General features: G+C 70.9%; 36 protein-coding genes, 2 tRNA genes and 1 pseudogene (1 of these 39 running past the window's edge). 16 read left to right on the top strand and 23 right to left on the bottom strand.

The genetic code is table 11. From position 1 onward, the window contains the following. From BLQ73_RS16360 to BLQ73_RS16350, 3 genes and pseudogenes are all read right to left on the bottom strand, one after another. Positions 1–1,078 (bottom strand): annotated as a pseudogene (locus BLQ73_RS16360) (DNA-directed RNA polymerase subunit beta); the annotation flags it as partial. A 285-nt stretch (positions 1,079–1,363) separates the two neighbouring features. Beyond that, positions 1,364–2,596 (bottom strand): SDR family NAD(P)-dependent oxidoreductase, encoded by a 1,233-nt coding sequence (locus tag BLQ73_RS16355; protein WP_218125885.1) that lies wholly within the window; start codon positions 2,594–2,596, stop codon positions 1,364–1,366. 33 nt (positions 2,597–2,629) lie between these two features. After that, positions 2,630–2,702 (bottom strand) — tRNA-Ala (locus BLQ73_RS16350). Between the two features lie 223 nt (positions 2,703–2,925). Between BLQ73_RS16350 and BLQ73_RS16345 the strand changes: the two genes are divergently transcribed. Then, on the top strand, positions 2,926–3,873 hold the full coding sequence (locus BLQ73_RS16345; protein ID WP_093171327.1) for a DMT family transporter: 948 nt from the start codon (positions 2,926–2,928) through the stop codon (positions 3,871–3,873). 93 nt (positions 3,874–3,966) lie between these two features. On the opposite strand, the gene BLQ73_RS16340 is transcribed toward BLQ73_RS16345, so the two are convergent. Then, on the bottom strand, positions 3,967–4,449 hold the full coding sequence (locus BLQ73_RS16340) for a DUF2000 domain-containing protein (protein WP_093171310.1): 483 nt from the start codon (positions 4,447–4,449) through the stop codon (positions 3,967–3,969). Between the two features lie 291 nt (positions 4,450–4,740). Between BLQ73_RS16340 and BLQ73_RS16335 the strand changes: the two genes are divergently transcribed. Then, positions 4,741–5,256 carry an Lrp/AsnC family transcriptional regulator gene (locus BLQ73_RS16335; RefSeq protein ID WP_176955493.1) on the top strand — a complete coding sequence of 172 codons (516 nt, stop codon included), beginning with the start codon at positions 4,741–4,743 and terminating at the stop codon, positions 5,254–5,256. Between the two features lie 13 nt (positions 5,257–5,269). Here BLQ73_RS16335 and ispG read toward each other — a convergent pair whose 3' ends face one another. The 10 genes from ispG to BLQ73_RS16285 all read right to left on the bottom strand — a co-directional run bounded on the left by ispG (position 5,270) and on the right by BLQ73_RS16285 (position 18,078). After that, complete coding sequence (gene ispG / locus BLQ73_RS16330; protein ID WP_093171308.1) at positions 5,270–6,385, bottom strand: flavodoxin-dependent (E)-4-hydroxy-3-methylbut-2-enyl-diphosphate synthase; 1,116 nt, start codon at positions 6,383–6,385, stop codon at positions 5,270–5,272. After that, a complete protein-coding gene (locus tag BLQ73_RS16325; protein ID WP_143020292.1) occupies positions 6,382–7,518 on the bottom strand; it encodes a terpene synthase family protein in 1,137 nt (378 codons plus the stop codon). Before BLQ73_RS16325 ends, ispG begins: the two co-directional genes overlap by 4 nt. 35 nt (positions 7,519–7,553) lie before the next feature. Then, positions 7,554–9,326 (bottom strand): 1-deoxy-D-xylulose-5-phosphate synthase, encoded by a 1,773-nt coding sequence (locus tag BLQ73_RS16320; RefSeq protein WP_093171326.1) that lies wholly within the window; start codon positions 9,324–9,326, stop codon positions 7,554–7,556. Between the two features lie 26 nt (positions 9,327–9,352). Continuing rightward, complete coding sequence (locus BLQ73_RS16315; RefSeq protein WP_093171306.1) at positions 9,353–10,630, bottom strand: 4-hydroxy-3-methylbut-2-enyl diphosphate reductase; 1,278 nt, start codon at positions 10,628–10,630, stop codon at positions 9,353–9,355. Between the two features lie 35 nt (positions 10,631–10,665). Then, positions 10,666–11,688: a family 2 encapsulin nanocompartment cargo protein polyprenyl transferase gene (locus BLQ73_RS16310; protein ID WP_245691121.1), complete on the bottom strand. Its 1,023-nt coding sequence runs from the start codon at positions 11,686–11,688 to the stop codon at positions 10,666–10,668. Positions 11,689–12,282: 594 nt separating this feature from the next. Continuing rightward, complete coding sequence (locus BLQ73_RS16305) at positions 12,283–13,005, bottom strand: TetR/AcrR family transcriptional regulator (protein WP_093171304.1); 723 nt, start codon at positions 13,003–13,005, stop codon at positions 12,283–12,285. A gap of 86 nt (positions 13,006–13,091) precedes the next feature. Then, entirely contained in the window at positions 13,092–14,453 is a 1,362-nt protein-coding gene (locus BLQ73_RS16300) for a pyruvate, phosphate dikinase (protein WP_093171303.1), read from the bottom strand. A gap of 1 nt (position 14,454) precedes the next feature. Then, positions 14,455–15,270 (bottom strand): SDR family oxidoreductase, encoded by an 816-nt coding sequence (locus BLQ73_RS16295; RefSeq protein ID WP_093171302.1) that lies wholly within the window; start codon positions 15,268–15,270, stop codon positions 14,455–14,457. After that, positions 15,270–16,772 (bottom strand): aldehyde dehydrogenase family protein, encoded by a 1,503-nt coding sequence (locus BLQ73_RS16290; RefSeq protein WP_093171301.1) that lies wholly within the window; start codon positions 16,770–16,772, stop codon positions 15,270–15,272. The genes BLQ73_RS16295 and BLQ73_RS16290 overlap by 1 nt, the downstream gene beginning before the upstream one ends. 7 nt (positions 16,773–16,779) lie before the next feature. Continuing rightward, complete coding sequence (locus BLQ73_RS16285) at positions 16,780–18,078, bottom strand: cytochrome P450 (RefSeq protein ID WP_093171300.1); 1,299 nt, start codon at positions 18,076–18,078, stop codon at positions 16,780–16,782. A 168-nt stretch (positions 18,079–18,246) separates the two neighbouring features. Here BLQ73_RS16285 and BLQ73_RS16280 point away from each other — a divergent pair, with 168 nt between their 5' ends. Further along, positions 18,247–20,442: an AMP-binding protein gene (locus tag BLQ73_RS16280; protein ID WP_176955489.1), complete on the top strand. Its 2,196-nt coding sequence runs from the start codon at positions 18,247–18,249 to the stop codon at positions 20,440–20,442. 9 nt (positions 20,443–20,451) lie between these two features. Here BLQ73_RS16280 and BLQ73_RS16275 read toward each other — a convergent pair whose 3' ends face one another. Beyond that, positions 20,452–22,233, bottom strand: a complete 1,782-nt coding sequence (locus BLQ73_RS16275; RefSeq protein WP_093171299.1) for a PEP-utilizing enzyme — start codon at positions 22,231–22,233, stop codon at positions 20,452–20,454. Positions 22,234–22,456: 223 nt separating this feature from the next. Between BLQ73_RS16275 and BLQ73_RS16270 the strand changes: the two genes are divergently transcribed. From BLQ73_RS16270 to BLQ73_RS16255, 4 genes are all read left to right on the top strand, one after another. After that, positions 22,457–23,854, top strand: coding sequence for a 4-hydroxyphenylacetate 3-hydroxylase N-terminal domain-containing protein (locus BLQ73_RS16270; protein WP_093171298.1), 1,398 nt, complete (start codon positions 22,457–22,459; stop codon positions 23,852–23,854). A gap of 9 nt (positions 23,855–23,863) precedes the next feature. Continuing rightward, positions 23,864–24,649 (top strand): enoyl-CoA hydratase/isomerase family protein, encoded by a 786-nt coding sequence (locus BLQ73_RS16265; RefSeq protein ID WP_093171297.1) that lies wholly within the window; start codon positions 23,864–23,866, stop codon positions 24,647–24,649. A 3-nt stretch (positions 24,650–24,652) separates the two neighbouring features. Next, the gene (locus BLQ73_RS16260) at positions 24,653–25,405 is read left to right on the top strand and encodes an SDR family oxidoreductase (protein WP_093171296.1); all 753 of its coding nucleotides are present in this window, start codon (positions 24,653–24,655) and stop codon (positions 25,403–25,405) included. A gap of 335 nt (positions 25,406–25,740) precedes the next feature. Beyond that, entirely contained in the window at positions 25,741–26,664 is a 924-nt protein-coding gene (locus BLQ73_RS16255) for a carbon-nitrogen hydrolase family protein (RefSeq protein WP_176955488.1), read from the top strand. A gap of 58 nt (positions 26,665–26,722) precedes the next feature. Here the strand turns inward: BLQ73_RS16255 and BLQ73_RS16250 are convergent, their stop codons facing one another. Continuing rightward, positions 26,723–28,537: a tetratricopeptide repeat protein gene (locus tag BLQ73_RS16250; protein WP_245691120.1), complete on the bottom strand. Its 1,815-nt coding sequence runs from the start codon at positions 28,535–28,537 to the stop codon at positions 26,723–26,725. A gap of 407 nt (positions 28,538–28,944) precedes the next feature. Next, positions 28,945–29,376, bottom strand: coding sequence for an SPW repeat protein (locus BLQ73_RS16245; protein ID WP_218125884.1), 432 nt, complete (start codon positions 29,374–29,376; stop codon positions 28,945–28,947). Between the two features lie 144 nt (positions 29,377–29,520). On the opposite strand from BLQ73_RS16245, the gene BLQ73_RS16240 reads away from it, so the two are divergent. After that, complete coding sequence (locus tag BLQ73_RS16240) at positions 29,521–29,964, top strand: MarR family winged helix-turn-helix transcriptional regulator (protein WP_093171292.1); 444 nt, start codon at positions 29,521–29,523, stop codon at positions 29,962–29,964. 351 nt (positions 29,965–30,315) lie between these two features. After that, positions 30,316–31,944, top strand: coding sequence for an amidohydrolase (locus BLQ73_RS16235; protein ID WP_176955487.1), 1,629 nt, complete (start codon positions 30,316–30,318; stop codon positions 31,942–31,944). A gap of 88 nt (positions 31,945–32,032) precedes the next feature. Here BLQ73_RS16235 and BLQ73_RS16230 read toward each other — a convergent pair whose 3' ends face one another. The 3 genes from BLQ73_RS16230 to BLQ73_RS16220 all read right to left on the bottom strand — a co-directional run bounded on the left by BLQ73_RS16230 (position 32,033) and on the right by BLQ73_RS16220 (position 33,764). After that, on the bottom strand, positions 32,033–32,263 hold the full coding sequence (locus BLQ73_RS16230) for a hypothetical protein (protein WP_093171290.1): 231 nt from the start codon (positions 32,261–32,263) through the stop codon (positions 32,033–32,035). 109 nt (positions 32,264–32,372) lie between these two features. After that, a tRNA-Lys gene (locus BLQ73_RS16225) sits at positions 32,373–32,449 on the bottom strand. A gap of 79 nt (positions 32,450–32,528) precedes the next feature. Continuing rightward, complete coding sequence (locus tag BLQ73_RS16220) at positions 32,529–33,764, bottom strand: tyrosinase family oxidase copper chaperone (protein ID WP_093171289.1); 1,236 nt, start codon at positions 33,762–33,764, stop codon at positions 32,529–32,531. Between the two features lie 305 nt (positions 33,765–34,069). Here BLQ73_RS16220 and BLQ73_RS16215 point away from each other — a divergent pair, with 305 nt between their 5' ends. Both BLQ73_RS16215 and BLQ73_RS16210 read left to right on the top strand, forming a co-directional pair. Continuing rightward, entirely contained in the window at positions 34,070–34,684 is a 615-nt protein-coding gene (locus BLQ73_RS16215; protein WP_176955486.1) for a DUF6328 family protein, read from the top strand. Positions 34,685–34,833: 149 nt separating this feature from the next. Further along, a complete protein-coding gene (locus BLQ73_RS16210; protein ID WP_093171288.1) occupies positions 34,834–35,730 on the top strand; it encodes a lytic polysaccharide monooxygenase in 897 nt (298 codons plus the stop codon). Positions 35,731–35,922: 192 nt separating this feature from the next. Here the strand turns inward: BLQ73_RS16210 and BLQ73_RS16205 are convergent, their stop codons facing one another. Then, positions 35,923–36,291, bottom strand: coding sequence for a thiol-disulfide oxidoreductase DCC family protein (locus BLQ73_RS16205; protein WP_245691119.1), 369 nt, complete (start codon positions 36,289–36,291; stop codon positions 35,923–35,925). Positions 36,292–36,390: 99 nt separating this feature from the next. Here BLQ73_RS16205 and BLQ73_RS16200 point away from each other — a divergent pair, with 99 nt between their 5' ends. The 4 genes from BLQ73_RS16200 to BLQ73_RS16185 all read left to right on the top strand — a co-directional run bounded on the left by BLQ73_RS16200 (position 36,391) and on the right by BLQ73_RS16185 (position 42,917). Continuing rightward, positions 36,391–38,187, top strand: coding sequence for an ATP-binding protein (locus tag BLQ73_RS16200; RefSeq protein WP_245691118.1), 1,797 nt, complete (start codon positions 36,391–36,393; stop codon positions 38,185–38,187). A 29-nt stretch (positions 38,188–38,216) separates the two neighbouring features. Beyond that, positions 38,217–39,368 (top strand): metallophosphoesterase family protein, encoded by a 1,152-nt coding sequence (locus tag BLQ73_RS16195; protein ID WP_093171286.1) that lies wholly within the window; start codon positions 38,217–38,219, stop codon positions 39,366–39,368. Then, on the top strand, positions 39,368–41,809 hold the full coding sequence (locus tag BLQ73_RS16190; protein WP_093171285.1) for an AAA family ATPase: 2,442 nt from the start codon (positions 39,368–39,370) through the stop codon (positions 41,807–41,809). Before BLQ73_RS16195 ends, BLQ73_RS16190 begins: the two co-directional genes overlap by 1 nt. Positions 41,810–41,933: 124 nt before the next feature. Further along, positions 41,934–42,917: a hypothetical protein gene (locus BLQ73_RS16185; RefSeq protein WP_093171284.1), complete on the top strand. Its 984-nt coding sequence runs from the start codon at positions 41,934–41,936 to the stop codon at positions 42,915–42,917. A 125-nt stretch (positions 42,918–43,042) separates the two neighbouring features. Here BLQ73_RS16185 and BLQ73_RS16180 read toward each other — a convergent pair whose 3' ends face one another. Together BLQ73_RS16180 and BLQ73_RS16175 are read right to left on the bottom strand one after the other, a co-directional pair. After that, on the bottom strand, positions 43,043–44,140 hold the full coding sequence (locus BLQ73_RS16180) for an ADP-ribosylglycohydrolase family protein (protein WP_093171283.1): 1,098 nt from the start codon (positions 44,138–44,140) through the stop codon (positions 43,043–43,045). A 231-nt stretch (positions 44,141–44,371) separates the two neighbouring features. Continuing rightward, entirely contained in the window at positions 44,372–45,373 is a 1,002-nt protein-coding gene (locus BLQ73_RS16175) for an ADP-ribosylglycohydrolase family protein (RefSeq protein ID WP_218125883.1), read from the bottom strand. A 370-nt stretch (positions 45,374–45,743) separates the two neighbouring features. On the opposite strand from BLQ73_RS16175, the gene BLQ73_RS16170 reads away from it, so the two are divergent. After that, a protein-coding gene (locus tag BLQ73_RS16170; RefSeq protein WP_093171281.1) for a LacI family DNA-binding transcriptional regulator crosses the window boundary here: on the top strand, positions 45,744–46,467 show its 5' portion. It continues 287 nt past the right edge of the window; the window shows 724 of its 1,011 coding nt (coding positions 1–724); its start codon is at positions 45,744–45,746; its stop codon lies beyond the right edge, outside the window.

Genomic DNA, 46,467 nt, shown 5'->3' with positions numbered 1-46,467 from the left:
TGCGCAGGCGGCGGTTGCCGAAGTGGTCGATGTCGTCGGTCTCGACGACGACCTCACCGTTGGCGCCCGGCATCGACTCCTCGCCGGCGTGCAGCCGGACGATGTACTCGATCGTGGCGACGATGTCGGCCTCGGTCAGCGTGCTCTGGTTGATCTCGGCGTCGACCCCGAGCTTCTTGTTGATCTTGTAGCGGCCGACCTTGGCCAGGTCGTAGCGCTTGGGGTTGAAGTAGAGGTTCTCCAGCAGGGTCTGCGCCGACTCCTTGGTCGGCGGCTCGCCCGGCCGCAGCTTGCGGTAGATGTCCAGCAGCGCGTCATCCTGACCCGCCGTGTGGTCCTTCTCCAGGGTCGCGCGCATCGACTCGTACTGGCCGAAACGCTCGATGATCTGATCACTGGTCCAGCCCAATGCCTTGAGCAGCACGGACACGGCCTGCTTGCGCTTGCGGTCGATGCGCACACCGACGCTGTCGCGCTTGTCGATCTCGAACTCGAGCCAGGCGCCCCTGGAGGGGATGACCTTGCAGCCGAAGAGGTCCTTGTCGGAGGTCTTGTCGACGCTGCGGTCGAAGTAGACGCCCGGGGACCGGACGAGCTGGGAGACCACGACACGCTCGGTGCCGTTGATGATGAAGGTGCCCTTGGGCGTCATGAGCGGGAAGTCGCCCATGAAGACCGTCTGGCTCTTGATCTCACCGGTCTGGTTATTGATGAACTCCGCCGTGACGAACATCGGGGCGGAGTAGGTCATGTCCTTGTCTTTGCACTCGTCGATCGAGTGCTTGGGCGGCTCGAACCGGTGGTCGCGGAACGACAGGGACATGGTTCCGGAGAAGTCCTCGATGGGACTGATCTCCTCGAAGATCTCTTCGAGACCTGACTGGGTCGGAACGTCCTTGCGCCCGGCCTGGCGAGCCGCCTCGACCCGGCCCTTCCACTTCTCGTTGCCGAGCAGCCAGTCGAACGACTCGGTCTGCAGGGCAAGAAGGTTAGGAACTTCGAGAGGCTCCTGGATGCGTGAAAAAGAGACGCGACGGGGACCGGCGGGTATGGCCGAGGCGTTGCGCGAGGCTGCCAACAGATGTCCTTCCGGAGAGCACGGATGGAATCGGACTGCGCGCATGCCAAACGCCCCGGCAGAATCCGGGACGCTAGAAGACAGCGCGAGGTGGCAGCATAACGCAAATTATAAATGTCTGTCCAAACACTATAAATAGTGTCAACCTCTTAGTCTGGCATCAGGATGCCATAGCCCGGTGAACTCGTCAACTCTTACCGTCGCTGAAACAAGGTCTGCTGCAGCCGGGCGTGTGGGCACTCACATTTTCACCGCCGGGGAGCCAGGCGAGCAGGTCGTCCGGGTTCACCATGGTGCCACCGTGTAGTCCTTGAGGAATACGCCGTAAAGGGGGTGCCCCGCTTCACCTCGCACGATCGGGTCGTAGACGCGGGCGGCACCGTCGATCACGTCGAGGGGGGTGCGCCTGTCGAGCATGTCGCGGATGGGCACGGGCTGCTCGTCGGTGATCCAGCCGGTGTCGACGCTGCACATGTAGACGCCTTGAGGGGCGAGGTCCTCGGCACTCGTGCGGGTGAGCATGTTGAGGGCGGCCTTGGCCATGTTGGTGTGGGGATGTCGGCCGGTTTTGTTGGCGACGGTGAACTGCCCTTCGACGGCGGACACGTTGATGACGTAGCGCCGGGAGGCGGGAGCGTTGAGAAGGAGAGGCAGAAGGCGGTCGATCAGCAGGAACGGCGCGACCGCGTTGATCAGGTGGGTTTCGAGGAGTTCCCCCGGATCGACCCCGCCGATCCGGGCCGACCACGAGTTCGTCGGGGATAAGTCCGGCAAGAGCCCGGACACATCCGGAAGCCCGTATCCGGTGGTCAGCTCCGGTCGTCGCCGCTCGCCCTCGATCAGCGCGGCGTAGACGGAGTCGGGGCGGCGGATGGTCTGCGCCGCGTTGTTGACCAGGATGTCCAGCGGCTCGCCCTCGGAGAGCAGCCGCTCGGTCAGCGCGAGGACCTCTCGGGGGTCCCGCAGGTCGATGCCGATGATCCGCAGGCGGTCGCCCCAGTCGCCGGAGGCGGCGAAACGGCGGGCGGCGTCCTTGGGGAAGCGGGTGGTGATCGTGACTCGGGCTCCGTCGTCGAGCATCTTGCGAGCCAGGTGGTGACCGATCTTGACCCGGCCCCCGGTAATGAGGGCGGAGCGTCCCGTCAGGTCGGTCCGTGCCGTACGGCGTGCGGCGTTGTCGGCGGCGCACGCCGGACAGAGCCGGTGATACAGACCGCCGACACGGTTGTAGCGCTGCTTGCAGATGTAGCAGAGGCGGGTCCCGCGCAGTGTGGTGAAGCCCGCGTCGGGGATCTCATCGATCGGGGCGTCGACCGGTCGGTCGGGAGAGCCCATGGCTGTGCCGGCGAGCACCTTTCCGTCGGCGCGGGCTCTGCTCTCCTTCCGCTCCCGCTTGCGTCGGCGTTGGCCGTCGCGGACCAGTGAGAGAGCGGCGTGTTCGAGGTGGTGGCGATCGGGGTGGTCGAGGGGCAGGTCACGGGCTTCCCCGAGATGACGCAGCACGGATGCGACGTCCACAACGCTCCTTCCACCCCTGCGACCGCCGAGGAGTGAACCCGGCTGGATTCGAACCAGCGTCCCTCCCCACGCTATGGAGATGCGCCGACCACTGCGCTACGGGCTCACAGGCGAGCTTAGTGCACTCTCATCACAGAAGCGATCAGAGTTCAACATAGTCCCACAAAGGCCCTAAATCCCCAGGTGTGTCTGGTACGAGCGCATAACATGCGCCGCAAGCGCTCCGGACATTTAACGACGTTCGACATGTCAGAGGGTGAAAACGTTCCCGCCGAATATTGTTCGGCATGGTTCGCACCACCAGAAAACTGCCCAGTAACCTCCGCGGCATGAGACCTCAGAGACTCGGCTCAATACGTGGAGCCGGATCAATTCTTGTGCTCGCCGCAGCGGTCCTATGGGGCACCGTCGGCCCTGTCCAGGTATGGGCTGACACGGGGGACGACCCGGTCGCACTGGGTTCGGCCCGCATTCTCATCGGGGGACTGGCGCTGGCGCTGTTAGCGGTCGTGAGCCGGGCGCGGCTGCGGCCACTGCTCACTCCGAAGGTCTGGCCATGGCTGCTGCTCGCGGCCGTGGCCACCGGGATCTACCAAGCGGGATTCATGTTCTCGGTGGAGCGCACGGGAGCCGCTCTGGCGACGGCAGTGGCACTCGGCGTCGCCCCGGCCGCCACCGGGCTGTTCGCCCGGCTGGTCGACCGGGACTCTCTGGGGCTTCCCTGGCTGCTCGGCACCCTCGCCGCGGTGGCCGGCTGCGTGCTGCTGCTGGCTCCCGGCACCAGCCGCGTGGACGCGGCGGGGATCAGCTTCGGCATCGTGTCGGGGATCTGCTACGGCATCTACACCGTGGCCGCCAAGCGGCTCACGACGCACCAGGTCAGCATGCCCGCGGCCGTCGCCGTGACGCTGATCGTGGGCGGGCTGATCTTCAGCCCGGTGCTGGTGGGCAACTTCGGAGACCTGGTCGACCCCGGCAGTGTGGCGCTGCTGCTGTGGCTCGGGCTGATCGCCACGGCCGCCGCCTACATGCTGTTCGTGGTCGGGCTCGACCGCGTGTCCGCGAGTACGGCGGGCACGCTCAGCCTGGCCGAGCCGCTGGTGGCGGCGGTGCTGGGACTCCTGGTGCTGGGCGAGGCGCTGACCGTGGTCTCCGGACTCGGTATGGCCCTTCTCCTGTCGGGGCTCGTCATCGTGAGTGTCGTGCGGACCAAGCCGGCGCCCGCACCGGACGAGCCGCTGCGGATGCCGAGGTCCGCCCCTGCCCGGCCCCACTGAAGACGACACAGGGCTCCTCGCAGCCGTGCCCCGCACGCCTGCCGAGGAGCCTGCACACCCGCCTCCCCGGGAATGTCCCCGAAGGGGCCGGGGTCAGCGCAGCAGAGGAAGCTTGCCCACCAGCTTGTCGACCTTGTTGCGCGGCCCGATGATGCTGACGGCGTAGTAGACGACCTCGTCGGCGGGGGTCTCCGCGAGCGTGCCGAGGTATTCGTCGTAGACGCGCGAGGTCTGCGCCGGCAGCGGCATGTCGACCACGAGCAGGCCGTCCTTCTCGGCGGCCTTGGACCGCAGCTTGTGGATCGTCTCAGCGTCGGAGGCGAGGATCGAGCAGCCCGCCCAGGGCAGCCCCACATGGACGGAACCTGAGGCGTCCTTGCCTTCGGGCCCCAGCACGCCGGGGATCGCGTGGCCCACGGCGGCGGCCATGCAGACGGCCGCGTTCACGACCAGCCCGGTGGAGAGGCTCTCGTCGACGACGATGACCCACTTGAGCTTGGCCTGCCGGGTGGGGAGGTCGGTGCGGATCTCCTCGGGCGACAGGGTCGGCAGGCCGGATGATGCGCTGGGATGCATCGGGGTTTGTTCCTTACTAATATTGGTGAGCTAAACCACGGGAAACCGGTCGCTCACATCGGACAGAGGGTGAACTTTCACCGGCTGAACTCTCAGCCGATTGTCTCTCGCAACGCGCCGCTCACGTCTATGCTCGGGGCAGATGAAAACCCGACTTTTCCCGACACACCCGACCAGAGCGGCACTTGTTTCATCAAGCGCCGGGCGGTCTGCTCGGCTGCGGAACTGTTGAACTTGACACCGCGCAAGATTAAGGTTCCGTACGAGCTATCGCCACACTCTCCGAACTTCATGCGCCTCGGAAGGGAATCTGTGAAACTTGATGCGCTCGATCGTGAACTTCTGCGTGAATTGCAAAACAATGCACGGCAGACGAATCGCGACCTCGCGGCGGCCACCGGCGTGTCCCCGTCCACCTCGCTGGAGCGCGTCCGGATTCTGAGGGAGCGCGGAGTCATCCGCGGCTACCGCGCCGAGCTCGACCTGAGGGCGATCGGCCGCCCCGTCCAGGCGCTCATCGCGGTGCGCATCCGCCCGCCGTCCCGGCCCGTCATCGAGGGGTTCCGGGAGTGGGCGGCGCGCATGCCGGAGACCGTCGGCCTGTTCGTCACCTCCGGCCCCAACGACTTCCTCATCCACATCGCCGTCCCCGACACCGACGGCCTGTATGCCTTCGTCATCGACCGCCTCACCGAGCGGCGCGAGGTGGCCGACGTGCAGACGTCGGTGGTCTACGAGCACGTGCAGTCCAGATATCTCGACCCCGCGCCGGGCGCGCACGCCGCGCCCGGCACACGGTCGCGCTGACGACCTTCTCAGGCTAGTCCCCGTCGAACATCTTCACGGCCTCCTCGATGAGCGCCTCGGCGATCCGGTCCTCGGGGACGGTCCGCACCACCTGGCCCCGGACGAAGATCTGGCCCTTGCCGTTCCCCGAGGAGACGCCGATGTCGGCCTCCCTCGCCTCTCCGGGGCCGTTCACCACGCACCCCATGACGGCGACGCGGATCGGATGCGGGAACCCGTCGAAGGCCGCCTGCACCTGCGCGGTCAACCGGTAGACGTCCACCTGGGCGCGCCCGCAGGACGGGCACGACACGATCTCCAGGCCGCGTTCGCGGAGGGCGAGCGACTCCAGGATGCCGATGCCGACCTTGACCTCTTCGACGGGCGGAGCGGACAGCGACACCCGGATGGTGTCCCCGATGCCCTCCGCCAGCAGCACGCCGAAGGCGACGGCCGACTTGATCACGCCCTGCGGGGGCGGGCCCGCCTCGGTGACGCCGAGGTGCAGCGGATAGTCGCAGCGTTCGGCGAGCCGCCGGTAGGCGTCGATCATGACGACGGGGTCGTGATGCTTCACGGAGATCTTGATGTCGGTGAAGCCGTGCTCCTCGAACAGCGAGCACTCCCACAGGGCCGACTCGGCGAGCGCCTCGGGCGTGGCTTTGCCGTACTTCGCGAGCAGGCGCGGGTCGAGCGAGCCCGCGTTCACGCCGATCCTGATCGGCACCCCGGCGGCGGAGGCGGCCTTGGCGATCTCCCCGACGCGGTCGTCGAACTTCTTGATGTTGCCCGGGTTGACGCGTACGGCGGCGCACCCGGCGTCGATCGCGGCGAGCACGTACTTCGGCTGGAAGTGAATGTCGGCGATCACGGGGATGGCCGATTTGCGCGCGATGGCCGGGAGGGCTTCGGCGTCGTCCTGCGACGGTACGGCCACGCGGACGATCTGGCAGCCCGCCGCGGTGAGCTCGGCGATCTGCTGCAGGGTGGCGTCCACGTTCGACGTCACGGTGGTGGTCATGGACTGCACCGACACGGGGGCGTCCCCGCCGACGGGTACGGCGCCCACCATGACCTGGCGCGTCCTGCGGCGGGCCGCCCCCGGCGCGGAGCGCGGCCGCGTCGGCATGCCCAGGTTGATCGTGGTCATCGTTCGCTCCCTCGCCGGACGTGGTCTGAGCCGTCGCCGAGCGGCAGGCCCGCCTCCCGCCACCACCAGTGGAGCGGCTCGGGGAGCGGTGTGGTCCCGCTCGTGACGCAGGGGCGGTCCACCACGATCAGTTCCCGATCCGGCGGCCACCCGTAGCGGTTGGTTCGCGTGCAGAAGGTGAGATGGCCGGCCACGGTGGCGTTCATGAAGTCGACCCATCCGGCCGACCGGCCGCCTTCGGCGCGGCACATCTCGGCCAGCCGGAGGAACACCTCCATGATGCGGTCGTGCAGCCGTACGGTCTCGATGACCGCCTCGCGTGTGCCGGCGCCCAGTTCGGCGGCGGTGATCTCCACGAGGTTGGAGCTGCCCGTTCCGGCGCGCTGCTCCTTGGCGTAGGAGGCCCACTCGTTGTAGATGATCACCAGGGCCCATCCGGCCTGGATCAGCGCACGGGTGTACGGCGCCCGCCCGGGAGGTTCGTCGAGTCCCAGGCCGCTCCCGGCGCCGCCGACCACGGTCAGGACCTCGGCGCCGAAGTTGTCGAAGCGGCCGGTGAAGAACTCGGCGAGCGAGGGCGCCCTCCTGTCCAGGGCGACCTCCCAGCGCAGCCCGCCGATCCACGTGCGCCAGCCGCCCGCGAACGCCTTGAGCACGATCGAGGAGTAGTGCCGCTGGAGGTCGCGGACGAAGTCGGCCGTCGCCAAGGTGACCGGCGCCGTGATCGCGGGGTGGGTGCCGGGGCGGGACGCCGTGTCGATGAGGCAGTCGGCGAGGCGCTCGAACAGCTCCCACGCCTGCCGCGGCTTCGGTTCGCCGCGGCTCAGCGGCTCGCAGTAGACGTCGTCGAAGTAGAAGCCGAGCACGAACAGGCGGGCGAGGAGGCGTTGGCCGAGCGCGTCGGCCAGGGGGAAGTTGTCGACGGCGAAGTAGGCGCCGGCTTCGGCGTACGCCTCGCGCTGGTCGCCTTCCTCCCCCAGGTCGAACCTCTCCATCCAGGCGAGCACGTCGGGGTAGGGCGTAGGGTCGACGGCCACGACCGGGGGAAGGGGGCAGTACAGGCCCTCGATTCTGATGTCGCTGGCGTGGACGAGCCGCATGCCGACCGCTCGCGGTCTCAGGGTTACCGTCAAAGGACTGACTCCTATGTTGCTGGTCGCACTGGTGGTCAGCGGGTGCAGGCGGTGCCGTTGAGGAGTTTCATGACGTTCGCCGCGATGCCGGCTCCGTCCATCCCGTGGGCGTGGAGGATTTCGTCGCGGGTGGCGTGCGGGAGGAACTGCGGCGGGAGCGCCAGGGTGGCGGCCCGGGCCGGGGCGCCGGTCTCGGCCAGCGCCTGGGCGAGCCGTGCTCCCAGCGCGCCGGTCGCGGTCGTGTCCTCCACCGTGAGGGCGAGGTCGTGTCCGGCGGCGAGGGCCACCAGGTCCGCGTGGAGGGGCGCGGTCCAGCGAGGGTCGACCACGGTGGACGGCACGCCGTGGGCGGCGAGGTCGTCCGCGGCGGCGAGGGCCGCGGCGGCGAGCGACCCGACGGCCACGAGCAGCACCCGGGCCCCGGGGTCCTCGCGGATCACGTCCACGGTGCCGTTCCTGCGCACGGTGGGGATGTCGGGCCCGGCCACCGCCTTGGGGTAGCGGATCACGCTCGGGCCGTCCTGGTGGTCGACCGCCTCGCGCAGGAGTTCCCGCAGCCGCCGCGGGTCGCGCGGCGCGGCGAGTCGCAGGCCGGGGACGACGGGGAGGAGGGAAGCGTCCCAGACGCCGTGGTGGCTCGGGCCGTCCGCGCCCGTCACGCCGGCGCGGTCGAGTACGAAGGTCACCGGCAGGCGGTGCAGGGCGACGTCCATCAGCACCTGGTCGAAGGCGCGGTTGAGGAACGTCGAGTAGATCGCGACGACGGGGTGCAGTCCGCCGAGGGCCAGCCCGGCGGCGGAGGTCACGGCGTGCTGTTCGGCGATGCCGACGTCGAAGACCCGGCTGGGGAAGCGCTGGATGAACGGGCCGAGGCCGGTCGGGAGCGGCATCGCGGCGGTGATCGCCACGATGTCGGGCCGTTCCGCGCCGAGGGTGGCGAGTTCGTCGCCGAAGACCGACGTCCAGGATCTTTTGCCACCGCTGACCGGTACCCCGGTGACCGGGTCGATGACGCCGACGGCATGCATCTGCTCGGCGACGTCGCCTTCGGCTGGGCCGTACCCTTTGCCCTTGGCGGTGATGGTGTGCACCACCACGGGGCGCCGCAGGTCTGCCGCCTGCCGGAGCGCCTCTTCGAGCGCGGGCGTGTCGTGTCCGTCGACGGGTCCGATGTAGGCGAAGCCCAGCAGGTCGAAGAGGTTGGCCGCATTGGGCGATCCGCTCCGCAGGGCGCCGAGGTGGTCAGCGAGGGCTCCGACCGTGGGGGCGTAGGAACGGCCGTTGTCGTTCAGCACGACGATCACGGGCCGCTTCCGGGCCGAGCCGATGTTGTTGAGCGCCTCCCAGCACATGCCGCCGGTCAGCGCTCCATCGCCGACCAGGGCGACGATCCTCCGGTCACGCCGGCCCGACAGCTCGAACGCCTTGGCCAGACCGTCGGCGTAGGACAGCGCGGTCGAGGCGTGGGAGTTCTCGATCACGTCGTGCGCGGATTCGGCCTGGGAGGGATACCCCGAGAGGCCCTCCGCGGTGCGCAGGCCGCCGAACCGGTCCCAGCGCCCGGTGAGGATCTTGTGGACGTACGCCTGGTGCCCGGTGTCGAACAGCAGGACGTCGCGGGGCGAGTCGAACACCCGGTGCAGGGCCATGGTCACCTCGACCACGCCCAGGTTGGGGCCGAGGTGTCCGCCGCTCGCACTGACGGTGTCGATGAGGAACCCGCGGATCTCGTCGGCCAGGGCGGGCATGTCCGCCGCGGGGAGCGCGCGCAGATCGTCCGGCCCCGCGATACCGCTGAGCAGCCGCATTCCGGGCGCGGCGGCCAGGTGCGGGCTCACGACGACCTCACGCTGGAGGGGAGCGTGAAGTGCACCGTCTCACGGGTCAGCTCGTGTTCGCGCACGATGAGCGGGCCCAGGCCGCCCAGCGCGGCCACGACGCCGTCGACCTTGTCGGGTGGGGCGGACGCCCCGGCGGTCAGCCCGACCGTTGTCACTCCCGCGAGCCACTCGGTGCGGATGGCGGTGGCGTCCTCGATCAGATGGGCGGGGGTCCCCTCCCTGCGGGAGATCTCGACCAGCCGCAGGGAGTTCGAGGAGTTGGGCGAACCGACCACCAGCACCAGGTCGGATTGCTGAGTCACCATGCGCAGCGCGTTCTGCCGGTTGGTGGTGGCGTAGCAGATGTCCTCCGAACCGGGCTCGCGCAGCTCCGGGAACCTCGACTTCAGCGCCGTGATGATGTCGGTGGTCTCGTCGACGGCCAGCGTCGTCTGGGTCAGGAAGGACACCTTGGCGGGGTCCTCCACCTGGAGCTTGTCAACGTCGCTGACGTCCTCCACCAGCACCATGTGGTCGGGCGCCTCTCCGAGCGTGCCTTCGACCTCCTCGTGTCCGGCGTGTCCGATGAAGACGACGGTGTCGCCTCGGGCGGCGAAGCGGCGTGCCTCGTTGTGCACCTTGGTCACCAGCGGGCAGGTGGCGTCGATGACCTCCAACCGGCGCCGCTCGGCCTCGGTGTGCACCGCGGGCGAGACACCGTGCGCGGAGAACACCACGGTCGCGCCTTCGGGCACCTCGTCCAGTTCGTCGACGAAGACCGCGCCGCGGGCGCCGAGGTCAGCGACGACGTGGGTGTTGTGCACGATCTGCTTGCGCACGTACACCGGACCGTCGTGCCGTTCGAGCGCGCGTTCCACGGTCTCGATCGCGCGGTCGACCCCTGCGCAGAAGGAGCGCGGCGAGGCGAGCAGGACGGTGCGTGGGGCGGCGGTGGTCACGGCGAGCAGGTCGGTCAGCGCGGCGCGGGCCAGTGCCGTACCGCTGCGGTCGGCGGGATCGGTGCGTACGCCGAGGCCGACGTGGCCGGGGGCACCGGGGAACGCGGCGACGAACACCCCGTCGGCCGCGGTCGCCGCGGTGGCGGGTCCGGCGACGGGGGCTGTGCCGTACTCCACGCGCAGGCCGGCGCGGAGCAGTTCTCCCGCGAGCAGTGGAGCGGCGGGGCAGGGGACGGCGGAGCCGTCCGGCAGGCGGAGGTCCTCAATGACGACGGCGCGGCCCGAGGCCGCCCGGTCGCGCTGCGGATGTCCTTGTTCGAGAGGGGCAGGCATGGTCAAGCACGTCCTCTACGGAAAGGGAGGTGGAATCAGTGATCGCGGCGAGTGATCAGCCGGGCGATGTTGAGCAGTTCGGCGGCGGCACCGGGCACGAGCGTGTCCGCCTGGAGCTCGACCAGGGCGCTTTCCATCCGGTCGTCGGCCTGCGTCTGCGCCCAGGCCCGCCCTCCGGCCAGCTCCACCAGGTCGGCCGCGCGGACGAGCTCGGCGTCCGTCAGCGGGGTGTCCCGGTGGTAGAGCTCGGCCAGCTCGTCGCCGGCGGGGGTGCCCGAGGCCAGCGCCGCCACGACCGGCAGCGACTTCTTGCGCTGGGCCAGGTCGGCGCGGACGGGTTTGCCGGTGACCGACGGCTCCCCCCAGATGCCGAGCAGGTCGTCGACCATCTGGAAGGCCAGCCCGAGCTGCTCGCCGAAGGCCCGCATGCGTTCGACCTGGGAGGGTACGGCACCGCCGGCCAGCGCGCCGAGCGCGCACGCGCCGCCGAGCAGCGCGGCCGTCTTGCACCTCACCATCTCCAGGCACTCGTCGACCGGGACGGCGTCCGTACGCGCTTCGAACGCCACGTCGGCGCACTGGCCGCCCGCGAGGTCGAGCAGCGCGGAGCTGAGGAGCGGGGTGCCGTGGGCGGCGAGCGCCGTCCCGCCGCAGGCCAGGACGTCGAAGGCGAGGGCATGCAGGACATCGCCGACGAGGATCGCCTGGGCGCTCCCGAACACCTTCCACGCGGTCGGCCGGTGGCGTCGCGCCTCGTCGGCGTCGATGAGGTCGTCGTGCAGGAGTGAGTAGTTGTGCGCCAGTTCCACGGCGACCGCCGCCGGGGCCGCGGCGCGTTCATGTCCTCCGACGGCCCGGGCCGACAGCAGGGTCAGTGCGGGCCGGATGGCCTTGCCTCCCGCACGCGTGGGTGTTCCGTCCTCGTCATGCCAGCCGAAGTGGTAGCCGGCGATCCGCCGGGCCGGCGGGGGGAGGCGGTCGACCGCCTGGCGCAGCAGCGGTTCCACCACCTCTCGGCTCCAGGCCAGCACCTCGAACGCCGGGCGGGCATCGGTCAATGTCTGACTGCTTGCCACGTGTGGACTGCTCCCGTCTGGCTGTGGTTTCACTGGGAATCGACCGAACAGCGGCGACAGGAAACACATGGCTGCGATGGTTTCCCGGTGTCTCCAGATGTCTCCCGGTGTCTCCCCCGTTGTCCCGGCGATGAGTGACCGGCATACGGAAACCGCGCTGTCCCCGTCTTTATGCGAATGCCAAATAAACGGCCTCTGATATCCCGTGTGCGTTCATCGGTTCGTTGTTGCCCCGCTCACCCCCGGTCATCGGGCCCTTTCGCGGAGCGACGTGACGGGTGAATCGCATGTGGAGGCCGATCCCCGGTGCGCCTCACCGGTGGGGGTCCCGCGGTTCACCTCGGCCTCTTCGCCGAAGGCGCCCGCTTATGACCATGCACGACAGTCTGACATTTTGCGACGACCTAGTCACATAATTACGAATGGCACTGCACTAGTCAAGCGGCATCTGACAACTCTGAACTGTCCGGTGGCCGGTCAATGCGGCCATGCCTTCCCCCGGACTCGCGTTGGGCTCGCCATGGATTCGCCGTGGAGGGCAGCCGACGAAGGCGCTGGAAAGGAGGTTCACCGGGCTCACCGGACCGGGGGCAGACTCCTGAACCACACCTCGCCGATGACGGTGGCCAGCTCGCGGATCCGCTCCGGCCTCGGGCTGACGGCCGGGATGCCGATGTGGATATACGCCATCTGCTCGGTGAGGGATCCGAGCGCCTCCGCGAGCAGGGCGAAGTCGGTGTGGCCGATCTGCCCCTGCGCGTGCAGGCGGCGCAGCCACCGGTGGGTACGTTCCACGAACGCCCCCCGCAACCGCAGCCACAGCACTCCGAACCCCTCGTTGTTGCTGGCGGCCGCGGCCTCCCGCATCACGCGCAGCAGATGCCTGTTGCGGGCGTATGCCTGCAGGTAGCGCACATGCTGGTTGATCAGGGTCTGCTGCTCGTCGGGCCCCGGAACCGTATCCGCCGTCGCGCCGACCAACTCCTCCAGCGCGGGGCGCAGCGCGGCGAGGAAGACCTCGTCCAGGCTGGAGAAATGCCGATAGAAATTGCCCTGGGCGGTGCCGGCGCGATAGACGATGTCCGAGATCCGCGTGCGGGTGTATCCATAGTCGCTGAAGCACAGGGCCGCGGCCCGCACGAGCCTTTCGCGGGTCTCCCGGCCTCTGCGGTTGGGGCGTTTGGCATCGGGGGCGGGCAGCAGGTCGGCGATGAGCTGCCACCCCGTCGGGTGGTCACCCTGCTGGAACGTTTCAGACTCATGGGGTTGAACGTCGTATTCCGACGCCGATGTGCTCATAGGGCTTGCCGGTTTCGCTGACTCGTGACGTGTCATTCACTTTACTGCAATCTTCAGTGCCGACGCACTCGCCGGTCCCGTCCAGATCAAGGCGTGGAGACCTCCGCCCGCAGAACCCGGCCCTCGGTCCCGTCCACCGTGACCCTCCTCCCGGCCAGGCGCGCCCCAACACCCTCCCCGCACCCCACGACACACGGCAGCCCGAGCTCCCGGCACACCACCGCGGCGTGCGACGTGCTCCCGCCGTGCTCGGTCACCACGGCCGCCGCGACGAACATCGCCGGCACGTCGTCGGGCGAGGTCGTGGGCCTCACCAGGACCACCGAGGCCCCCTCCTCGGCCAGGCGCAGAGCCTCGTCGATGCCGGTCACAGCGACGCCGGAGCCGCGCCCCGGCCCCGCCGGGATGCCCCTGGCCAACTCGGCGCCCCTCCCGCCGGGAGACACCTGCTCGGGGACCGCCATAGCGATGTCGACGCCCGACAGCCGGTCGCGTGCGACCGACTCGGAGATCATGCCCTCGGCCACCATGTCGCGAGCGATCCGCAGCGCCGCCTCGGCCGACCGCTTGCCCACCCTCACCTGCAAGATGTGCAGCCGCCCCGACTCGATGGTGAACTCGACGTCCACCATGTCCCGGCGGTCCGCCTCAAGGAGCGCGGCGATCTCGACAAGCCGGCGGTGGTTGCCGGCCTGCGCCTCGGCCAGTGTGTCGAGCCCGTACGGCGTGCGCTCCCCCGCGACCACGTCGTGCCCCTGCGCCCCGGGCAGCCACTCCCCGAACACCCCCGGCGCCCCCGTGACCGGGTCCCGGCTGAACAGCACGCCCGTCCCCGAACGCCCGTCCCGGTTGCCGAACACCATGGCCTGCACCGTGACTGAGGTGCCCGCCATGGCGGACAGGCCGTGGCGGTCGCGGTAGGCCATGGCCCGCGCCGAGAACCAGGAGCCGAACACCGCGCCGACGGCCCCGCGAAGCTGGGCGCGCGGATCGTCGGGGACGGGCGCGCCGACGGTGGCCGTGTAGTCGCGGTGGAACCGGCGGAAGGTGTCCTCCGCCCACAGCGGGTCGCCCGACTCGGCGGCCAGCACGTCGCGCAGGTTCGCGGTCAGACCGAGGTTGAGCACGGTGTCCATCATTCCCGGCATGCTCACGGCCGCTCCGGAGCGGACCGCGAGGAGCAGAGGCGCCGCGGGCCCGCCGTACGCCCTCCCGGTCGCGCCTTCGAGCCGCGCCAGGTGGGCCAGCACGTCCCGCCACACCGGTTCGGGCAGCGCCGGGCCGCCCGCGTGGAACGCCTGGCAGACCGCCACCGGGACCACGAACGCGGGCGGCACCGGCAGGCCGAGCGCCATCATCCGGTTGAGCCCGAGCGCCTTGCCCCCCACCTGGTCGCGGCTCAGCTCCCGGCTGCCGTCCACGGCCAGCACCACGTCCTGAACGCCCATGTCACCCGTCCCTCCACCGCGACGTCGCCATGACGCCGTCGGCGGTCACCGTTTCCCTGGCCGCGCGAGCGGCGAGCAGCCCGCCTTCGACGGGGATGTCGACCCCGTTCACCCACGACGCGTCCGGGCCCAGCAGGAACGCCACCACCGCCGCCACCTCGTCGGTGTCGCCGTGCCGTCCGACGATCTCGGCGGCGTGGTCGATCCGCCGGGATCCCATCGTGGAGCGGAAATCCTCAAGGATGGGCGTCTCGACGGGACCGGGGCTGACGCTGGTGACCCGCACGCCCGACCCCACCCACCGGCCGGCCAGGGCCCGCGTCCACCGCACGACGGCCGCCTTGGACGTGTCGTACGCCTGAGGGCCCGTCAGCGGATGCCTCGCCAGCCAGTCCGCGAGCCCCGCGCGGTCGGCCACCGCCAGGAGCGCGTCCACGGCGGGTTCGCCGAGCACGTTGCGGTGCGCGGCGACCGAGGCCACGTTGACGATCGAGGCGCCGGCGCCCATGCGGGGCCTGAGCGCCTCGGTGACCAGCCTCGCGCCGAGAACGTTCACGGCCAGCACCAGCTCGGCGGGCGCGGTGCCCGGCACCCCGGCGACGTTGGCCAGCGCGTGCACCGGGCCGGTGAGCGCGGACAGCGCCCGGCCGAGCGCGGCGGCGTCGGCGAGGTCCGCGATCAGGGTCTCGACCGCCCGCTCCGGACACGCGGCCCGGTCCACGGCGACGACGTTCTCACCGGCCGCGAGCAGCCGCCTCGTCAATGCCAGGCCGATCCCCGAGGAGGCGCCGGTGACGACGACACGCCGGCCGCCCATCAGCGCAGCACCGCCGTCACGGCCGTCAGCTCGGCGATGCCGGCGCGGCCGAGCTCCCGCCCGAACCCCGACAGCCCGAACCCTCCGAACGGTACGGCGGGACGCTCCCTCGTCCGCACGCCGTTGACCTTGACCTGCCCGACCCGCAGCGCGCGGCCGAACGCCGCGGCGCGTTCGGTGTCGGCGGACCACACCTCCGCCGACAGGCCGTAGTCGGTGTCGCCGGCCACCTTGAGCGCCTCGGCCTCATCGGTGTAGGTCTGCACGACCACGACCGGGCCGAAGACCTCCTCACGCAGCACCTTCGCCTCCTCCGGTACGTCAGTGAACACCCGGGGTGCCACGAAGAACCCGCACCGCGGTACGTCGATGTCCTCGTGCTCGACCGGGCGCGCCCCGCACGCCAGCGCGTCCGCGATGAACGCGCGGACGCGCGCCCGCTGCCGCCCCGACACCAGCGGCCCGAAGTTCACGTCGCGCCGCCGCGGGTCGCCCGGCGCCACCTGAGCGAGCGCGGCGGCGAGCAGCTCCTCGATCTCGCCCGCGCGGGCGGCCGGCACGACCAGCCGGGTCGTAGCGTTGCACGCCTGCCCCGAGTTCACCAGGGCGCTGCGCAGCACGGCCGGTACGGCGTGAGCCAGGTCGGCGTCGGGCAGCAGAACCGCGGGCGACTTCCCGCCCAGCTCCAGCGTGACCGACGCCAGGCGCGCGCCCGCCGCCGAGGCGACCGCTTTCCCCGCGGCGACGCCGCCGGTGAACGACACATGCGCCACCTCCGGACGGTTCACCAGGCACGCCCCCGTCGCCGCGCCGCCCTGGACGAGGTTGAGTGCGCCGGGAGGAAGCCCGGCGTCCCCGAACAGGCCGACGAGCACCACCGCGTCGAACGGGGTGAGCTCGCTCGGTTTGAGCACCACCGTGTTCCCCGCGGCGAGCGCCGCGCCGACCTTGGCCACGATCTGGTACACGGGCATGTTCCACGGGGTGATCGCGGCGACCACACCCAGCGGGACGTGCCGCAGTTCGGCCCCGTCGGCGTCCTCCACCCAGCCGAACCGCCGGGTGGCCTCGGCGAACGAGGCCAGGACGCGGGCGGGCAGCTCCCCCTGGGTGGCCTCGGCGAGGGTGACCGGCATGCCCATCTCCCGTGTGACCAGGCGGGCCAGGCTCGGGCCGCGGTCCAGGAGGAGGGCGGCGGCCCGTTCCAGCACCCGGGCACGTTCGGAGGCGGGGGTGGCGGCCCAGGCCGGGGCCGCGCGGCGCGCGGCGTGTACGGCGTGGCCGACGAGCTCGGGGCCGGCGTCGGCCACGTCGCCGACGGTCTGCCCGGTATAGGGGTCCACCACGGCGGTCACAGCGGCGGTCAGGGCGCCCGCCGGTTCGATCCGCTCCCCGTCGATCAGGCACGGCGCCCGGCCCAGCCACCCGTCACCGGCGATCGTCCCGCCTGTCCCGGACCCGGGCGGCGACCTGGTCAGCTCAGGCGTGGTCGGCTCAGGCATAGGGGGCTCAGGCATAGGGGGCTCGGGCATGGGAGGCGACCAGCCGTACGGGGAGCCGTTTGATGCCGCGGAAGAAGTTGGACCGTAGCCGCTCCGGCTCGGCCTGGAGCTCGACCCGCAGCCCCCGCTGGATGAGACGGCGCAGGAACAGCGCGGTCTCGAACCGGGCGAGATGCGCGCCGAGGCAGGCGTGCACGCCCCAGCCGAACCCCAGGTGGTCGTTGGGCTCCCGGTCTCCGATGAACCGGTCCGGGCGGGGGAACACCTCCCCGTCGCGATTGCCGGAGCAGAACCACAGCACGACCTTCTGCCCGGCCCCGATGGTGCGGCCGTGCAGTTCCACATCGCGGGTGGCGGTGCGCCGCATGCACAGCACGGGCGACACCCAGCGCGCCGCCTCCTCCACCGCGGCGGGGATGCGTCCGGGGTCGGCGACGAGCGCCTCCCACTGCCCGGGCCACCGGTGGAGCGCCTCGACGCCGCCGGACAGAAGGTTGCGGGTCGTCTCGTTGCCGGCGACCAGCAGCAGCAGGTGGTTAGCGTTGCGCTGGGCGAGGCTGAGCGGGCGGCCTTTCACCTCGGCGTGGAGGAGGGCGGTCACCAGGTCGTCCCGGGGGTCGCGGCGGCGTTCCGCCTCAAGCTCGCGGAAGTAGGCGAACACCTCGTCTCTGGCCTTCGCCGCGGTCTCGGGGCCCGCGCTGTACTCGGGGTCCTCGGAGGCGATCTGGTTGGTCCAGGTGAGCAGGTCCGCGCAGTCCCGGGCAGGCGCCCCGAGGAACCGCCCGACCACGAGCAGCGGGAGCCGCGCCGCGACCGCGGACACGAAATCGACGGTGCCCCCGGGGTCCCCGGGGTCCCCGGGGACCCCGGGGGCACCGGGGGCACCGGGGGCACCGGGGGCACCGCCCGGGGCCGCGTCCGCGGAGAGGACCTCGTCGAGCAGGGCGTCGATGATCGCGACGACCTCGTCCTCCAGCTTCCGGATCCGGGCCGGTCTGAAGTGCGGCACGATGAGCTGTCGCAGCGTGCTGTGCCGGGGCGGGTCCATGTTGTGGATGCTGGGGTCGCCATGGCCTTCGGCCCTGCGGTCGGCGATCTGCGTGCCTTCGGCCGAGGAGAAGGCCCGGTGATCGGAGGCGATCGCGCGGATGTCGCCGTAGCGGGTGACCGACCAGAAGCCGCGTCCTCCGGGCTCGTCGTTCCAGTGCAGCGGCGCGTGCTCCCGCAGGTGGCGGAAGAGGCGGTGGTCGTCGCCCCCTTCGAACGCGGACAGGTCCGTCAGGTCGACGCTGAGTTGATCGGACACCGAAGCCCCCCACCGCGATGACACAGCCCGAGTGCGAATGTTCAATCACTAAAGCACATCGAGTCTTCGAGAGAAAGCTTGTACAGCAACGCTCGACGCATAGATCACTCGGCAGAGAGCGACGTATGATTCACAGTCAGACGGCAGCAGCCACACGCGGGAGGCCAGATGTATCCGGCTCTGATCGCGGCCGAGCGGCCCGAGGCCACCGCCTACGTGATGGCGGGCACGGGCCATACGCTGACCTACCGGCACCTTGACGAGCAGTCCAACCGGCTCGCCCACCTGCTCCGCGCTCACGGGATCGGTCCGGGCGGCAGCGTGATCCTGATCGCCGAGAACCGCGTCGAATGGCCGATCGTCATGGCGGCCGGAATGCGCGCCGGGCTCTACGTGACCCCGGTCAACTGGCATCTCACCGAGATCGAGCTGCGGGGCATGCTGGCCGAGGCCCTGTCCGCGGGGGCACCAGCGGCCGTCATCACCAGCGCCGACCGCGCCGGCACAGTGCTGTCGGCGCTGTCCGCGCTGGGGGCGCTGCCGGGGCCGGCGGGGCCGGCGGGGCTGCCCGGGCCGTACGGCGACGGCCGGAAACCGCTCGGGCTGTGCCTGGACGGCGCCGCCGGCCCACTCGCCTCCTTCCACGACGCGATCGACGGCCGTCCGGCGACCCCCGTGGCCGATGAGCTCCTCGGCGCCCGCGTGCTCTACAGCGGCGGCACGACCGGCAGGCCCAAGGCGTTCCGCCAGCGGCTCCTCGGCGTGCACCCCGCCGACGCGCCGCCGAGGCACGCCGGGCTCACCGCCAGGCTCGCCATCGACGCGGACACCGTCTTCCTCTCCCCCGCGCCGAACTACCACGCGGCGCCGTTCACCTTCCAGCTCCTCACGCTCGGGCTCGGCGGCACCGTCGTCTGCATGGAGCGCTTCGACGCGCAGGCCGCTTTGGAGGCGATCGAGCGGTACGGCGTGAGCCACTCCCAGTGGGTCCCCACCATGCTGTCCCGCCTGCTGGCCCTTCCCGCGGATGCCCGCGGGCGGCACGACCTCAGCGGACACCGCGTCGCCTGGACCTCCGGCGGGCCGTGCTCACACGAGCTCAAGAAGGGGGTGATGAGCTGGTGGGGCCCGATCCTGCATGAGTACTACGGAGCCTCGGAAGGCTACGGGCACACCTATGTGTCTCCCGAGGAGGCGCTGGTCCGGCCGGGCACGGTCGGCCGGGCGCTGTCGGGAGGCGTCCACATCACCGACGAGAACGGGGTCGAGGTCGGCCCGCACACCGTGGGGAAGATCTGGTTCTCCGGAGGCGGCGCCTACCGCAACGCCGACGACGACGCGGTGGGCGTCGACCCGCACGGCCGGCGCAGCGTCGGCGACCTCGGCCGGCTCGACGAGGACGGGTTCCTGTACCTCGTCGGCAGGGAGGGCCACACCATCGTCACCGGCGGCGTCAACGTCTACCCGACCGAGGTCGAACACGCCTTGATGCTGCATCCGTCCGTCGCCGACGCCGCCGTGTTCGGGGTGCCGGACCCGGAGTTCGGCGAGCGGGTCAAGGCCGTCGTGCAGTTGCGCGACCCCGGCCGGGACGGCGAGCCCCGGGCGGAGCTGGTCGACTTCTGCCGCACGCGGCTCGCGGGGTTCAAGGTGCCGAGGGAGATCGAGTTCGTTGACCGGCTTCCGCGTCTTCCGACGGGAAAGCTCAACAAGGGGGTTCTGATGGATGCGGGGGCCGCTGCCGTACACATGTCCGCGCCGCGGTTCGAGGTGCTGCACGCGCTGCGGGTGAAGGGGATGGCCGACGTGTCCGCCGTCGGGGCGCTGAGCGGGCTGGGCGAGGAGCAGGCGTCACGGCATCTGGCGGCGCTGGCGCAGGAGGGGCTGGTGACGCTGCGGGAGCGCCCGCGGGCCATGGCCGCGCTCACGGCGGCGGGCCGGGAGGAGCATCTGCGGCTGCTGGCGGAAGAGGTCGGCGAGCAGGCGGTGAAGGCGCTGGAGGCGGACTACGAGCGGTTCCTTCCGATCAATAGGCAGTTCAAGAGGGTCTGCACAAGCTGGCAGATCCGCGATGACACCTCCGAGCCCAACGACCATGGCGACGCCGGATACGACGCCGGGGTCGTCGAACGGCTGGCCGTCGTCCACGCGGACCTGCTGGACGTGCTGGACTCGTCGGCCGGCACCCTGCCCAGGTTCCGGCGATATGCGCGGCGGTTGACGGACGCGCTCGCCCGCGTGCGCGCGGGCGAGACCGCGGCCTTCGCCAGGCCGCTGGCCGACTCCTACCACGACATCTGGATGGAGCTGCACCAGGATCTCCTGCTCGCTCTGCGCCGCGAACGCTCCGCCCGCGACGAGTGAGCGGGCGGGCTACGGCGCGCCTTCAGCCTCGGCGGCGGTGACGGCGGCGGTGACGTCAACGACCTCGAGTACGGTGACCGCGGCCGTCGTGCCGTCCACTTCGATCAGTGCGCCGTCGGGGATGCGGGCGGTGGCGTCGGTCGCGGAGACGACGCACGGGATGCCCAGTTCCCTGCTGATGATCGCGGCGTGGGAGAAGGGCGCTCCGACGTCGACCACGACGGCCGCGGCGGCCACGAACAGCGGTGTCCACGACGGGTCGGTGATGGGGGCGACGAGGATGTCTCCGGGTTCCAGGGCCGACGGGTCGTCCGGCGCGGTCAGGACGCGTGCCCGCCCGCGGGCGGTGCCGCCGCAGCCGGGCACGCCGGTGATGGCGTCGCCGGGCCGCAGCGGGGCGGCGCTCCGATCGGACCGCCGCCTCCACTCGGCGACGGGCCCTGGGCGGCCGACGGTGACGAACGGGGGCTCGTAGTCGAAGAGCCGCAGATACGTGCGCTCGCGTTCACGCAGTATGTCGAGGTGGGCGGCCGGGTCGTCCAGCCAGGTGTCCAGTTCGCCGGCGAACAGCATGAAGATCTGCGCCACATGGTCGAGATGGCCTGCCTCGGCGGCGCGGCGGCCGAGTTCGCGGGCCGCCAGCCGTACCTCGTGGATGAGCATGGCGGCCGTCGTGCGGCCGCGCTCCCGGCCGCGCAGCCACAGTTCGGCGGCGTGCAGCACGGCGTCGAACTGGGCCACGGCGGTCTCGTCTCCGGCGAACAGCGTGCGCAGTTCCGCGCTCGCCGCCTGCCGCTGCCGTGCGCGCTCGGCGTTCTTGCGCGCCGGGGCCTCGTCCTCGGAGACCAACCGCAGGCGGTCGACGGTGGCCAGGACGAGCGCGGGGTCGGTGCCCCAGGTCGTGGCGCGTATCTCCCATTCGGAAGGGCCGCGGAAATCCCACGTCCGGAGGAACCGGTCGAGGGCATCGGCGAAGTCGCGGGTTTCGGGGTCGGCGCCGAGCCGTTCGAACAGGTCGCGGCCTCCCGCGTCGAAGTGCGCGGCGACCGGGCCGGTGCGGGCCAGTCTGGACAGGTGCCACATCTGCGTCGAAGGCTCTGCGGAGTCCACCTCGCCTATGCCGCTGACCAGGGTCAACGCCAGATCCGGGCGGCCGGCCGCCTCGGTGATCCGCGCTATCCCGCCCAGGCCGATGCCGGACTTGAGGCTGGCTGAGATGTGGCGTTCGAACACCCCTTGGAGCACGTCGCCGAATGAGGTGATGCGTTGGCGCAGCTCCCGGTCCGACAGCGAGGCGAGGTCGGGACGTCGGGCCCGGATCCCGGCCACCGTGCGGCGGTCGGCGTCGTAGGCGGCCAGGTCGGTCGCGCCCAGCACCTCGTGGGCGAGCCAGGCGCCGGCCTTCTCGGAGTAGGCGGGGTTCTCGTCGAAGTCCCGGCGCTCGCTCTCGTAGGAGGGGATGCCCGGCATGTCCCCGAAGTATTGGAGGTCCACGCTTCCGGGGGTGGCCCCCGGCACCCGGACCCCGAACAGCCGCATCAGCGACATGTTGATGTAGAGGTAGCCGCCGAAGGCGGGCACGATGTTGTGCTCGACGGTGGCGTCGTAGAGATCGTGGTCCCACACTCCGCAGCTCACGAACGCCGCCCGCCACCCGGGCTCCAGGTTCGCCTGGAATCCCGCGGATGCGTTCAAGGGGCTTATCGGATCGGGGAAGATCTCGCCGATGTTGGCGCGGGAGTAGATGGGGAAAACCTTCGAGGCCCCATCGAAGACCGGAAATGAGCCCATGCGGCACCGCCCCCGAGATGTGACATTTGAGTCGCAGTTTTACGCGGCCCGCATGGTGCGGTCAACCCGTGATGCCGTGAGGATCTGCCCTTGATTATTAAGTTATCTGACTCGTAGTCTGACCATGCCGCGCTTCACCATGGCAGATCGTCAGCGACTCTCACGTCACACTCTTGAATGCTGACCCACGTCACGATCACGCTGTTGACGCGAACGGGAACCCATGACACTCCGCACGGTTCAGCAATACAGGGACGGTCTGAAAGACGGCCGCCGCGTCTTCTACGGGGGGAAACGGGTCGCGGACGTGACCGCCCATCCGGAACTGCGGAGCGCGATCGACCACTCGGCGCTGTCCTACGAGATCAGCGGCAGCCATCCCGACCTGGCGGTGAGCAAGGACGCCGAGGATCCGTACTCGATGTACTACCACGTGCCCCGCAGCGCGGACGAGCTCATCACGCGCGGACATCTCATCGAGGCCGGAGCGCGGCTCGGCGCAGGCACGATCCTGCTGAAGGAGGTCGGCAGCGACGCGCTGTTCGCTCTGCTGCTCACGCTCAGCGGCGAATCGCTGGAGAAGGCCACCGCCTACTACCAGCGGTGCCGCGACCTGGACCTCGCCCTGGCGGTGGGCCAGACCGACGTCAAGGGCGACCGTTCCCTGCACCCCCACGCGCAGGCGGACCCCGACCTCTATGTACGGATCGTCGACGAGGACAGCGACTCCATCACCGTGCGGGGCGCCAAGACCCACACCTCGTACTCCGCGAACGCCGACGAGATCGTCGTGCTGCCCACCCGGGCCATGGACGCCGCCGACCGCGACTACGCGGTGGCTTTCGCCGTACCGATCGACACGCCGGGACTGCACATCCACGTGTCGCCGTATCTCGGGGCACCGCGCAACGAGTTCGACTTCCCGCTGTCGTCACGGCACAAGATGGTGGAGAGCCTGACGGTGTTCGAGGACGTCAGAGTGCCGCGCGACCGCGTGTTCCTCGCGCGGACGGTGGAAGAGGCCGGGCCTCTGGCGATGGCGTTCGCCGGGTTCCACCGCTTCACCTCGATCAACTACAAGCTGCCGCTGCTCGACATCCTCATCGGTTCGGCCATCCTCATCGCCGAGGCGAACGGCATCGCCAAGGCAGGCCATGTCCGGGACAAGCTCACCGAACTGATCGTCTACACGGAGACGGTGCGCTCGCTCGCCGAGATGGCCGCGATCAGATCACGCACCCACCAGACCGGCGTCCAGATGCCTGACCCCCTCACGGCGAACATGGCCAGATATCACTTCGGACGCGGCTACCGCGACGCCGTCGCCACACTGATCGACCTGTCGGGCGGCCTCCTGGTGACCGGGCTCGGCGCGGACGACTGGGCCGAGCCGGCGACACGCGCGGTGATGGAGAAGTACTACGCCGCGGCGGTGCCGGCCGAACGGCGTCTGCGGCTGATCAACCTGATCTCCGATCTCACCGCCCGCGACTTCGGCGGCTACCAGTCCGTCCTGGCCGTCCACGGCGAAGGATCGCTCACGGCACAGGAACTCTCCATCAGCCGGTCCTACGACACCGACCGCGCGATCCGGTATGTCGAGGCACTGGCCGGCATCTAGGAGGACAGCGTGCACAACGATCTGGCGAACCTGCGGATCGAACGGGACGGCGCCGTCGCGGTGATCGGTTTGAACCGGCCGTCCAAACTGAACGCGGTCGACCTCGACACGCTGCTGCAGTTCAACGCCGCGCTGGCCGAGTGCGAACACGACGAGTCGGTCCGCGCGATCGTGCTGAGCGGCGAAGGCTCGTCGTTCTGCGCGGGCATCGACCTGACCGCGCTGGCGGAGGAACGCATTCCGCGGTCGTTCTTCCCGCTGTGGGAACAGACCATGTGGCTGTCGGAGAACCTCCCCAAGCCGGTGATCTGCGCGATCCACGGCCACTGCATCGGCGCCGGGTTGCAGCTCGCGCTCACCTGCGACCTGCGGATCGCCGACGCGCGGGCGCGGTTCGCCCTCCCGGCGGCCAAGGAGGGGCTGATCCCCAGTCTGAGCCCTCACCGCCTCTGGCGGTTCGTCGGCCTTGGGCGTGCCCGACGCATGGTGCTTTTCAATGAGACGTGGGACAGCCCGACCGCGCTCGACTACGGCCTCATCGACGAGGTCGTGGACTCCGGGCGGGAGGGGGTGCTCGAACGCGCGGTCGCCCAGGCGAAAACGTTCGCCGAGGACCTGCCCACCATCAGCTTCGCCATGTGCAAGAAGGCGCTCAGCCTTCCCCGCCACCCCGACGAGGACCTCCTCGCCGGCTATCTCGCCGACCAGGAGGTCTGCCTCACTCACCCCGACCACCACAAGGCCGCCAACGAGTGGCTGGCGCGGGTGAACGGCAAAGCCGGACGTAGGACGTGACCGGTGGATCTCGGCCTGCGCGACCGCGTCCACGTGATCACGGGGGGCTCCGGCGGCCTGGGGTTCGCCGCGGCCCGCGCCCTAGTGGACGAGGGCGCCCGCGTCGTCATCTCCGGGCGCGACAAGACCGCGCTGGACCGCGCGGTGAACGCGCTCGGCCCGTCCGGGGCGGCCGGTGTGAGCGCCGACAACGCCGACCCCGACGCCCCGCAGCGGCTCCTCACCGCCGCGGCGTCGCGGTTCGGCCGGGTGGACGGCCTGCTGATCAGCGTCGGCGGGCCGCCCGCGGGTCCCGTCACCTCGGTCGTCGACGACCAGTGGCGCGCGTCCTTCGAATCGGTCTTCCTCGGCGCGGTCCGGCTGGCCACGGCGGCGGCCGACGCGCTGGCCGAAGGCGGGTCGATCGTCTTCGTCCTTTCCACCTCGGTCCGTGAACCGATCCCGGAACTCGGTATCTCCAACGGGCTGCGCCCCGGGCTGGCCATGGTCGCCAAGTCCCTTTCGGCCGAGCTCGGCCGGAAGGGCGTGCGGGTGAACGGCCTGCTGCCCGGGCGCATCGCCACGGAACGGCTGCGCTACCTGGAGCGGCGGACGTCGCCGGAGGCGACCCGCAGGGCGGTCGCCGCCATCCCGCTCGGCAGGGTGGGCTCCCCGGAGGAGTTCGGCCGGGTGGCCGCGTTCCTGCTGTCCCCGGCGGCCTCCTATGTCACCGGTGCCATGATCCCGGTCGACGGCGGTGTGCTGCGCGGCCTCTAGCCCTCCGGTGCCGCGAGCGTCCCGAGCCGCCGTCACACCACGCGCGCGCGTCGTCATCCTCGGTACGGCTACCGCCTGCACGCCCCTGCCGCACCGGCCCAACGCCGCGGGAATCGGCCCCCTCGGGGCCGCCGACTCGGTACCTTCGCGTTGAACCACCTTCCGACACGCGCGGCATCTCGACGAGGAGGACGCCGGATCACACCACCTGGAATCGCCCCGGCGCCATGACGCCCCCCCACCACGGGCCTCTCCCGCCTGCGGCCGGCCGCCCCGGCCGCCCACCCCTCCAACGCGACCTACGGCGCCGCCGTACCGAAGCAGGGAGCCCCCCGATGAGAATCGCCGTCGTCCAGCAGAGCGCGCACGGCCGCGACGTCGACCGCAACATCGCGCTGACCCGGCACTGGGTGGCGCACGCCGCCGACGCGGGCGCCGACATCGCGGTCTTCCCCGGGACGTGGAACATCGGCCACCAGTTGCCCACCGCCGCGGAACTGGAGTCGGCCGAGGCCCGCCAGACTCTGCTCCAGGCGCAGCGGCGCTACCTCGCGGCGGCGGAGGAGGCGGCCTGGAAGAGCGGGGTGGCCGTGGTCGCGACCTACCTCGACGTCGACGACGGGGAGACACCCAACACAGCGCACAACACAGCGCACAACGCAGCGGCGCTCATCGACCCGAGCGGCGACACCGTCCTCACCTACCGCGAGGTCGGCCCCGCCCGGTTCACCGGGGAGGGCGCCCCCGGCCGCGACGTCGCGACGGCCGACCTCGACCTCGCCGACGGCGACCAGGTCCGGGTCGGGCTCCTGATCTGCCACGACCGGGACTTCCCCGACGCCGCCCTCTCCCTCGCCCACCAGGGAGCCGAACTCGTGCTCATCCCCAACGCCGGCCCGCTGTGCGTCAACCGCCTCTGGCAGGTGCGCACCCGGGGCTTCGAGAACCGCTACGCCGTCGCCCTCGCCAACTATCCCGAACCGCCTTACAGCGGACGCTCGCTCGTCTGCGACGGCATCGCCTTCGACGACGGCGGAAACCCCCGCGACCACACGGTGCTCCTGGCCGACGAGACGGCCGGCACCCACATCGTGTCCCTGTCGCTCGACGCCCTGCGCCACTATCGCGACACCCGGCCATGGGGCCTGCCCGACGACGTCACCGCACCGCTCCCGAGCACCCCCCAGCCCGGCGCCGCGCCCCAGACCGACCACCCCGCCAACGGCCTCTCCGCCCCCTGGGGCCGCTACCACACCTGACCGGTGCGCCGTACAGCGCACCCGACCCGTACGGCACCGCCGTCGCCCGCGACCTCCGTCACACCCCACCGGTCGACGCGGCGTCGGCGTCACCGGGGTCGGCGTCGTCGTCGGACAGCCACCGTTCGGCGAGCGAGCGCACGTCGGGGTGGACATCGGGGGTCACCAGAACCAGCCTGCCCAGCGAGTCGAGGATGGTGACCGGCCTCTTGCCGCCCGCCTCGACGGCCGCCAGATAGCGCCACCCCACCAGCTCCGCGACGTCCGCCCTGGCCTCCGGGTCCACCCACGCCGTGGCGATCAACGCCAGTACGGCCGCCTCGCTCACCCAGTCCTCGGGCCCGTAGGCCAGATCGACCAGCGTCCTGCGGCGCTCCGACTCCCGCCACGGCTGGTCTCCCCGGTGGTGGGCGATCCCCAGGCAGGCCCACGCCTGCACCTGCCGGATCCAGTGCGGCCACAGCTCCGCCCTGCCGTACGGCAACGCCGGCGGATGGACGAGCACACCGAGCAGATCGTCGAGCGGCAACGACGACAGCCGCACCGCCGCGTCGAACGCGGCCGGAAGATGCGGCCACCGCGACTCGGCCAGGGCCGCCACCGCATGTCCGGCCTCAAGCGGAGGAATGGGCACGGCCGGTACGGCGGTCGCGTCCTCATAGCGCCACACCTGCCGCGAGACCTCCCGGACAGGACCGCCGGAGAAGACCTCCGGCACGGGCAGCCGAGGATCGGGCTCCGGAACCGCCTCGATCGACAACGTGAAATCGGGCAGCGCGCAGGAGAAGGCCAGCAGGGCGCTGGGCGGCTCGGGAGCCGACACGGCGAGCGCGCCGCCCCCCGCATCCGCCCCCTCGTCCTCCAGCACTTGGAAAAGCACGTTCACCACCGACTCGGTCGCGGGCACCGAATAGTTCAACCAGGGCAGCTTCGCCGACTGCACCGACAGGACCCTCGACGCGTGCCCGTTCTCCGGGTGGGCACGCAGATGGTCCGCCAGGTCGATCAGATGCCGGGCGTCGCCGTCGCACTCGAACCGCAGGCCGCACGCCGTCGGGAACGCCGCCTCGTGCTCCGCGTCCACGCGCAGGGCGCCCTCCACCCACGCCAGACCGTCCTCAAGCCGACCGGTCCGTTGCAGCAGCTCGGCGAGGTCGGTCCGTACATACAGGTCGTCGGGGTCGATCTCCAACGCCCGCAGCAGGGCCTTCTCCGCCTCGTCCCACCGCTCAAGGTTGCGGTGGGCGCCGAAGGCGGCGATCGCGGCCTGCCGGGACGGCGCCAGCACGGCCGAACGATCGGCCAGCAGCACGGCCTCCTCCGCCTCGCCCGCCCGCCGCATGAGCATCGACCCCGCCCACAGGAGCGTGGCGCATTCGGGGTAGGTCCGCGCGCTGTGCCGTACGAGCTGCACGTACGGCTCCAACGCCGGCCTGTCCTCCGCCGCCACCGGGTCGGCCAGCGACGGCGCCAGGCCGCCGAACAGCCTGAACAGCACCTCCTGGGGCACCCGGGCGGGCAGCTCCGGATCGAGCACCCACGGCACGTGCGCCCAGCGGCCCCTCGGGTCGTGGCGCTGAGCGGAGGCCAGCAGCTCCAGGGCCTTCACATGCTCTCCCCGTGCCGCCAGCAAATGCGCCCGCGCGATCACCGTGCCGACGAACACCGGCCGCTCCATGGGAAACAGCTCGACGTCCAACCGGGCCAGCAGCTCATGCGCGTCCGGCAACGTCGGGTCGAGCGCCAGAGCCGCCGCCACATGCTCCGCCGCGTGCTTCACCTCGCCGTCGTCGAGCGCGAGCACCGCCATACTGAGCTCGCCTTCGGCCTCCTGGCGAGGATCGTTCAGTCCTTCGTGACCTTCTGGTGCCACCCGTGGCTCCCCATTTGAGGCGATTGGACCCCATACCTTGCCACACAGATAACGACGGGTGTGTCTTCTTCACAGCACCGGGTAAGCCCTGCGCGCATCCACCTCGGAAGTCCGGATAGGTGAAGCACCGACGGCTGCATATTCGCCGCCGCCGCTGCTCGCCGAGGAGGTTGCCCACGGCCTGCCGGAGGGCAGCGGCGTCGCCGACGACGGTTGGGTCCCCGGCGACGGGATCCCAAGCTGACCAGCCCCGATCATCCGTACGGCACGGCGTACGGCAGGCCCCAGGGGCCGCGGCGGAAGCCGGGTGGCCCGGCTTCCGCCGGTAAAGGCAGGTAGGGCGGGCAGGCCCGGCCGACCCGGTAAGGGCGGCGACGGGTCGGCCGGCCTTGGCCTCTGTCGGAGCCTCAGCCCTTGCGGGCGGTCTCCACCTTCCTGCCCAGGAAGACCGCACCCAAGCCGAGCGCCAGGGCGACGATGCCGCTCGCCACGTTGCTCCAGATCATCGATCCGGGCGCGACGTGAGGGTGCACGACCCACGGGGCCACGATCGTCCAGAGGCCGATGATCGGGACGACCCAGGCGACGCCGTGCGTGCGGCCGTAGGCCGAGACGAAGCCGAATCCCAGCAGCGCCAGCGCGATACCAACGATCAGGTTGTTCACGGCCAAGGTCGTGAAGCCGTTGAATCCGACGATCCACGGAGAGGCCGCGATATAGAGCCCGGTCAGGAAGATGAGACCGGCGACCACCTTGGCGGTCGGCGCCTCGCCGGCGAGCTCGTATTTCGCCCGCAGCTCCGCGATGTCGGGGTGCGTGCTCATGGCTTGACCAGCCATGTCTTCCACCACCTTCTCAAGACGCAGTCGTGCGCTTGTGTGGCGAGGCGAGCGGACTCTCCGCGGCGAGGAACTGTCGATCCTCCTGACACCTCACCGATATGTCTTAATGTGATATTATCACCACAGGAGGGATCAATTCCAATGCGGCCACTACCCAAGCACCTCAGCGATAGCGAGTACGCCAGGTTGCTCGGGCTTCGTGCCGCGCTGCGGCGGTTCCTGCGCTGGAGCGAGGAGCAGGCCGCCGAGGTGGGGCTCACGGCCGCCCAGCACCAACTGCTGCTGGCGATCCGGGGGCATTCCGACCCGCGGGGGCCGACCATCGGGGACCTCGCCGAATACCTCTGCACCCGGCACCACAGCACCGTCCAATTGGTCAACCGGGTGGAGCAGATGGGGCTGGTCACGCGCAACCGCAGCCTCAGCGGCGACCGCCGGATCGTCCGCCTCATGCTCACGGAGAAGGGCGAGGGGAAGCTCGCACTGCTGAGCGCCCCCCATCTCGAAGAGCTCCGGCGCCTGGCTCCGCTGGTCGCCGGGCTGGCCGAGTCGGCCATGGCCCCGGCGTTGGAGGGGGCGACGTGAGCCCGCGTCCCCCGGGCCACTCGTTTCTCTGATTTCACCCCTGACGGCACAGGAGATCTTGCCGGAGGCCGTCTTGGGCGGTTCGGAGAACTCGATCCGCCTCAACCACTGGTAGGACGGAACGCGGGACGTTCAGACCTGCCGCAACTCCATCTAGCGATGGTATCGATACCTGCGTCCAAAACGTTCTGTTGGACCCCTGGGTGATTCAGCCGCGACATTGAAACAGGCGACCGCTTGAACACGGTCGTCACGACCCCGTTCTCCGAGCCCGCGTGCTCTACCCAGGCGCGCGTTCCCGACCTCACAGCCGCGGCGACATCGCACGAGGCTGACCCCGTTGGAGGAGCATTGACTTCGTCCGTTCCCGACCGGATTCTCGTCAACGGCCGGATCACCACACTCGCCGATTCCAGCGTCGTTCCCGGCGAGGTCAGTGCCCTCGCGATCCGCAACGGGGTGATCACATCGGTGGGCAGTGACGACGAGATACGGTCGCTGGCCGACGGGACGACAGAGGTGGTGGATCTGGGTGACCGCCGGGTGATCCCCGGTCTGATCGACTCACACGTGCACTTCATGCGTGCCGGCCTCACCTGGAACGACGAGCTGCGCTGGGAGGATGTCCGCCGGCTGTCCACCGCGCTGGAGACGATCGAGGAGGCGGCACAGCGCCTTCCCAAGGGAACCTGGATCCGGATCATCGGCGGCTGGGACCCGAAGCAGTTCCGGGACAGCGGTCGGGGCCCGACCAAGGAAGAGCTGGACAGAGTGGCTCCTGACCACCCCGTCTATGTGCAGATGCAGTACGCCTACGTCCAGCTCAACACGCTCGGCATGAAGACCATGGGGATCACCGAGGAACTGGTGGCGTCTCTGGCCGAACAGGGTGAGTTCGAGCGGGACGAGAACGGCGAGCTGAACGGCAGGGGGGCCGGCCGCTTTCTGATGACGTGGTTCTACAAGCAGCTCCCGGCCCCTACCTTCGACGAGCAGGTCGCCTCGACGGCGGCGCTGTCACGCGAGTTCGCCCGGGTCGGTCTGACCGGCTGCGTCGACGGCGGCGGCTACAACACCGGGCCGGACGTCTACGGCCCGATCTACGAGGCGTGGCGCCGAGGAGAACTGGCCACGCGTGTGCGGCTCTACCACCACTCGTCGGCGCCCGGCTTGGAGGAGGAGGAGCTCGCGGGCTATGCCCGTTTCCTTGAGCCACACTTCGGCGACGACATGATGCGGGTGTCGGGCATTGGCGAGGTGATCCTCTATCACAGTCATGACGGCGTAACGCGGCTGGGAGACACCTCTCCCGAGGCCATGGACATGCACGAACGGCTGCTCCTGCCCTTCGCGGCCAAGGGGTGGACCGTGCAGATCCACGCGCAACAGACCCTCTACATCGACCGGCTGCTGGACGTGTGGGAGCGCATCGACAAGGTGCACCCCATCTCGGGCCTCCGCTGGACCATCGTGCACGGCATGGGAATCACCAGGGACCACATCTCCCGGCTGAAGGCCCTCGGGGCGGGCGTGATGGTCCAGAGCCTGCTGCGGCTCGACGGCGAGGAGGCGATCGCGGCCTGGGGAGCGGACCGCATCGCGGAGTCACCGGTAATGCGCGCTCTCATCGAGGCGGGTGTCCCGATCGCGCTGGGCTCGGACGCCATGCGTGCCGCCTCGTACAACCCGTTCACCAGCCTGGAATGGTTCCTCACCGGACTCACGGTGTCGGGCACGCCGACGCTGTCGGAGGAGAACCTGCTCACCAGGGAGGAGGCTCTGCGCGGCTACACCGTGGGCAGCGCCTGGTCCACTTTCGAGGACGGCTCCCGGGGGCGCCTCGTCCCCGGCTACCGCGCAGACCTGGCGGTGCTCTCCAAGGATTACATGACCGTTCCGGTCGACGAGGTGCACACCATCACCTCCGAGCTGACCCTGCTGGACGGCCGCACCGTGTGGACAAGCGGCACGGTCGGCTGACCGAAGCCGACTCTGAGGTGAACCGCGGAGTGCCGCGGCGACGACGATGACGACCGCGCGTTCCACCTATCGGCGTACGCCAAGGCCCCTACGAGCGTGCTCGGCGCCAGGACTGACCACCGGTGCCGGGTACGGGCTTGATGCCGAGAAAGGGCCCGAGCAGCGGGATGTCGGTGAACGCCTGGTGGCCCGTATCGTTCACGATCCAGCGCTTCCACCCGGTCAGCAGCTTCCAGTCGCGGTCCCACGAAGCATCGCTGCCATGCCGCTCGCGCTGATCGGGATGGTGGATGATACCGGGCGCAACGGACCTGGCCAACGGGGTTTTCTACGAGGTCGGCGTGCGTCCGGCCTGGTCGGTTGAGGCGACCGCTCGCCGAACAGAACCGAGAGACCCCAGGCCAGCGAACTGACTTGGGGTCTCTGTGTGGTGCGCCGCCAGGGACTCGAACCCCGGACCCGCTGATTAAGAGTCAGCTGCTCTAACCAACTGAGCTAGCGGCGCCCGACATCCATAAGAATAGCGGCATCCGCGGGGTCCTCACGCCACGTTGGCGGGGCTGTACGGCGGGGGCGGGGCGGCGTCAGGTGTAGGTGTACCAGGCGCCGTGGTTGAGCAGTTGGCGTGGGGTGATGGTCCAGTTGAGCTCGCTCTTGAAGGGTTCGAGGGGTGTGTCGAGGAGGTCGGCGGGGAGGGCGTTGGCGACGTCGGGGTGGCGGAGTTGCCAGTCGGCCCAGAGGCTGTCGATGTAGGCGTGGGTGAGGTAGAAGAGGGGGTCGTTGGCCGATGAGGCGGCGGTCATCGTGCCGCCGATCCAGGTGTGGGCCCGGTTGTGCATGGCGTTCGGGGTGCCCCACCAGCCTTCGAGTTCTGTGGTGGCGGTGGTGTCGAAGGGGGCCCGGTCGTAGACCGTGTCGCCGAGGAAGTGGTTGACCTGGCCGGGGCCGGAGCTGGCGGGGCCGGCGCGGCCGATTTCGCGGCGGAGGTAGCCTCGGCTGTCTTCGCGGACGGTGATGGGCCATTGGCCGGTGCGTGCGGCGAAGGGGCCGGTGGTGACTTCGGCGGCGCGGGGCCGGTCGCCGGTGCCGGCGTAGCCGTTGCCGCCGAGGAGGTCGGTGGTGAAGGGGGCGCCGGCGAGGCCCTTGTCGGCGCCCCAGTCCCAGTACGGCAGTGCGAGTGCGGGTTTGAGCCGCTGGATCTGTGTTTCGAGCAGGAGGAGGAGTGCCCGGTGCCACGGGACGAAGCCGGCGTGGGTTTGGGCGTTCCAGGGGCTGCTGAAGGACCGGCGGCTGAGGTCGACGAGGTAGTCGTAGACGCCTTGGTCTTTGAGGGTGAGGAGGGCGTCGACGAAGTCGGCGCGTTCGGCCGAGGTGAAGGTCGCGACGTTCCGCCGTACATATCCGGCTCGTCCGGGCCTGCGGCGTTGACCTCCGCGCCGACCGGGAAGGTCGGGCCGGTCGAGAGCCGGCGGGTCGAGACGGCCGCGGCGGAGTTCCAAGGCGGCGCCCTGTAGGCGGTTGACGGCGTCGCGAGCGGCCGCCTTCAGGCTGTCGTGGGCGGTGTGGAGGTTGAGGGCACTGGTGTATGTGCCGTGGCGCACCGCGATCAGCAGCGGCACCCCGTCGATGAAGACCCCTCGCGCCATGAGGTCATCCACAACCGGTGTATGGGGGCAGATCTGCAGGTTCCGCCCCTTGAAGGTCTCGCTGAAGCAGCCGGCGTGGACCGGCGCAGGTTCAGGCGTGGCGTCGGGGGCGGGCTCGGGGCGGTCGGTCGCTCGGGCGGGCACCGCGACGCCACCCGAGGCGAGAACCGCCACTCCTCCCACGGCGATTTTGAATAGGCTCCTCCGGCCCGGCTCGACCAAGCTTCCCCCGCATACATCGTTGATCAATCTTGATGCAGCTCATTCCCCTGTCAGCGTCAACACGACGCCAATAAAAGGTACGGCTTGTCCCATGCTTCGCAGCCGGGCGGAAACAATCAGAAATATGCAGACAAGTCGCCTAGTCGTTTACCGAAGGGGCAATCTGGATACGATCTCGCGCATCGGAGGCGGTGCACATCGCCGCCGCCAGCCCCCGTGCACGGAGGAACGCCGACCAGGCAAGAGGGTGCTGCGCGATGACCGATCCGTCCGGGGACGCCCCCAGGGACGCCCAGGCGCACCGGAGGGACTCCCTGGAGGCGGTCCACGCCGACAGAGGGCGTCCCGGCACGGGTGAGGGCCCCAGGGAACGCGTGAACCGCGAGCTGATGGAGCTGCTCCAAGAGCTGCGGGTCGCCGTCACGGGCGTGCAGGTGATGTTCGCGTTCCTGCTGACGATCCCGTTCGCCGCGGGCTTCGGCAAGGTCGACACGCTCGGCAAGTGGCTGTTCTTCGTGGCGTTGATGGGGTCGGCGTTCGCGAGCATCTGTTTCATCGCCCCGGCCGCGCAGCACCGGGTGCTGTTCCGTACGGGCTCCAAGGCGATGCTGCTGCGCCGGGCCAACACGCTGGGCATCGCGGGCGCGATCTTCCTGTCCCTGGCGATGACGGCGGCCGTGGCGCTGGTGGCGAAAGCCGTACTGGAGTCCTGGCCCTTCGCGCTTTTCGCGGCGGCCGTGGCGGGGGCGTCGGTGTGGCTGTGGCTGCTGCAGCCGTTGAGGTCGCTGCGCCACCCGAGGGGGGCGCGGTTCGACGAGGAGCGGCCGGGGGCCGCGCCGGAATCCCCGATGCGATCGCGCCGGAAGCCGTGACTCCGGGTCACCAAAACGCTTGACCGACCCCTCCCCGGGGACTACCCTCTTCCAAACTCTTAGGAAAGTTAACTAAGAGTTAAGCCACTCAGAACGTGCTGACCAGCGGATACCCCCCTATTCCCTCCCGGTCAAAGGAGAAGCCTGAAATGAACAGGCGACGCGCAGCGATCCTCGCCACTCTCGGCGGGGTAGCCGCACTTGTCATGGTCCCCGGTCCGGCCGGGGCGCACGGTTCGATGGAGACCCCCATCAGCCGCACCTACGCCTGCTTCTTGGAAGACCCGGAAGCGCCCAAGAGCGCGGCGTGTCAGAACGCCGTCGCGATCGGCGGCACCCAGCCCCTGTACGACTGGAACGAGGTCAACCAGGCCAACGCCGACGGCGCGCACCGGTCGCTCATCCCGGACGGCAAGCTGTGCAGCGGCGGCCGAGACAAGTACCGCGCCTTCGACCTGCCGCGGACCGACTGGCCGTCGACCAAGCTGAGCGCGGGCGCGTCCCACACGTTCCGCTACAAGGCCACCGCTCCTCACCCCGGCACCTTCGAGGTGTACGTCACCAAGGACGGGTACAGCCCGACCCAGCCGCTCAAGTGGTCCGACCTTGAGGCGACGCCGTTCCAGAAGGTCACCAACCCGAGCCTGGTCAACGGGTCCTACGTGTGGAACGGCACGCTGCCCTCCGGCAAGCAGGGCCGCCACCTCATCTACTCGGTCTGGCAGCGCTCGGACAGCGGCGAGGCCTTCTACACCTGCTCCGACGTGGTGTTCGGCGAGGGCAACGTCGACCCGACCCCGACGCCCACCCCGACGCCGACCAACTCGCCCACCCCCACCCCGACTCCCACTCCCACTCCCACAAACTCGCCGACACCCACGCCGACGGCGACCGGCCCCGCCACGCCGTGGCAGACGGGCGCGTCGTACACCGTCGGCCAGCGTGTGACGTACAACGGCGTGGTCTACGAGTGCCGCCAGCCCCACACCTCCCTCGCCGGCTGGGAGCCGCCGAACGTCGCCGCCCTCTGGGAGCGCGCGGCCTAGTTCGCTGACCGCCCCTTAGACCCCGAGCGCAGCGTGCCGCGCGGTGGGACGCACGCTGCGCTCGGCTCCAACGTCGGCTTATGCCGTACGGTGCCCCCGCACATGCGCGTGCCGGAGGTGAGGACCACCCTCGCCTCCGGCACCGTCATGTCCGGGGGCGGCGGGCCCCGATCGGGGCCCGCGGGCATGCCGTCAGGGGCGGCGGCTCGCCGGGAGGGAGCACGCGGGGGTGCCGCCGGGAAGCACATGGCGGTTGTTCGCGATCAGACGGTAGACGCCGTGGGCGATCCACCGGAACGGCGGGATCCGCATGATCACGCCGAGCGGTGCCCAGGGGAGCCCGGCGGCGATGAGCAGTACGGCCACGGCCTGGGCGCCGCCGCGGACACGCCCGTCGGGCGTGATCCACAGGACCTCGTGTTCCGCGCGCCGCCGGGTGGTGCCGAGCGCGGCCAGATCGGTGAACTGCCACGGAACGATCTCGGCGTCGATACGCATGCGGCGGCGGGCGAATTCCACCGCGGTGGTGCAGAAGCCGCAGTCCCCATCAAAGATCAGCACGGACCTCTCCATACCGCCCATCCTGCCCCATCGGGCCGTGAGCGTCAGTGGGGCCGGTTACCCTGCCCTTACCCGAAAGCGCGCAGCGAGGAGATCGCGGTGACCCTGTCCAACGGCCTGACCCCTGAAGCCCCGGCCGCCGGCGCGTCCGAGGAGGTCGCGGCGTCGCCGGCGGCCTCCGCGGAGGCCGTGGGGCGGGTGCTCGGCACGCAGGCCGCCTCGCCGCTCTCGTTCTGGGTGGGGTTGGAGCCCGGCAGGGTCGTGCAGCTCGACGACGTGGTGGTCACCCGGCGCGAGGTGCCCGGGCACGGCCAGGTGCTCGTGGCCGGCGTCGTGACCAAGGTGGAGGCCCGGCATGAGGGCGCGTCGTTCGACTCCGACGTGTTCCTGATCGCCGACGGGAAGCTGCCCGCGGCCGTCGCCGAGAGCGCCGAGGTGCGGGTGACGCGTGTCGAGCCCGAGGTGTTCGTGCCTCCGCTGCCCGGCTCGCCGACCTACAGGGCCGAGGCCGCCGACCGCGATCAGGCGCTCTACTTCGACGTGATGCAGAAGCGGGTGCCGATGGGGCTCGGCAGGGACGGGCATCCGCTCTACCTGAACTTCGACTTCCTCGACGGCACGCGCGGCGCCCACGTGTCGATCTCCGGCGTGTCCGGTGTGGCGACCAAGACGTCGTTCGCCACCTTCCTCCTCTACTCGATCTTCACTTCGGGTGTGCTGAAGGCCGAGGCGGCCAACACCAAGGCGTTGATCTTCTCGGTCAAGGGCGAGGACCTGCTGTTCATCGACCACGCCAACACGCGGATCGACGACCGGGCGCGCGGCGACTACGCCAGGCTCGGGCTGCCCGCGGGGCCGTTCGGGAGCGTTCACGTGTTCGCGCCGCCCCGCCCCGGCGACCCCAACGCCGTGCCGCACGTGAGCGCCCGCACGCGTGACGTGAGCGCGTTCTACTGGACCCTGGCGGAGTTCTGCGAGCAGGAGCTGCTGAGGTTCGTGTTCGCAGACGCCGAGGACGAGCGCTCGCAATACACCATGCTCGTGGCGCAGGTCGCGGCCCGGCTGCGCACCGACGCCGAACGCGCCGACGACGCGGGCGCGGTGCGGGTCGGCGGCGGCGCGCCGTGCCGCACGTATGAGCAGCTCGTCGACCTCGTCGAGGACCTCGTGACGGGCGAGGACACCAGGGCGCGGTGGGCGGGCGCGCAGGTCACCATGGGCACCGTCAACGCGTTCCTGCGCAGGCTGCGCTCGTCGGTGCGGGCGCTGTCGCCGCTGCTGCGCGGCGACCTGCCGGGGCGGCGGCCGCACTCCATCAGCACCGCCGACGCCCAGGTCACGATCGTCGACCTGCACAACCTGCCCGAGCGCGCCCAGCGTTTCGTGGTCGGCGTCACGCTGCGCGGCGAGTTCGCCCGCAAGGAGAGCAGTGGCACGGCGAGGCCGCTGCTGTTCGTGGTCCTCGACGAGCTCAACAAGTACGCCCCTCGGGACGGCGACTCCCCGATCAAGGAGATCCTGCTCGACGTGGCCGAACGCGGAAGATCGCTCGGCGTGATCCTGATCGGGGCGCAGCAGACCGCCTCGGAGGTCGAGCGGCGCATCGTGGCCAACTGCGCGGTGCGGGTCGCCGGGCGGCTCGACCCGGCGGAGGCGACCCGCTCGGAATACGGGTGGCTGACCGGGACGGCCAGAGAACGCGCCACCATCGCCAAGCCCGGCACGATGTTCGTGGCCCAGCCGGAGATCCCCGTGCCGCTCGCCGTGGCCTTCCCCTTCCCGGCCTGGGCGACCCGGCCCTCCGAGGCCCACCTGCTCGCTGTCAACCCGATCACCGGCGCGGCCGACGACCCGTTCGCGGGCCTGCCCGCCGACGATGACGTGCCCCCCTTCTGACCCCCCTTCTGACCCTCCGCGGAGATTTGATGAAAATCCTGCATACGGCCGACTGGCATGTGGGCAAGGTCCTGAAGGGCCGCCAGCGTGTCGAGGAGCACAAGGCGGTCCTCGGCGAGCTCGTCGAGACCGCCAGACACGAGGACGTCGACATGGTCCTGGTCGCCGGAGACCTGTTCGACACCTCCGCCCCCACGCCCGAGGCGCAGTCGCTCGTCATGCAGACCCTGCTCGCGCTGCGCGAACAGGGCGAACGCGATGTGGTGGTGCTGGCGGGCAACCACGACAACGCCCACCTCTTCGACGTCTACCGGCCGGTGCTCGGGGAGCTGGGCATCCACGTGGTGGGCACGTTCCGCCGTCCCGACAAGGGCGGCACGCTGGCGATCCGGGCGAGGTCGGGCGAGGATGTGCGCCTCGCCGTGCTCCCCTTCCTGTCCCAGCGCTATGTCGTGCGGGCGGCCGAGGCGCTCGGCGGCACGGCGGCCGAGCACAACCGGATGTACGCCGCGAGGTTCGCGCAGCTGACCGCCGCGCTCACGCAGGGGTTCGCCGACGGCACGGTCAACCTGGTCACCTCGCACGGCACGATGCCCGGCGGGGCGTTCGGCGGCGGGGAGCGGGAGGCGCACTCCATCTTCTCGTACTACTTCGAACCCACAGCCTTCCCCACATCCACGCAATATGCCGCCCTCGGGCATCTGCACCGCAGGCAGCAGATCCCCGGGCCGTGCCCGATCTGGTACAGCGGATCGCCCATCGCGGTCGACTTCGGCGAGGAGAACAACACGCCGGGCGCACTGCTGGTGGACGTCGGGCCGAACCGGCCGGCGAAGGTCAGTGAGGTCGCCGTGGCCCGTGCCGTACCGCTCAAGACGGTGCGCGGCACGCTGGAGAGGCTGTCGGCGCTGCCCGACGACGGCGCCTGGCTGCGCGTGTTCGTCGAGGAGCGCCCGCGCGCCGGGCTCGCGGAGCTGGTGCGCGGCATGCTCCCCAACGCCCTCGACGTGCAACTGGACGAGCGGTTCCGCCCCGTGTCCGCCACCCGCGCCAAGGGCGCCTCCCCCGGAGCGGCGCGCAGCCCGCGCGAGCTCTTCCGCGACTATCTGTCGGCGACCGGCAAGGCCGACGGCGCGGTGACGTCGCTGTTCGACCGCCTGTACGACGAGGAGACGAGCTGATGCGCCCACTCCGGTTGCACCTGTCGAACTTCGGCAGTTTCCGCGAACCCACCACGGTCGACTTCTCCGGCATCGATTACTTCGCCCTTGTCGGCCCGACCGGTGCGGGCAAGAGCACCGTCATCGACGCGATCTGCTTCGCCCTGTACGGCACCGCCCCCCGCTGGGGCCGCGAGAAATCCGTGGCCCCCGCCCTCGCGCCCTCCGCCTCGGCGGGAGAGGTGGCGCTGGTGTTCGAGGCGGGCGGGCGGCGATACGGCGTGGTCCGCGTGCTTCAGCGCAGCGCGCGCGGCGTGGTCGGCACCCGCGAGGCACGGGTCGAGGAGCTCGACGGCACCGTGCCGGAGACCGCGCCGCTGGCCGACCTGCTCGCGGCGTCGGTGCGGCTGCTGGGGCACGGCGACGGCGTCACAGGCGAGGTCGAACGCATCACGGGCCTGCCGTACAAGTTCTTCACCCAGTGTGTGGTGCTGCCGCAGAACAGGTTCGCCGAGTTCCTGCACGCCCCGCCGCGCGACCGGCAGGACCTGCTGGTGCAGCTCCTCGACGCGGGGGTCTACGAGCGGGTGGGCAAACGCGCCGGTCAGGAGGAGAAGGCCGCCAGGGACAGGGCCGAGTTCATACGGGACGAGCTCCGCAAGATCCAAGGCTCGGACGAGGCGGCGGAGCGGGCCGCGTCCGAACGGCTGTCGACCCTGCGCGACCTGAGCCACCAGGTGGGGCTCGAAGTGGCCGCCCTGCGCGACCAGGACGACGAGCTCAGGCGTGTCCGGGAGGAACGCGCCGCGGGTGAGGAGCGGCTCACGGCGCTGACGGCTCTCGCCATGCCGGCCGACGTGCCCACCCTGGCCGACGCGCTGCGCACCGCACGCGCCGCCGCGGCCGAGTGCGCGCGGCGGATCGCCGAATTGGAGGCGGCCGAGCGGGACGCCGAGGACGAACTGTCGGAGCTGCCCGACAGAATCGGCCTGGTGCGCACCCTGGAACTGCTCCATGACCACGAGCGGACCTCCGCCGAGCTTGCCGCCGCCGAGGCCAAGGCGGCGGCCGCCGTCCATGAGGCGGCCCTGCTCGCGACCGGTCTCGCCTCGGCCGCCGCCGCGCTCACGGCCGCCGAGGCCGAGCGGGAGCGGGTGCGCGACACCCACACGGCCGCCGAGCTGGCCAGGAGGCTCCGCGTCGGCGAGCCCTGCCCGGCGTGCCTGCGGGCCGTGAACGAGCTGCCCCACCACCCCCCGCTGACGGACATGGAGACCGCCGACCGCGCGCTGCGCGCGGCCCGCGAAGGTCGCGAGAACGCCGAGCGGGCGCATCGCGCCGCCGAGCTCGAATCCGTCAAACTCGGCCAGCGCGTCACCGCATTGAGCGAGCGGCTCACCACCCTGCCCGCCCCCGCCACCGCCGACGGGGCCGAGCTGGGCCGGTTGATCGACGCGGCGACCGCCGCCGAGACCGCGGCGAAGAGCGCCCGCGCCGCCACACGCGAAGCCCGCGCGGCGCACGCCAGGGCTGAAAGGCGCGTCGAGGAGCTGTCGGCGAGGGCCGAGCGGGGCTGGCGCGACCTGTCGGCCGCCCGCGACTCGGTCGTGGCGCTCGACGCTCCCCCGCTCGACCGCGACGACCTCGCCCGCGCCTGGACCACCCTGCTGACCTGGCGCGAAGAAGCCGCCGCCCGAGGTCGGCGAACCCTGTCGACCCTGATCCAGCGGCTCGTGGCCGCCGAGCAGGCCCTGGCCGCCGAACGCGGGTCCATCGCCGAACGGCTCCGCGCCCACCACGTCGCCGTGCCCTCGAAGGCCGACGCCTCGGCCCTTCACGAGGCGGCCGTGACCGCCGTCGCCCTCGCCTCCGGCGAGCTCGAACGGATCCGCCGCGACCGCGAACACGCCGCGGCCCTCGCGGCGCAGGCCGCCGAGCTCGACGAGCAGGCGCGGGTCGCGCACGAGCTGGCGCTGATGCTGCGGGCCAACAACTTCGAGCGCTGGCTGTGCTCCGAAGCCCTCGACGTGCTGGTCACCTCGGCCTCCGTCACCCTGCGCGACCTGTCCGACGGCCAGTTCGAGCTGGCGTTGAGCGACAAGAACGACATCGAGGTGATCGACCACCGGGAGGCGGGGCTGGCCCGCAGCGTGCGCACCCTGTCCGGCGGCGAGACCTTCCAGGCGGCCCTGGCTCTGGCGCTCGCCCTCTCCGACCAGGTCGCCGGCATGGCTGCCGCCGCCGCCCGCAGCCTCGACTCCATCTTCCTCGACGAGGGTTTCGGCACGCTCGACCCCGCGACCCTCGACACCGTCGCCGTCACCCTCGAACGCCTCACCACGGGCCGGGACCGCATGGTCGGCGTCGTCACCCACGTGCCCGCCCTCGCCGAACGCGTGCCGGTGCGCTTCGAGATCACCAAGGACGAGTCCGGCTCCAAACTGAGCACGGTGATCACATGAGCGGCCAGCTCCGAAGCCGTCACAGCCGAAGCCGCCCGCTCCGAAGCCGCCCGCTCCGAAGCCCGCACCGCCGAAACCGTCACCTCCGAAGGCTCCCGACGCACCGACAAGGACACGAGACCACATGAGCGTCACCGCCGTCCCGCAGCGCGGATTCTCCATCGACCCGTGGGACCCCGGCTACGCCTCGGCGGTCTCCGCGGAGGCGCTCACCGAGCTCGACGCGAGATCCTCGGCCGAGCTCGACCTCGACCGCGAGGTCCCCGCGAGCCTGTGGAAACCCCTGTCACCCGCGCGCGGCGCCGCCGCGCCCGACGTCATGCTGATCGCCGACGGCGTCCGCCGCGTCGACGCCCGCGTCTGGGTCCACGACCCGGGCGGGGCCATGCCCGCTCCCGGCATCGCCGCCTCCTACGCCGCGGGCGTCGTGCGCTGCTCCCCCACCGGCGGTGAGACCGCCGTCCTCGCCGCCATCGACGTACGGCGGGCGCTGTTCAGCCCATCCCCCGACACGCCGAGCGTGCTCACGCCGTACGCCTCCTATCCCGGGCATGTCGCCACGGGCGCCACCATGGAGCAGCTCTCCCTCGCCCTGCAGCAGCAGCTCACCGAGCTGGAGATCGAGCTGGCCCGGACATGCCGGGCAGACCTCGACGGCAGGAGCGACCTGCTCCTCGTCGACGGCCCCCTGCGGGGGCGGTCCCATCTGCCCCGCACCCTCGGCTACATCAAGACCCACCACGCCGCCTACCTCCCCGCGCCCCAGGCCGCCGTCGTCACCGACCTGCGCCCCGGCGAGCGCACCCCCGTCTTCCTCATGGGCACGAGCTGGAGGCGCCACTCCTGGTATCTGCGTCTCCCCGGCACCCACACCGCCCACTGGGCGGGCATAGTCCGCTGCGAAGCGGCGCCCGACCTCCCCATCGACGAGGTCACCGCCCTCGCCGACGCCTCCGCCCTCGTCCTGCCCTCTCTCGCCGGCGTGGACTACAAGGACCCCCGGGCGCCGCAGAACCTCGTCCCCATCGGCGGCCTGGAGAAACGCCTCCGCCACCGCCTCGGCGACCCCCGCCTCCTCTATCGGGCCCTGCGCAACGCCGCCACCTGACGCCCGCCCGACACCCGCCTGGCGCTCCGGGCGCGGGGTGTCGACCGTAGCTTCGACGCCGACCGCGCCACGGCTCCTCTGCGGCGCTGCGGGCGACCCCGCGCGTGTACCGCTGTGACGGGTGGTCAGCGGATGAGGCGGTGGGCGAGGTCGGTGAGGCGGGTGCCTTTCAGGTGGGGGGTGAGGACGCCGGCGAGCGGGTCGATGTGGGGTTGCCAGGTGGCGGGGATGGCGGCGGCGCCGGAGGCGGCGCCGCAGAGGGCGCCGACGATGGCGGGCATGCTGTCGGACTGGCGGGAGATGAGGGAGGCGGCCATGACGGCGGTGGGGAGGTCGCCGTGGGCGAGGTGGGCGAGGGTGAAGGCGACGGGGAGGGTTTCGGGGGCGACGCCGCCGTGGCTGTAGGTGGCGGGGCTGAGCTGTTCGACGAGGGCCGGGACGGCTTCGAAGGGCGAGGCCGCGGTGTCGCGGATGCGGGCGGCGCGGGCGAGGTTGCGGCCGAGCCAGCTTTCGCCGGGGGTGCGGGCGGTCGCCGCGGTGAGGGCGTGGCCGAGGGGGGCGCCGGCGATGAGGCGGGCGATGGCGTCGGCCATGGTCTGAGCGGCCCAAACGCCGTCCTCGGCGTGGGTGATCTGGGCGTAGTGTCCGGCCACGGCGGCGGCGCGGTCGGGGTCTCCGGCGTAGTGGATGCCGATGGCCACGGCGGCGGGGACGGCGCTGTCGGTGTAATGGGCGGGGTTGTCGTTGCCGGTGGCGGGGGGCAGAAGGCCGTGTCCGGCGTTGAGGGTGGCGGAGCGTTCGGCGATGCCGGTCCACACGTCGGGGGCGTCGATCATGTGCTCTCGCCAGCCGGCGAACAGGGAGTCGGGGCTGTGGTCGGGTGAGCGGAGCAGCACGAGCGCGGCGACGGCGGCGGTTTCGGCGTCGTCGGTGGGGCTGAGGGGGATGTCGTCGCCGACGCCCATGGTGAAGGGGAGCAGCGGGCGGGACACGCGCTGCTCGTCGAGGCCGGCGGACATGCGCCAGCCGGCGGCCCGGGCCCAGCCCGACCGTGCGCGCCGGTGGAACTGGGCGGGGAGGCCGACGGCGTCGCCGAGGGCGAGCCCGAGGAGCGCCCCTGCCGCCGCCGCGCGGCGGTCAGGAGCCGCCGTACGGCACGAGCCCGCATCGCCTTGTCCGGACATGTCGGCCTCCGGCCGTACCGACTCATGTGCGCTCGTCATCGAAGGGTGCCCCCCAATACCACCGAAACCTCGGATACAACGTCCCGGAGTGGGACGGGAACCGGCCGCGCCGACTGCCGAGCCGACACCCGAGCCGCTTCCGCCCGAGCCACCCGCCACGTCTCGATGCCGGCCGGGTGCGATGGTCCAGCGCTTGACCGCGACCACCCGCCGTCGGCCGACATGGGGGCCGTCACCTGGTGTGCGCCGTGGAGGGGTTGGACAGCGTGCTCATGCGCCATCGGCGGCCACCTCGTCCCGGGCGGCGGCTGCCGCGTGGAGGGCGTCGGCCAGGTCGACCAGGTCGGTTCCGGCGGTGGTGGCGATGCAGCGCCCGCTCACCTGCCTGACCTGGTCTCGCCAGGCGGCGGGGATGGCGGACGCGCCGTGGAGGGCCCCGGCCATGGCGCCGGTCATGGCGGCGATGGTGTCGGAGTCGCGGCCGATGTTGACGCCGCCGAGGACGACGTCGAGGAAGCGGCCTTCACCGGCGGCGAACAGCCCGAAGGCCAGGGCGACCGCTTCGGGGGCGGCGTCGGCCCACGGGTAGTGGAAGAGCGGGATCCGCGCATAGAGCACGTCCTCGGCCTCGGCGAGGGAGCGTGTGCCGGCGACGAGGTCGAGGGCGCGGGTGACGAGCCGCCGCGACCAGGTGTCTTCGGGGAGGGCGGCGAGTCCCGCGTCGATGACCTGTCGGTAGGAGGTCGCGGTCATGGCGGCGGCGACGGCGGCGGCGACGGCCCGGGCGCAGTGGACGCCGTCGCGGGCGTGGCTCACGGAGGCGTCGACGGCGGCGAGGCGGGCGGCCCGCTCGGGGTCGCCGGGGCACAGGACGCCGATGGGGGCGACGCGCATGGCGGCGCCGTCGCTCCACATCTCGTAGCTGTCGGCGCCGCTCACGGGGGGACGCAGTCCGGCGCGCAGGTTGGCGATGGCGACCATCTCGCTGAAGCCGGCGCCGTGGAAGCCGCCCCGCTGGGCGGCGACGGTCTCCAGCCACAGGTTCGCGACGTCGGCCGGGGTCATGGCGGTGCCGTACCGCAGCAGGCCCTGGGCGCAGAGCACCGCGTATTCGGTGTCGTCGGTGCCGGCGGCGTCGTCGCTGAGGAAGCCGGTGACGCGGCCGAAGCTCTCGCGGATCGCGGCCTGGGTCATGCCTTCGGTGGGAGCCCCGAGGGCGTCCCCGGCGGCGAGCCCGAGCAGTGCCCCCCGGCTCCGGTCTCGTGTCGTCACTCGCTCTCCGCAGCTGTTCGAAAGTCGCATCGTTTTGCACGATGGTACGCCAGCCTTTGAGGAAGCTCGCACCAGCCGTGTGGAACGGCTCCGCGCCCGCCGCGCACCCCGCCATACGGCAGGGCCGAGTCCACCTCTGCTACTGTGAGCTGGTAAAACTCTCCCAAGTCCCACCGAAGGGCCGCGAGTGTCCGCCCGTACGGCGGAGCGCGACACGGTGGAGATCGACGATCACCGCGGAGACGCGATTGTTACGCACCCCGCCTTGACCTGGGCGGGAACCACATCACAAGCTGAAGGTCTCCCTAGTTTGCAAAACGATTTGCATCCTGCGGAGCCACCGACCGACGAACGACACCGCTGGAGCGACATGACGCAGGTGGGCAGACGCCCCGACATCGCGGCCGTGGCCGCGGCCGCCGGCGTCAGCGTGACGACGGTGTCGCACGTGCTCAGCGGACGCAGGCCCGTCAGCGAGGCGACCCGCGCGAAGGTCGAGGCGGTGATCGAGGAGCTCGGCTACCGCCCGAACCCCTCGGCGCGCAGCCTGCGCACCCACCGCAGCGAGTCCGTGGCGCTGATCGTGCCCGACATCACCAACCCGTTCTATCCGGCCGTCGCCGCCGGGCTGCAGGACGTGCTGCTGGGCAAGGGCTACCTGCTGTCGGTCAATGACGCGGCACTGCCGAGCCGCGCTCTGCCCGAGGTGGTGCGCCATGTCCTGGCGCGCCGGGTCGACGGCATCGTGCTGGCCTCGTACGGCGCGACCGAACAGGACATCGCCGAGATCGCGCGGTCCGGCACCAAGCTCGTACGGCTCGGCGGGCGTTTCCGCGCCGAGTTCGGCGACGTGGTGCGGGCCGACGACGTCGGCGGGATGCACGACGTGGTCAGCCATCTCATCGAGCGCGGATATCAGCGCATCGCGTTCGTCAACGGCGAGCAGGACGCGCATCCGAGCCGCATACGCCTCGAAGGCTACGAGCGGGCGATGCGCGAAGCCGACCGAGCGATCGATCCGGACTTGATCCTTTCGACCACGTTCACCCGTGCGGGTGGGGTGGAGGGCGCTACGGCGCTGCTGGCGCGTTCGC

The organism is Sinosporangium album (genome assembly GCF_900100605.1).
GTDB classification, from domain to species: Bacteria; Actinomycetota; Actinomycetes; order Streptosporangiales; family Streptosporangiaceae; genus Sinosporangium; species Sinosporangium album.
Note: the sequence above shows the minus strand (reverse complement) of the source record. Positions and strands in the feature narration are given on the sequence as shown.

Coding starts and splice junctions, on each gene's coding strand:
- BLQ73_RS16240 (WP_093171292.1), top strand. CDS start 29,521: ATGCGGCCACTACCCAAGCACCTCAGCGATAGCGAGTACGCCAGGTTG.
- BLQ73_RS16315 (WP_093171306.1), bottom strand. CDS start 10,630: ATGCCTGCCCCTCTCGAACAAGGACATCCGCAGCGCGACCGGGCGGCC.
- BLQ73_RS16295 (WP_093171302.1), bottom strand. CDS start 15,270: ATGGGCGGCCGGCGTGTCGTCGTCACCGGCGCCTCCTCGGGGATCGGC.
- BLQ73_RS16280 (WP_176955489.1), top strand. CDS start 18,247: ATGTATCCGGCTCTGATCGCGGCCGAGCGGCCCGAGGCCACCGCCTAC.
- BLQ73_RS16305 (WP_093171304.1), bottom strand. CDS start 13,005: ATGAGCACATCGGCGTCGGAATACGACGTTCAACCCCATGAGTCTGAA.
- BLQ73_RS16195 (WP_093171286.1), top strand. CDS start 38,217: ATGAAAATCCTGCATACGGCCGACTGGCATGTGGGCAAGGTCCTGAAG.
- BLQ73_RS16180 (WP_093171283.1), bottom strand. CDS start 44,140: ATGACGAGCGCACATGAGTCGGTACGGCCGGAGGCCGACATGTCCGGA.
- BLQ73_RS16290 (WP_093171301.1), bottom strand. CDS start 16,772: ATGCCTGAGCCGACCACGCCTGAGCTGACCAGGTCGCCGCCCGGGTCC.
- BLQ73_RS16270 (WP_093171298.1), top strand. CDS start 22,457: ATGACACTCCGCACGGTTCAGCAATACAGGGACGGTCTGAAAGACGGC.
- BLQ73_RS16345 (WP_093171327.1), top strand. CDS start 2,926: ATGAGACCTCAGAGACTCGGCTCAATACGTGGAGCCGGATCAATTCTT.
- BLQ73_RS16245 (WP_218125884.1), bottom strand. CDS start 29,376: ATGGCTGGTCAAGCCATGAGCACGCACCCCGACATCGCGGAGCTGCGG.
- BLQ73_RS16215 (WP_176955486.1), top strand. CDS start 34,070: ATGACCGATCCGTCCGGGGACGCCCCCAGGGACGCCCAGGCGCACCGG.
- BLQ73_RS16320 (WP_093171326.1), bottom strand. CDS start 9,326: ATGCGGCTGCTCAGCGGTATCGCGGGGCCGGACGATCTGCGCGCGCTC.
- BLQ73_RS16255 (WP_176955488.1), top strand. CDS start 25,741: ATGAGAATCGCCGTCGTCCAGCAGAGCGCGCACGGCCGCGACGTCGAC.
- BLQ73_RS16340 (WP_093171310.1), bottom strand. CDS start 4,449: ATGCATCCCAGCGCATCATCCGGCCTGCCGACCCTGTCGCCCGAGGAG.
- BLQ73_RS16185 (WP_093171284.1), top strand. CDS start 41,934: ATGAGCGTCACCGCCGTCCCGCAGCGCGGATTCTCCATCGACCCGTGG.
- BLQ73_RS16210 (WP_093171288.1), top strand. CDS start 34,834: ATGAACAGGCGACGCGCAGCGATCCTCGCCACTCTCGGCGGGGTAGCC.
- BLQ73_RS16275 (WP_093171299.1), bottom strand. CDS start 22,233: ATGGGCTCATTTCCGGTCTTCGATGGGGCCTCGAAGGTTTTCCCCATC.
- ispG (WP_093171308.1), bottom strand. CDS start 6,385: ATGACCACGATCAACCTGGGCATGCCGACGCGGCCGCGCTCCGCGCCG.
- BLQ73_RS16190 (WP_093171285.1), top strand. CDS start 39,368: ATGCGCCCACTCCGGTTGCACCTGTCGAACTTCGGCAGTTTCCGCGAA.
- BLQ73_RS16335 (WP_176955493.1), top strand. CDS start 4,741: ATGCGCCTCGGAAGGGAATCTGTGAAACTTGATGCGCTCGATCGTGAA.
- BLQ73_RS16300 (WP_093171303.1), bottom strand. CDS start 14,453: ATGGGCGTTCAGGACGTGGTGCTGGCCGTGGACGGCAGCCGGGAGCTG.